51 protein-coding genes, 1 pseudogene and 1 riboswitch (2 of these 53 cut by a window edge) are annotated in these 57153 nt (G+C 68.6%); of the genes and pseudogenes, 26 read left to right on the plus strand and 26 right to left on the minus strand.

Annotated features, from left to right (window positions below):
* From yidC to K7G59_RS10720, 6 genes are all read left to right on the plus strand, one after another.
* Positions 1-835, plus strand: partial view of a membrane protein insertase YidC gene (yidC, locus tag K7G59_RS10695; protein ID WP_225832685.1) — the 3' portion only. 449 nt of this gene lie to the left of the window's left edge; the window shows 835 of its 1284 coding nt (coding positions 450-1284); its start codon lies off the left edge, out of view; the stop codon is at positions 833-835.
* Positions 836-850: 15 nt separating this feature from the next.
* Positions 851-1363, plus strand: coding sequence for a R3H domain-containing nucleic acid-binding protein (locus K7G59_RS10700; RefSeq protein WP_225832688.1), 513 nt, complete (start codon positions 851-853; stop codon positions 1361-1363).
* Positions 1364-1479: 116 nt separating this feature from the next.
* Positions 1480-2196, plus strand: a complete 717-nt coding sequence (gene rsmG, locus K7G59_RS10705; protein ID WP_225832690.1) for a 16S rRNA (guanine(527)-N(7))-methyltransferase RsmG — start codon at positions 1480-1482, stop codon at positions 2194-2196.
* A gap of 265 nt (positions 2197-2461) precedes the next feature.
* The gene (locus K7G59_RS10710; protein ID WP_308295018.1) at positions 2462-3550 is read left to right on the plus strand and encodes a ParA family protein; all 1089 of its coding nucleotides are present in this window, start codon (positions 2462-2464) and stop codon (positions 3548-3550) included.
* Positions 3547-4647, plus strand: coding sequence for a ParB/RepB/Spo0J family partition protein (locus K7G59_RS10715; protein ID WP_225832693.1), 1101 nt, complete (start codon positions 3547-3549; stop codon positions 4645-4647). The genes K7G59_RS10710 and K7G59_RS10715 overlap by 4 nt, the downstream gene beginning before the upstream one ends.
* 313 nt (positions 4648-4960) lie before the next feature.
* Complete coding sequence (locus K7G59_RS10720) at positions 4961-5578, plus strand: GNAT family N-acetyltransferase (protein WP_225832695.1); 618 nt, start codon at positions 4961-4963, stop codon at positions 5576-5578.
* A gap of 76 nt (positions 5579-5654) precedes the next feature.
* Here the strand turns inward: K7G59_RS10720 and trxA are convergent, their stop codons facing one another.
* The 7 genes from trxA to K7G59_RS10755 form a co-directional block, all read right to left on the minus strand.
* Positions 5655-5981 (minus strand): thioredoxin, encoded by a 327-nt coding sequence (gene trxA / locus K7G59_RS10725; RefSeq protein ID WP_308295012.1) that lies wholly within the window; start codon positions 5979-5981, stop codon positions 5655-5657.
* Positions 5982-6050: 69 nt separating this feature from the next.
* Complete coding sequence (trxB, locus tag K7G59_RS10730; RefSeq protein ID WP_225832698.1) at positions 6051-6998, minus strand: thioredoxin-disulfide reductase; 948 nt, start codon at positions 6996-6998, stop codon at positions 6051-6053.
* 156 nt (positions 6999-7154) lie between these two features.
* Positions 7155-7511, minus strand: coding sequence for a hypothetical protein (locus K7G59_RS34980; RefSeq protein ID WP_308295013.1), 357 nt, complete (start codon positions 7509-7511; stop codon positions 7155-7157).
* A gap of 575 nt (positions 7512-8086) precedes the next feature.
* On the minus strand, positions 8087-8809 hold the full coding sequence (sigM, locus tag K7G59_RS10740; protein WP_225832703.1) for an RNA polymerase sigma factor SigM: 723 nt from the start codon (positions 8807-8809) through the stop codon (positions 8087-8089).
* Positions 8810-8836: 27 nt separating this feature from the next.
* The gene (locus tag K7G59_RS10745; protein ID WP_225832706.1) at positions 8837-10558 is read right to left on the minus strand and encodes a protein kinase family protein; all 1722 of its coding nucleotides are present in this window, start codon (positions 10556-10558) and stop codon (positions 8837-8839) included.
* Positions 10559-10676: 118 nt separating this feature from the next.
* A complete protein-coding gene (gene murJ / locus K7G59_RS10750) occupies positions 10677-13028 on the minus strand; it encodes a murein biosynthesis integral membrane protein MurJ (protein ID WP_225832709.1) in 2352 nt (783 codons plus the stop codon).
* 45 nt (positions 13029-13073) lie between these two features.
* Positions 13074-15449, minus strand: coding sequence for a DUF6049 family protein (locus K7G59_RS10755; RefSeq protein ID WP_225832710.1), 2376 nt, complete (start codon positions 15447-15449; stop codon positions 13074-13076).
* A 274-nt stretch (positions 15450-15723) separates the two neighbouring features.
* On the opposite strand from K7G59_RS10755, the gene K7G59_RS10760 reads away from it, so the two are divergent.
* Positions 15724-17190 carry a CCA tRNA nucleotidyltransferase gene (locus tag K7G59_RS10760; protein ID WP_225832712.1) on the plus strand — a complete coding sequence of 489 codons (1467 nt, stop codon included), beginning with the start codon at positions 15724-15726 and terminating at the stop codon, positions 17188-17190.
* Between the two features lie 101 nt (positions 17191-17291).
* On the opposite strand, the gene K7G59_RS10765 is transcribed toward K7G59_RS10760, so the two are convergent.
* The 4 genes from K7G59_RS10765 to K7G59_RS10780 all read right to left on the minus strand — a co-directional run bounded on the left by K7G59_RS10765 (position 17292) and on the right by K7G59_RS10780 (position 21148).
* Positions 17292-17864: a hypothetical protein gene (locus K7G59_RS10765; protein WP_225832714.1), complete on the minus strand. Its 573-nt coding sequence runs from the start codon at positions 17862-17864 to the stop codon at positions 17292-17294.
* 101 nt (positions 17865-17965) lie between these two features.
* Positions 17966-19243, minus strand: coding sequence for an MFS transporter (locus tag K7G59_RS10770; RefSeq protein ID WP_225832717.1), 1278 nt, complete (start codon positions 19241-19243; stop codon positions 17966-17968).
* 94 nt (positions 19244-19337) lie between these two features.
* The gene (locus K7G59_RS10775) at positions 19338-20420 is read right to left on the minus strand and encodes an inositol-3-phosphate synthase (RefSeq protein WP_225832720.1); all 1083 of its coding nucleotides are present in this window, start codon (positions 20418-20420) and stop codon (positions 19338-19340) included.
* 44 nt (positions 20421-20464) lie between these two features.
* The gene (locus K7G59_RS10780; RefSeq protein ID WP_225832722.1) at positions 20465-21148 is read right to left on the minus strand and encodes a PadR family transcriptional regulator; all 684 of its coding nucleotides are present in this window, start codon (positions 21146-21148) and stop codon (positions 20465-20467) included.
* 396 nt (positions 21149-21544) lie between these two features.
* Here K7G59_RS10780 and K7G59_RS10785 point away from each other — a divergent pair, with 396 nt between their 5' ends.
* A complete protein-coding gene (locus K7G59_RS10785) occupies positions 21545-24199 on the plus strand; it encodes a transglycosylase domain-containing protein (RefSeq protein ID WP_225832724.1) in 2655 nt (884 codons plus the stop codon).
* Between the two features lie 189 nt (positions 24200-24388).
* Complete coding sequence (locus K7G59_RS10790) at positions 24389-25945, plus strand: glycosyltransferase family 87 protein (protein ID WP_225832726.1); 1557 nt, start codon at positions 24389-24391, stop codon at positions 25943-25945.
* A 75-nt stretch (positions 25946-26020) separates the two neighbouring features.
* Here K7G59_RS10790 and K7G59_RS10795 read toward each other — a convergent pair whose 3' ends face one another.
* The 3 genes from K7G59_RS10795 to K7G59_RS10805 form a co-directional block, all read right to left on the minus strand.
* On the minus strand, positions 26021-27052 hold the full coding sequence (locus tag K7G59_RS10795; RefSeq protein ID WP_225832729.1) for an alanine racemase: 1032 nt from the start codon (positions 27050-27052) through the stop codon (positions 26021-26023).
* A gap of 82 nt (positions 27053-27134) precedes the next feature.
* Positions 27135-28256: a peptidoglycan bridge formation glycyltransferase FemX gene (gene femX / locus K7G59_RS10800; RefSeq protein ID WP_225832732.1), complete on the minus strand. Its 1122-nt coding sequence runs from the start codon at positions 28254-28256 to the stop codon at positions 27135-27137.
* A 183-nt stretch (positions 28257-28439) separates the two neighbouring features.
* The gene (locus K7G59_RS10805; protein WP_225832734.1) at positions 28440-28760 is read right to left on the minus strand and encodes a hypothetical protein; all 321 of its coding nucleotides are present in this window, start codon (positions 28758-28760) and stop codon (positions 28440-28442) included.
* A 229-nt stretch (positions 28761-28989) separates the two neighbouring features.
* Between K7G59_RS10805 and rpsF the strand changes: the two genes are divergently transcribed.
* From rpsF to rplI, 4 genes are all read left to right on the plus strand, one after another.
* Entirely contained in the window at positions 28990-29280 is a 291-nt protein-coding gene (gene rpsF / locus K7G59_RS10810; RefSeq protein WP_003956532.1) for a 30S ribosomal protein S6, read from the plus strand.
* 75 nt (positions 29281-29355) lie between these two features.
* Positions 29356-29925 (plus strand): single-stranded DNA-binding protein, encoded by a 570-nt coding sequence (locus tag K7G59_RS10815; RefSeq protein WP_225832736.1) that lies wholly within the window; start codon positions 29356-29358, stop codon positions 29923-29925.
* 57 nt (positions 29926-29982) lie between these two features.
* The gene (gene rpsR / locus K7G59_RS10820) at positions 29983-30219 is read left to right on the plus strand and encodes a 30S ribosomal protein S18 (protein WP_003949403.1); all 237 of its coding nucleotides are present in this window, start codon (positions 29983-29985) and stop codon (positions 30217-30219) included.
* 18 nt (positions 30220-30237) lie between these two features.
* Positions 30238-30684 (plus strand): 50S ribosomal protein L9, encoded by a 447-nt coding sequence (gene rplI, locus K7G59_RS10825; RefSeq protein ID WP_225832739.1) that lies wholly within the window; start codon positions 30238-30240, stop codon positions 30682-30684.
* Between the two features lie 109 nt (positions 30685-30793).
* Here the strand turns inward: rplI and K7G59_RS10830 are convergent, their stop codons facing one another.
* On the minus strand, positions 30794-32131 hold the full coding sequence (locus tag K7G59_RS10830) for an MATE family efflux transporter (protein WP_225832741.1): 1338 nt from the start codon (positions 32129-32131) through the stop codon (positions 30794-30796).
* A 480-nt stretch (positions 32132-32611) separates the two neighbouring features.
* On the opposite strand from K7G59_RS10830, the gene dnaB reads away from it, so the two are divergent.
* Complete coding sequence (dnaB, locus tag K7G59_RS10835) at positions 32612-34090, plus strand: replicative DNA helicase (protein WP_225832743.1); 1479 nt, start codon at positions 32612-32614, stop codon at positions 34088-34090.
* Between the two features lie 58 nt (positions 34091-34148).
* Positions 34149-35537 carry a serine hydrolase gene (locus K7G59_RS10840; RefSeq protein ID WP_225832745.1) on the plus strand — a complete coding sequence of 463 codons (1389 nt, stop codon included), beginning with the start codon at positions 34149-34151 and terminating at the stop codon, positions 35535-35537.
* A 59-nt stretch (positions 35538-35596) separates the two neighbouring features.
* On the opposite strand, the gene K7G59_RS10845 is transcribed toward K7G59_RS10840, so the two are convergent.
* Both K7G59_RS10845 and K7G59_RS10850 read right to left on the minus strand, forming a co-directional pair.
* Positions 35597-36049, minus strand: a complete 453-nt coding sequence (locus tag K7G59_RS10845) for a GNAT family N-acetyltransferase (RefSeq protein ID WP_225832747.1) — start codon at positions 36047-36049, stop codon at positions 35597-35599.
* A 9-nt stretch (positions 36050-36058) separates the two neighbouring features.
* A complete protein-coding gene (locus K7G59_RS10850) occupies positions 36059-36526 on the minus strand; it encodes a MarR family winged helix-turn-helix transcriptional regulator (protein ID WP_225832750.1) in 468 nt (155 codons plus the stop codon).
* A 142-nt stretch (positions 36527-36668) separates the two neighbouring features.
* Between K7G59_RS10850 and K7G59_RS10855 the strand changes: the two genes are divergently transcribed.
* The gene (locus K7G59_RS10855) at positions 36669-37874 is read left to right on the plus strand and encodes an MFS transporter (RefSeq protein WP_225832752.1); all 1206 of its coding nucleotides are present in this window, start codon (positions 36669-36671) and stop codon (positions 37872-37874) included.
* A gap of 22 nt (positions 37875-37896) precedes the next feature.
* On the opposite strand, the gene K7G59_RS10860 is transcribed toward K7G59_RS10855, so the two are convergent.
* A complete protein-coding gene (locus K7G59_RS10860) occupies positions 37897-38763 on the minus strand; it encodes a GNAT family N-acetyltransferase (protein WP_225832755.1) in 867 nt (288 codons plus the stop codon).
* 149 nt (positions 38764-38912) lie between these two features.
* Here K7G59_RS10860 and K7G59_RS10865 point away from each other — a divergent pair, with 149 nt between their 5' ends.
* Positions 38913-39545 (plus strand): HAD family phosphatase, encoded by a 633-nt coding sequence (locus K7G59_RS10865; protein ID WP_225832758.1) that lies wholly within the window; start codon positions 38913-38915, stop codon positions 39543-39545.
* A gap of 708 nt (positions 39546-40253) precedes the next feature.
* On the opposite strand, the gene K7G59_RS10880 is transcribed toward K7G59_RS10865, so the two are convergent.
* The 4 genes from K7G59_RS10880 to K7G59_RS10895 all read right to left on the minus strand — a co-directional run bounded on the left by K7G59_RS10880 (position 40254) and on the right by K7G59_RS10895 (position 42928).
* Positions 40254-40736 (minus strand): NUDIX domain-containing protein, encoded by a 483-nt coding sequence (locus K7G59_RS10880; protein WP_225832760.1) that lies wholly within the window; start codon positions 40734-40736, stop codon positions 40254-40256.
* Between the two features lie 167 nt (positions 40737-40903).
* Complete coding sequence (locus K7G59_RS10885) at positions 40904-42052, minus strand: cystathionine gamma-lyase (RefSeq protein ID WP_225832763.1); 1149 nt, start codon at positions 42050-42052, stop codon at positions 40904-40906.
* Entirely contained in the window at positions 42049-42543 is a 495-nt protein-coding gene (locus K7G59_RS10890; RefSeq protein WP_225832765.1) for a low molecular weight protein-tyrosine-phosphatase, read from the minus strand. Before K7G59_RS10890 ends, K7G59_RS10885 begins: the two co-directional genes overlap by 4 nt.
* 7 nt (positions 42544-42550) lie before the next feature.
* Entirely contained in the window at positions 42551-42928 is a 378-nt protein-coding gene (locus K7G59_RS10895) for a phage holin family protein (RefSeq protein WP_225832767.1), read from the minus strand.
* Between the two features lie 58 nt (positions 42929-42986).
* Between K7G59_RS10895 and K7G59_RS10900 the strand changes: the two genes are divergently transcribed.
* The 5 genes from K7G59_RS10900 to thiC all read left to right on the plus strand — a co-directional run bounded on the left by K7G59_RS10900 (position 42987) and on the right by thiC (position 47423).
* Complete coding sequence (locus K7G59_RS10900) at positions 42987-43304, plus strand: cupin domain-containing protein (protein WP_225832770.1); 318 nt, start codon at positions 42987-42989, stop codon at positions 43302-43304.
* 141 nt (positions 43305-43445) lie between these two features.
* Positions 43446-43658, plus strand: coding sequence for a DUF5326 family protein (locus K7G59_RS10905; protein WP_225832772.1), 213 nt, complete (start codon positions 43446-43448; stop codon positions 43656-43658).
* Positions 43659-43855: 197 nt separating this feature from the next.
* Positions 43856-44737, plus strand: coding sequence for an IclR family transcriptional regulator (locus tag K7G59_RS10910; protein WP_263976127.1), 882 nt, complete (start codon positions 43856-43858; stop codon positions 44735-44737).
* 99 nt (positions 44738-44836) lie between these two features.
* Positions 44837-45274: an SsgA family sporulation/cell division regulator gene (locus tag K7G59_RS10915; protein WP_225832776.1), complete on the plus strand. Its 438-nt coding sequence runs from the start codon at positions 44837-44839 to the stop codon at positions 45272-45274.
* A gap of 180 nt (positions 45275-45454) precedes the next feature.
* Positions 45455-45634: riboswitch (TPP riboswitch) on the plus strand.
* Positions 45627-47423: a phosphomethylpyrimidine synthase ThiC gene (thiC, locus tag K7G59_RS10920; RefSeq protein ID WP_225832779.1), complete on the plus strand. Its 1797-nt coding sequence runs from the start codon at positions 45627-45629 to the stop codon at positions 47421-47423. (Overlaps the previous riboswitch by 8 nt.)
* A 146-nt stretch (positions 47424-47569) precedes the next feature.
* Here thiC and K7G59_RS10925 read toward each other — a convergent pair whose 3' ends face one another.
* The 3 genes from K7G59_RS10925 to K7G59_RS10935 all read right to left on the minus strand — a co-directional run bounded on the left by K7G59_RS10925 (position 47570) and on the right by K7G59_RS10935 (position 51119).
* A complete protein-coding gene (locus K7G59_RS10925) occupies positions 47570-48442 on the minus strand; it encodes a hypothetical protein (RefSeq protein WP_225832782.1) in 873 nt (290 codons plus the stop codon).
* 181 nt (positions 48443-48623) lie between these two features.
* Positions 48624-49706 (minus strand): metallophosphoesterase, encoded by a 1083-nt coding sequence (locus K7G59_RS10930; RefSeq protein ID WP_225832785.1) that lies wholly within the window; start codon positions 49704-49706, stop codon positions 48624-48626.
* A gap of 300 nt (positions 49707-50006) precedes the next feature.
* Positions 50007-51119, minus strand: coding sequence for a LacI family DNA-binding transcriptional regulator (locus K7G59_RS10935; RefSeq protein ID WP_225832787.1), 1113 nt, complete (start codon positions 51117-51119; stop codon positions 50007-50009).
* Between the two features lie 419 nt (positions 51120-51538).
* On the opposite strand from K7G59_RS10935, the gene hisC reads away from it, so the two are divergent.
* Positions 51539-52618, plus strand: a complete 1080-nt coding sequence (gene hisC / locus K7G59_RS10940; RefSeq protein WP_225832790.1) for a histidinol-phosphate transaminase — start codon at positions 51539-51541, stop codon at positions 52616-52618.
* Between the two features lie 48 nt (positions 52619-52666).
* Here hisC and K7G59_RS35290 read toward each other — a convergent pair.
* Positions 52667-53052 (minus strand): annotated as a pseudogene (locus K7G59_RS35290) (cyclophilin-like family protein).
* Positions 53053-53262: 210 nt separating this feature from the next.
* Here K7G59_RS35290 and K7G59_RS10950 point away from each other — a divergent pair.
* From K7G59_RS10950 to cydD, 3 genes are all read left to right on the plus strand, one after another.
* Entirely contained in the window at positions 53263-54771 is a 1509-nt protein-coding gene (locus tag K7G59_RS10950) for a cytochrome ubiquinol oxidase subunit I (protein WP_225832792.1), read from the plus strand.
* Between the two features lie 14 nt (positions 54772-54785).
* The gene (gene cydB, locus K7G59_RS10955; protein ID WP_225832795.1) at positions 54786-55799 is read left to right on the plus strand and encodes a cytochrome d ubiquinol oxidase subunit II; all 1014 of its coding nucleotides are present in this window, start codon (positions 54786-54788) and stop codon (positions 55797-55799) included.
* 79 nt (positions 55800-55878) lie between these two features.
* Positions 55879-57153, plus strand: the 5' end (the start) of a protein-coding gene (gene cydD / locus K7G59_RS10960) for a thiol reductant ABC exporter subunit CydD (protein ID WP_225832797.1). 2334 nt of this gene lie beyond the right edge of the window; 1275 of the gene's 3609 nt are visible here — the first part of the coding sequence; its start codon is at positions 55879-55881; its stop codon lies off the right edge, out of view.

Genomic DNA, 57153 nt, shown 5'->3' on the forward strand with positions numbered 1-57153 from the left:
CGGCGCCCCGCTGGCCGCGAAGTTCCTGGACAGCGCCGACACGGCCGCGCGGCTCGGCGCCTCGCTGACGGACATCCGCGTCGTCACCGCGGTCATGATCATCCTGATGTCGGCGTCGCAGTTCTACACGCAGCGCCAGCTGATGACGAAGAACGTCGACACCACGGTGAAGACGCCGTTCATGCAGCAGCAGAAGATGCTGATGTACGTCTTCCCCATCATGTTCGCCTTCTTCGGCATCCGGTTCCCCGTCGGTGTCCTCGTCTACTGGCTGACCACGAACGTGTGGACCATGGGCCAGCAGATGTACGTCATCCACAACAACCCGACCCCGGGTTCCAAGGCGCAGGCCGCCTACCTGGAGCGCCTGACCAAGCACGTCACGCACCACGGCAAGGTCCGCCGGCGCAGCGAGAAGGCCATCGTCAAGGCCATCGTCGCCAAGGGCCGCGACCGCAACGAGTTCGAGCGGAAGTTCATCAACGGCCTGAGCAAGGCCGGTTTTGCCGCCCAGGCCGACGGCACCGTGGTGAAGAGTGAGGGCCAGGCTGTGCTGCAGACCGAGGACGGCGGCACGACCACCACCACGGCCACCGCCACCGCGGTCCGGCGCCAGCAGCCCAAGCGTCAGACCAAGGCTCAGCGTCAGTCCGGCGGGTCCAAGCAGGCGGGCGACACCGAGTCCCCCTCGCTGGAGAAGTCCGACGAGCCGCAGGACGCCAAGCCCGCCGCTGTTCAGGAGTCGTCGAAGCCCGGCTCCGGCACCCGCAGCAGGGCCCAGTCCGGGCAGCGCAAGGGTGGCCCGCAGCGGCCCAAGTCCCCGTCCAAGAAGTAAGAAGGAGCCCATCCCGTGACGGAAGGCACCACCTCCGCCGCTGCCGAGGGTGAAGACACCCTCACCCGCCTGGAGCAGGAGGGCGAGATCGCGGCGGACTACCTGGAGGGTCTGCTGGACATCGCCGACCTCGACGGCGACATCGACATGGACGTCGAGGCCGACCGCGCCGCTGTGTCGATCATCAGCGACACCGGCAGCCGTGACCTGCAGAAGCTGGTCGGCCGTGACGGCGAGGTGCTGGAGGCGCTGCAGGAGCTGACGCGCCTGGCTGTGCACCGGGAGACCGGCGACCGCAGTCGGCTGATGCTGGACATCGCGGGCTACCGGGCCAAGAAGCGGGCCGAGCTGTCCGAGCTGGGTGCCAAGGCGGCGGCCGAGGCCAAGAGCACCGGCGAGTCCGTGAAGCTCAAGCCGATGACCCCGTTCGAGCGCAAGGTCGTGCACGACGCGGTCAAGGCCGCCGGACTGCGCAGCGAGTCCGAGGGCGAGGAGCCGCAGCGGTTCGTCGTCGTGCTGCCCGCCTGATCGGTCCCACGTTTCACCGGCCCCGTCTGTAGCGCAGACGGGGCCGAACTTTGTCAGCCTGGTAGTTCTGGTGGCCGACGCGCGGAGCGTCGGCGCTGTACGGAAGGACGGTCCCCGTGACGGAGGAAGCGGAGCTTCCCCCCGCGCCCGAGCAGGCGCGGGAAGTGTTTGGTGATCGCTTCGCCGATGCGGTCCGCTATGCGGAGCTGCTCGCCGAGGCGGGCGTGCAGCGGGGTCTGATCGGCCCGCGGGAGGTCCCCCGTCTGTGGGAGCGGCACCTGCTGAACTGCGCGGTGCTCTCGGAGGCCGTTCCGGAGGGGGTGACGGTGTGCGACGTCGGATCGGGCGCCGGGTTGCCGGGCATCCCGCTGGCCCTGGTCCGGGACGACCTGAACATCACCCTGCTGGAGCCCTTGCTGCGGCGCACCAACTTCCTCACCGAGGTCGTCGAGCTGCTCGGCCTGAAGCATGTCACCGTCGTGCGGGGGCGTGCCGAGGAGGTCATGGGCAAGCTGCCGCCGGTGCATGTGGTGACCGCCCGCGCTGTGGCTCCGCTGGACCGGCTGGCCACATGGGGCATCCCGCTGTTGCGCCCGTACGGCGAGATGCTCGCGCTCAAGGGCGACACCGCCGAGGAGGAGCTGAAGGCGGCGGCCACGGCTCTCAGCAAGCTCGGTGCGGTCTCCACGTCCATCCTGCATGTGGGTGAGGGAGTGGTGGACCCGCTGTCCACCGTCGTGCGGGTCGAGGTCGGGGAGTCTCCGGGCGGTGTGCGGTTCGCCGCGAAGCGGGCGAAGGCGGCTCGGGCCGGTCGCGTGCGCCGACGTCGCTGATCCGTCCTGACGACGGGCCGTACTCCACACAAGCTGCCAAACCTGCGCAAGCCGGAGTGTCGCGGAGGTCCGGTCGCCGGCGCTGTGCATCGTGTTTCACGTGAAACGTCGCTCACTGCTGCAGGGCATCATCAGTCGTGGCCGCGCCGCGGCCGAACCTCGCGACCGGAAACCTCTCCGTTCACTCAGAGGAGCAACGGAGTTGTCCACAGAGGTGGATTTCTCCACAGAACACCAGGCCTCACTGGTTCACGACCAGGAAGGCATGGGAGGCTCTGTTCATTGCGAGCCTGAAGTCGAGGAGAGTGAATCCTTGCGGTCCGACGCCAACATCGCGGGACCGATGACCGATCCGGTCCCCGGTCCCCGTACCGAGTCGATGGGGGTGGATGTTTCACGTGAAACACCGTCCCCGATGGACGACACTCCCATCGGTCGTGCTGCCCAACTGGCGGTAGAGGCGTTGGGGCGTGCCGGTGCAGGCCTGCCGCGACCTGAGCGGACCCGAGTCATCGTGGTCGCCAACCAGAAGGGCGGTGTGGGCAAGACGACGACGACCGTCAACCTTGCTGCTTCGCTGGCTCTGCACGGTGCCCGTGTCCTGGTGATCGACCTCGACCCACAGGGCAACGCGTCCACGGCTCTGGGAATCGACCATCACGCCGAAGTCCCTTCTGTCTACGACGTATTGGTGGAGAGCAGGCCTCTCGCCGAGGTCGTTCAGCCCGTGACGGACGTCGAGGGCCTCTTCTGTGCCCCCGCTACGATCGATCTCGCCGGTGCGGAGATCGAGTTGGTGTCGCTGGTGGCTCGCGAGAGCCGACTTCAGCGGGCGATCCAGGCGTACGAGCAGCCGCTGGACTACATCCTCATCGACTGCCCGCCGTCCCTCGGTCTGTTGACCGTCAACGCGATGGTCGCCGGCCAGGAGGTCCTCATCCCCATCCAGTGCGAGTACTACGCATTGGAGGGCCTGGGCCAACTGCTGCGTAACGTCGACCTGGTGCGGGGGCACCTCAACCCCACCCTGCATGTGTCGACCATCCTGCTCACCATGTACGACGGCCGGACGCGTCTCGCCTCCCAGGTCGCGGAAGAGGTGCGCACCCACTTCGGCGACGAGGTGCTGCGGACGAGCATTCCCCGCTCGGTCCGTATCTCCGAGGCGCCGAGCTACGGGCAGACGGTGCTGACCTACGATCCAGGATCGAGCGGCGCTCTCTCCTATCTTGAGGCAGCCCGAGAAATCGCGCTCAAGGGCATCGGCATCAGCTACGACGCGAGCCAGGCCCACATCGGTGCCCAGAACAACGGCGCCCAGAACAACCCGAACATGGTGGAGGGGATCCAGTGAGCGAGCGACGGAGGGGGCTGGGCCGTGGTCTCGGCGCACTGATCCCCGCTGCCCCGACGGAGAAGAACCCGGCCTCGACCGCGATGGGGAGTGGCGCGTCCATGTCTCCCGCCGCCGTCCCGGGGCTGACGGCCGACCGTGGGGTGGCCGCGGCGAAGGTGGCCACGCTGCCGTCGGTCTCACGTGAAGCCGAGGAGCACTCGGCGGCCCCTGCCACGGAGACGCCCGTGCCTCCGATGGGTGCCCACTTCGCCGAGATCCCTCTCGACGCGATCACCCCGAACCCGCGCCAGCCGCGTGAGGTCTTTGACGAGGACGCGCTCCAGGAGCTGGTCACCTCCATCAAGGAGGTCGGCCTGCTCCAGCCCGTCGTCGTCCGGCAGCTGGGTCCGGCCCGCTACGAGCTGATCATGGGCGAGCGGCGCTGGCGGGCCTGCCGTGAGGCCGGCCTGGAGGCGATTCCGGCGATCGTCCGGGCCACGGACGACGAGAAGCTCCTTCTGGACGCGCTGCTGGAGAACCTGCACCGTGCCCAACTGAACCCGCTGGAGGAGGCAGCCGCCTACGACCAGCTGCTGCGGGACTTCAACTGCACGCACGACCAGCTGGCCGACCGGATCGGTCGCTCCCGTCCGCAGGTCTCCAACACCCTGCGTCTGCTGAAGCTCTCGCCGGCGGTCCAGCGTCGGGTCGCCGCCGGGGTGCTCTCCGCCGGACACGCGCGGGCGCTGCTGTCCGTCGAGGACTCGGAGGAGCAGGACCGGCTGGCCCACCGCATCGTGGCGGAGGGGCTGTCCGTGCGGGCCGTCGAGGAGATCGTGACCTTGATGGGCTCGCGTCCCCAGACGACCCAGCGCTCCAAGGGCCCGCGCGCCGGTGCACGGGTCTCTCCGGCACTGAGCAGCCTGGCGACGCGTCTTTCCGACCGCTTCGAGACCCGGGTGAAGGTCGACCTGGGCCAGAAGAAGGGCAAGATCACGGTCGAGTTCGCCTCCATGGAGGACCTTGAGCGGATCCTCAGCACCCTTGCCCCCGGTGAGGGGCCGGTCCTGCAGAAGGGCCTTCAGGAGGTCGAGGCCGAGGACGACGACGTCTGACCCCCGGACGCCTCTGGCTGAGGAGGAGCGGGCCGTGTCCGGTGTGTGCCGGAACGCGGTCCGCTCTTTGCTTTGAGGCGGTATCGAGGCAATCGCATGGCGGATACGATGCGAACGAGGTATGGCGCATCGACCTGGCAGCATCTCCGAGCGGGGGAACAGGGGCCATGCGAACGATGAGTCACACCGGACTGGTGAGCGCGGTCCCGGGCCTCGGAGCGGTCGGTGGATTCGTCGGCAACCTGCTCAGGGATCGAAGTGCTCCGACAGCCGCTCGCGATGCCGCGGGCGAGGGAAGCGAGGAACAGCCTTCATGGGGCGCCGGCTCGTACCGCTCACGCTGGACAACCTTCAGGATCTTCCCCAGCGTTGCCGTTCGTGCGTCTTCTGGGAACTGGACCCTGTCAGCGCAGAGGCGGCGGTAAAAGGAGGCACGGCCGCGCCGGAGAAGGAGGCCTGGATCTCCGCGGTCCTGCTGGACTGGGGATCGTGCGGCCGGGTGGTCTACGTCGATGACGTCCCGGTGGGCTTCGTGCTCTATGCGCCCCCGGCCTATGTGCCGCGCTCCGCGGCGTTCCCCACGAGCCCGGTCTCACCGGATGCGGTTCAGCTCATCACGTCGTTCATCATGCCTGGATACCAGGGGCAGGGACTCGGCCGGGTGATGGTCCAGACGGTCGCCAAGGATCTGCTGCGGCGCGGCTTCAAGGCGATCGAGGCGTTCGGGGACGCTCGCTGGAAGGAGCCCGCGTGCCTGCTGCCCGCGGAGCATCTCCTGGCCGTGGGCTTCAAGACGGTCAGGCAGCATCCCACGCACCCTCGGCTGCGGCTGGAGCTGCGATCCACGCTTTCCTGGAAGCAGGACGTGGAGCTGGCACTCGACCGGCTCCTGGGAGCGGTACAGAAGGAGCCCGTGCTGAGGCCGCTGTAGGGGCGGGGTCAGTGCAGCGGCATAAGCGAATGGGCCATCCCCGTGGGGTTGGCCCATTCGTGTTTCACGTGAAACGTCACTCGGCGATGAACTCGTCGAGGTCACGCAGAAGCGCGGCCTTCGGCTTGGCGCCGACGATCGTCTTGGTGACCTCACCGCCCTGGTAGACGTTCAGGGTCGGGATGGACATCACGCCGTACTTGGCGGCCGTCGTCGGGTTCTCGTCGATGTTGAGCTTGACGATCTCGATCTTGTCGCCGTGCTCGGCGGCGATCGCCTCGAGGGACGGGGCGATCTGGCGGCACGGGCCGCACCACTCGGCCCAGAAGTCCACCAGGACGGGCTTGCCGCTCTTGAGGACGTCCTCTTCGAAGGTCGCGTCGGTCACTTGCTTCAGGGCCACGGCGGGCTCCTTACCTTGATGCGTTGGGGGTGGGGAGGGAAGGAAGAAGTCGGTCGGTGGTCTCTTCGCCTAGGCGTTGTCCCCGTCGGCGAGGGCCGCGAGGAAGCGCTCGGCGTCGAGGGCGGAGGAGCAGCCGGTGCCGGCCGCGGTGATCGCCTGGCGGTAGGTGTGGTCGACCACGTCGCCGGCGGCGAAGACACCGGTCAGGTTGGTCCGGGTGGAGGGCGAGGCGACCTTCAGGTAGCCCTCGTCGTCCAGGTCCAGCTGGCCCTTGAACAGCTCGGTGCGCGGGTCGTGGCCGATGGCGATGAACAGGCCCGTCACGGGCAGGTCGGACAGCTCGCCCGTCTTGACGTTGCGCAGCTTCAGGCCGGAGAGCTTCTGCTCGCCCTGGACCTCCGCGACCTCGCTGTCCCAGACGAACTTGATCTTCGGGTCGGCGAACGCTCGGTCCTGCATCGCCTTGGACGCGCGCAGGGTGTCACGGCGGTGGACGATCGTCACGGACTTGGCGAACCGGGAGAGGAAGGTGGCCTCCTCCATCGCGGTGTCACCACCACCGATGACGGCGATGTCCTGGTCCTTGAAGAAGAACCCGTCACAGGTGGCACACCAGGAGACGCCACGGCCGGAGAGCGCATCCTCGTTCGGCAGACCGAGCTTGCGGTGCTGGGAGCCGGTCGCGACGATGACGGCCTTCGCACGGTGGACGGTGCCCACGGTGTCGGTGACGGTCTTGATCTCACCGGTCAGGTCGACGGAGACGATGTCGTCCGGGATCAGCTCGGCGCCAAAGCGCTCGGCCTGCGTCCGCATGTTGTCCATCAGCTCGGGACCCATGATGCCGTCGCGGAAGCCCGGGAAGTTCTCCACCTCGGTGGTGTTCATCAGCGCGCCACCTGCGGTGACGGCGCCCTCGAACACCAGGGGCTTCAGCGACGCGCGCGCGGTGTAGAGCGCCGCCGTGTAGCCTGCGGGCCCGGAGCCGATGATGATCACGTTACGGACGTCGCTCACGGCTTGATTCCTCGTCTCTGGTCTGCATCTGTCGACCGGTGGGAGCACTGTTCAGAACTCTCACCCCACCCAACGGATCCTAAGGGGCTCGCATTCCCTCTGGCTCTGGGCACACGCAGACTCAGGGACGCGCGACCGAACGCTCCTGTCCCGGACTCAGGGATGAGCGAAGGACTGCTTCAGAAGCACCTTGCCCGGCGAGGCGGGATGCCGCAGTACGCAGGCCGCGTCGACGACATAGGCCGTGACCCGTGAGCTGTCATGGGTGTCGGGCAGAACGACGAGGTAGGTGCTTTTTCCGGCGTACCTGCCGGTCTTGGCGGCCAGCACGCTGTCGCTGCGATGGATCGCCTGCTGGACACACTCGGGGACCGCAACCTGGCTCTGGAGCAGGGTGTGTGCGCTCTCGCTCGTGCCGGGCGTGTTCTTCCCCGAGTCGACGCCGCGCGACCGCTCCGACCCCTGCTGCGCGCCCTGCTTGGCGGCGAGCAGCTCCTGCACCTGCTTCTGCACACTCTCCCCGGAGAAGGGGCCCGCGGACGAGCTGGACGTTGCGTGGGCAGTTGTATCGGAGGAGTGGCCGCCCTCTGACTGCAGGACATAGGTCCCGGCGCCGAGCACAGCTGCGGTGAGCGCGGCACCAAGGACGATGGCCCCGACGCGCCGCCGTCCGCGCCCTGAACCCCTCCGCCCCGGTCCGGTCGCTGCCTGCGGCCGCCCGGCGGGCCGGTCAGCCGGAGCCGATGTTTCACGTGAAACATGTCCGGCGCCGTTCCCGGCGGAGAAGCGGGCGGGACGGGAGATTGCGTCCGTCCCGTCGGTGTCTTCGGGTGCGGTGGCGTTCAACAAGGCTTCGGCGGCAAGGGCGGCGTCGATACGACCGGCGACGTCTGCCGGCATACGCGGCGGGCCCGGAAGCGTCCCCAACAGGCCCCGGATCTCCTCCAGGGAGGCATAGACGTCGGCGCACAGCTCGCAGCCGTCAAGATGGCGCCGTATGTCCGCGGTCCGTGAGGGTGGCAGCAGGCCTTCGGTGAGGTCGGAGATCTCTGTGACGTCCGGGTGCCCGGTCGTGTCCGTCGTGGAAGTCACGCTCGCCCACCTCCGCCCTTCACTACGGCTGAATCGCTCGGTCCCATGCCCGGGGGGCTTTCCTGCGGTCCCGCTGCGGGTGGGACGGATGTCCCGTGTACCCGGTTCCGTCCCGACCCGGGTTCTTCTCCGGCCTCTGCGCCGTCGGGGCGCAGATGGGTGAGCAGGGGCAGAAGTCTGGCTCTGCCCCGGGCGCACCGGCTCTTCACCGTCCCCGTCGGGACGTCGAGGATCCGGGCCGCCTCGGCCACGGGGTATCCCTGCATGTCCACGAGGACCAGGGCGGCACGCTGCTCGTAGGGAAGCGTGCCGAGGGCTTCGAGCAGCTGCCGGTGCACGTCGTTGCGCTCGGCCGGGGCAGAGGCCGCTTCATGCGGCTCGAGCAGCTGCTCCAGCCGCTCGGTGTCGTCCACCGGCGAGGTCTTGCGCGAGGAGGCCTTGCGGGCGCGGTCGAGGCAGGCGTTGACCGTGATCCGGTGCAGCCAGGTGGTGACGGCCGACTGTCCCCGGAAGGTGTGGGCCGCCCGGTAGGCCGACATGAGCGCGTCCTGCACCGCGTCGGCGGCCTCCTCGTGGTCCCTCAGCGTCCGCAGTGCCACGGCCCACAGCCGGTCCCGGTGCCGCCGCACGATCTCCCCGAAAGCCTGGGGGTCGCCCTCCACATGGCGGGCGAGCAGATCCCGGTCGCTCACTCCGTCGTATGCGGCGCCCTCTGCCATCTGTCCCCTCCGGTTCCGGGTGAGACGTCAGCCCGTGAACTTCACTTCGGTGATGGCCTGCTTGAAGCCGGCACCGGCGTAGGCGGCGGCGTCGTAACCCGAGTTCGGCACGGCCGTCAGCCACACCAGGACGTAACGCGTCTTCACGGCCTTGCCGGGCTTCACCGTGGCGGTGGTGCCGGTGGTCGTGGCTTTGCCGAGCCGGGTCATCGAGTTCAGCGGCCCCGGTGTCAGCGAATCGGCCGCGTACAGCTCGACCGTGGTGTGGTCTCCGGAGTAGCGCAGGTCGACCGTGGCGGTGTTCAGATGCTGGGCCGAGCCGAGGTCGTAGACGATGCCGACGCCGGGCTTGTACGGCGCCAGCTCGGGACCGGCGGTGAAGGTCCTTGTCCGCCAGTACGTCGACGTGCTGCCGTCGTACGTCTTGTCGACATCGGCGGGGTGCTGGGCACCGCCCTCGGCAATGTACTCCTGGCTGTCCTGGATCTTTATCGGCGTCAGCTTCGCCTTCGTGCCGTTCTTGTCGCCGTCGCCCGTCTGCTGGCTCTTGTTCGTGTCGTCGGACTTGTCCTTCTGCCCCATCAGGGCGTCCGCCAGTTGCCAGCTTCCCAGGCCGAGGGCCGCGATGAGGAGGGCGGAGACAGCCCACTTCAGGACCTTGCCGGTGCGGCTCTGCAGCGGAGGCGGCGGAGGCGCGATCGGCTGCGTGGCACCCGGGTGCGGTGCGGGGCGGCCGTACGTGCCCTGCTGGTAGGTCGTGCGCTGGTACTCCGGCGGTGCGGTGAACGCCGGCTCCGGCGGGCGGATGCGGGGCATCTCGCCGATCGTCTTCACGAGTTCCTCGGGCGTGGTGCACGGGGCCTCGTGCCGGGACGCGGTCGCCCCGTCGTTGGCGAGGGCGCGCATGGCCAGTTCGGACAGGCCGCGGTGGACGCCGGCCCGCACCTGGTCGGGCGCGATCAGGCCGACGTCCTTGGGCAGCCCGGACAGGCCGTAGGCGTCGTTCTCGTACGGCCAGCGCTGGGTCAGCGCCGCGTAGAGCAGAGCGCCGATCGCCTCCGTGTCGGTGCGCTGCGGGGTGTCGGAGCTGACGCCGCGGAGCGCGGCGTTCACCGCGAGGCCGCGGATGCGCCACTGGCCGGTGGACGTGCGCAGGACGGCGTTGGGGTTCAGTCGTAGATGGGCCAGGCCCTCGCGGTGCGCGGCGGCCATGGCGGAGGCGACCTGACTGACCATCTGGTAGGCGTCGTGCGGCTCCAGCGGTCCGGCCGCGAGCAGAGCGGTCAGTTCGACGGCGTCGGGCAGCCATTCGTGCACGACGTACACGAGGTCGTTCTCCTCGACGGCATCGAGGACCTGGACGAAGCGCGGGTCACCGAGCAGCGCGGAAGAACGGGCGGAGGCGAGGACGGAGCGGGCGCGCGCATGGTCCGCGGGCAGGACGTGGACGCCGACGGCACGACGGAGTTTCTCGTCGACCGCACGCCAGCTGCTGAATCCGTCCAGACGGGTGACGCACTCCTCGAGGCGGTAGCGTCTGGCGAGTTTGTGACCGCTGTGCAGTTCGGGGGGCGAGGACTTCTTCCCGGGACCCTCGGTCCCGCCGCTTCCCTGTGCTTCGTCGCTGTCCGTGTCCCGCTCCGGGTTCTTGGCCACCCCGTCGGCCGTGGACTGGTCCGCCTTGGCGGTCAGCGGCTGGTCACCGCTGTTGTCTGCCACGTCGACGGCAGCCGTGCTCCGTTCCGCCACCGTCGTCCCTGCCTCCCCATCCGTTGCGCGCTGTCCGACGCCGAAACCAATTGTGCCCACAGTCCGCTGCTATGCACGACACACAGCCGCGGGCGATGGTTGTGCGACTACCCCCGCCTCAGCGCCCCAGTCGTCCGCGGACCATTCCCACGAGCGAGTTGAGTTCCTCGATGCGCATGCGGCGGGCGGCGACGAAGAAGACGCCGAGCAGGACCGCACCGCCGACGAGGAGCGCGGCGAAGGAGCCGACGACCCCCTGGCCGAGGGTGCGCCCGATGCCGTAGCAGGCCACGCCGCTGAGCAGGGCCGCCGGCACCGAGGCGATGCCGAGCCGTGCGTACGTCCGCAGTACCCGTGCGCCGTCCAGGTCGCCGCCCAGCCGCTTGCGCAGCCGCCGCCAGGCGACGCCCACCCCGATGGCGTAGGCGAGGCCGTAGGCGCCGGCCATGCCGACCACCGCCCAGCGGGACGGCAGCAGGACGTAGCAGAGCACCGAGGCACCCGCGTTGACCGCCGCCACGATGACGGTGTTGTAGAAGGGCGTGCGGGTGTCCTCGTAGGCGTAGAAGGCGCGCAGGACGACGTACTGCACGGAGTACGGGATCAGGCCGAGGGCGAAGGCCATCAGCATGTAGCCCATGTTGGTGGCGTCGCCGGTGCCCGCGGAGCCGAAGATCAGCGTGCACATCGGGATGCCGAGCGCGAGGAAGCCGAAGGCGATGGGCACAATGGCGACCGCGGTGGTGCGCAGGCCCTGGGAGATGTCGTCGCGGACGGCGCCGCCGTCGCCCTCGGCGGCCGACCGTGAGATGCGAGGCAGCAGCGCAGCCATGAGGGACACCGTGATGATGGCCTGCGGCAGGCCCCAGATCAGCTGGGCATTGGCGTAGGCCGCGAAGCTGGTGCCGCCGACGCCGGAGTCCTTGCCCGCGGCGGTGGACAGCTGGGTCACGACCATGGCGCCCGCCTGGTTGGCGAGGACGAACAGGACCGTCCACTTCGCGAGCATCGCGGCCTTGCCCAGGCCGTGGCCTCTCCAGTCGAAGCGCAGGCGGATCCGGAAGCCGGTCTCGCGCAGGTACGGGATCATCGCCAGCGCCTGGACGACCAGGCCGAGCAGCACGCCGATGCCCAGCAGGCGCTGGCCCTCCGGCGGGATGTTCTTGACCGTCATGTGGGAGTTGGCGGCGGTGCCGTAGACCCAGATGAACATGCCGAGCGTCACGATGATGACGATGTTGTTCAGGACAGGGGTCCACATCATCGCGCCGAACTTTCCTCGGGCGTTGAGGATCTGGCCCATGACCACGTGGATGCCCATGAAGAAGATCGAGGGCAGGAAGTAGCGGGTGAAGGTGACGGCGACGTCGTTGGCCGCCGGGTTGCTGGCGACCGGGTTCGACAGCAGGCGCACCAGCAGTGGCGCCGCGAACATCGCGAGTCCGGTCAGCGCGGCCAGCGCCACCATCACGAGGGTCAGCAGCCGGTTGGCGAAGGCCTCGCCGCCGTCCTCGTCCTCCTTCATGGACCGCACCAGCTGCGGGACGAACACGGAGTTGAGTCCGCCGCCGACGGTGAGGATGTAGATCATGGTCGGCAGCTGGTAGGCCACCTGGAAGGAGTCGGCCAGAAAGCCGAGGCCCAGCGCCGCGGCGATCAGCGCCGAGCGGATGAAGCCGGTGAGGCGGGAGACCATCGTGCCCGCGGCCATGACCGCGCTGGACTTCAGCAGGCCGGACGCCTTCCCGCCCTTCTTCGCGGGACCTGACGGACCCGGTGCGGGGACCTCGGCCGGAGGCTGGTCCGGGGCCGGGGTCGGTACAGGTGGCTGCACCGGCTGCCCGAAGCCAGGAACGGCGGGAGTGGCGGCAGCGGTGGGAGCGGTCGGGTACGGGGTCTGGGCGTAGGGGGCGCCCGCGTAGGGGTTCGTCTGCTGGGGGCCCTGCCCGGCGCCCGGCGCCGCAGCCGGGCCGGGGACGGCCGGCGGTTGCACCTGCGGATATCCGCCGCCCTGATGCTGGTCCCGGAAGAGGTGCGCGAAGGCGTCCGGCTCGTGGTGCTCCTCGCCGGAGTGTGTGACCAGGTCGTCCACGCCCACGAACTGGGTGGTGCGCGGATCGTCGCCGTACGGCAGGTAGGGGGTGGCACCCTCTGGCTCCGGTGCAGGGGTCTGCGCCCACACCCGGGGATCGGGGGCGTACGGGGACTGGGCCGGCGGGGCGTACAGCGGCTGCTGCTGCTCGTACGTCCCCGGAGGCGGCGGCGGGTGCGCGGCACGGTCGTACAGCGCCTCGGCGACCGGGTCCTGGGCGGTCAGGTCCTGCGCCCGGTAGGGGTCCTGGTCGTAGGCGTCCTGGAGATACATGTCCGCCGCGTGCTGCGGCGGCACCTGGCCGGCCTCGGGCGGCGTCCCGGGGTAGCCCGAGCCGGCCGCGCCCTGGCCGCGTTCACCGTCGTACGGCGCGTTCATGCTTACCCCACCTCATCGTCCCGGGCCCAGCTGCCACGACATCGCTCAACGGTCCACTCTCTCACCCGTCCCGGACGGGTCGGTGTTTTCCGGTGCGGTGTCCGGCCCATGGTCACTCTGCTGCTCCGGGTCATCTGCCCCGGACGCGGGGTCGGACTCCTCGGGGAGACGGTTTCCGGACGTGTCCGGGTTCCCGGGCTCGTCGGTTTCCTTCTCCGCCGTGTCGGGGCCGTCGTCCTCGGCCTGGCGGGCGGCACCCCGCTTGCGCTGGGTGTACATGCGGAAGCCGGCGAGGACGAGAAGGAGCACACCGCCGCCGATGACCAGCATGACGGTGGGGGTGACCTCGGTGACCTTCACGTCGAAGCTGACGGCCTTCCCGTACTCCGTGCCGTCCTCGGTGTACAGCTGGGCGATCACGGTGACCCGGCCGTTGGCGTTGGCCGAGGTGGTGAACTTCACGGACTGGCTGTGTCCGCCGGAGACCTCGACGGGCTGCTCGTAGTAGGCCTTGCCGCCGATCTTCAGGCGGGTCGGCATGGTCGAGGTGAGCCGCAGGACCAGGTGGCCGACAGGCTGGACGAGGTTGTTCTGGACGGTCACCGGGATGGTGGCGCTGCGGCCGGAGAGCTTGGTCTCCGACTTGTCGATCAGCTTGACCTGGTCGGCGAGGTCGTCCAGCCAGGCCTCCACCCCGCCCCGGAAGACGCGGGCCGCCGTGCGACGGCCCCGCCACGACGTGGACATCTCGCGGTTTATGGCCCGCCCGAAGGGGGTGACGACCCGGGACTGGTCGGTGAGGACGACCTGGAAGTTGTCGAGCTTGTCCTGTGTGCGTGCGATCTGCGCGAAGGCCTTCCTCGGCAGTTCGTGCCGACGCAGCGAGGACGGGTACGCGGACGTCGACGGGATGCGCGTGGTGGCGCTCGGGTCGGGCTTGGCCTTCGCAGCCGCGGTCAGGCCCTGTGACTCGGTCCAGGTCCCGCCCTCGAGCGCCTCCACAGCCGCCGCCATGGCCTGCGCCTGACTCGTGGACGGCATCCGCTGCGGAGCGACGACGATGCTGCGTTCCTCGTTCGTCTGCGCGTTCAGAGCCAGGCTCTGGGCGAGGAACTGCTGCACGGCGAGTGTGGCCGAGCCCGCCTTCGTCAGGTCGCCCTCGAAGGCCTTGGACAGCCGGGCGTCGGCGACCACGGCCGTGGTGCCGCCGCCGATCGGGCGGGCCGCGGAGGGCGTGTAGGGCAGTCCGGCGGTCTCCTGGAGGCTGTCACTGCGGGCGATCACCCGGTCCGCTCCGGCGGAGGTGGCGACCTTGATGATCGACGGGTCGACGGCGCCTTCCACGGGCCAGGCGAAGTCGGTGCTGGGTGTGACGTGGAGCACCGTCTTGACGGTGGTGGTGGCGACGTCGGTGGCGTCCTTGAGGTGGCTGAGCGAGCCGGTGACGCTGGTGCCGTTGTGCGCGAGGGAGGCCAGGTCCGGGTCGGCGAAGGGCAGCGCGACGATCTCCTTGCCCGCCACGGCCTTCTGCAGCTTGGCGAGCCACTGCTTGGCGAGCGCCTGGGACTGCCGGGGGGCGGGCGTGGTGGTGTCGTCGCCGGCCGGGAGCCGGTAGTTGCCCGCCATGGCGTCCACGGACGCCAGCAGGTCGGGGTCGATCACCCAGGTGACGTCGAGAGCCTTGCCCAGATCCACCATCGTGGAGAGCCGGCCACCCGGTGCGATCTCCTTGGCGAGGGCGTCGTTGAGGAAGATCGGTGTCTGTAGTTCACCGGCGCCGGTTCTGGCCGTCATATGGACCGAAGAGAGCAGCGGCCACAGGAAGGTCGTCTTCGTCTTGGTGTCGGGTTCCGAGGGCTGCCACGGCAGGAACGTGCGCTGAATCCCGAGCACCCGGCCCCACGGCTGATCGGACGTCTGGCCGAAGAGGGCGACATCGAACTCGTAGACCCCGTCCTGGCCGAGGTCGAGCTTGTCCACGGGGACGGAGATGCTGAAGTGCTCGGCTACGCCCGGGGCCAGCTTGGCGAACTTCTCCTCGTACTTGCCGCCGACCTCTGAACCTGTGCCGAACTGCACGTCGTCGAAGTGCTGGGCGATGCTGTCGATCGACGAGCGGGTGTTCAGCGGCAGGCCCACGTGCAGACCCACGTGCGCGTCGGTGACGGTCTGCTTGCCGTTGTTCGTCACCGTGCCCGACACGGTGACCGTGTCGCCATCGGTGGGCACGCTGGGGCTGAGCGAGTCCAGGGCGACGGAGACCCTGTCCGAGGAAGAGGAGGATGCCTGCGCGGGGCCGGCGCCGGGCAGCTGGAGCAGTCCGGCCAGCAGGGGCGCTCCGGCGAGCAGGGCTCCGGTGCGCCGCAGCCAGCGGCGGGCAGGTGAGGCACTGGTCCCCTGGAAGTCTGCCGCCTCGGCCACGCGCTCGCCCGTCCCTCGTCGTCAGTGGTCGTCGGAATGTGCGTCCACGCATGGTAACGAGGCGCGCTGAGCGGAAGTGCCGCGGTCTCCGCCACAAGATCGGAGAGCATCGGTGAACCGCCCTCTATATCCAGTATCGAGTGGAGAGCGGCTGTACGCCGCAAGAGCATCGCTTGCGGCGGGTATGCAGGGGGCTGTCCGCCGCTTCCGCGCTGTCCGGGGTCCCTGTAAGGGAGGCGCTCGACGCCGTCGGAGCCACGTACCCTTTTCTGTTGTGCCGAACCCCAACGATGACACTTCCTCTGCCCTGAACCAGGCGCAGCGGCGCGCGGTGAGCGAGCTGCTGCGGGTGGCCCCCGTCGCCGACGACCTCGCCCGCCGATTCCAGGAGGCCGGGTTCTCTCTCGCCCTGGTCGGCGGCTCGGTACGCGACGCGCTGCTCGGTCGGCTCGGGAACGACCTGGACTTCACCACCGACGCCCGCCCCGAGGACGTACTGAAGATCGTGCGGCCCTGGGCGGATGCCGTCTGGGAGGTGGGGATCGCCTTCGGCACCGTCGGCGCGCAGAAGCGGGCCCGGGTCCAGGACACGGACTGGAACTTCCAGATCGAGATCACCACCTATCGGTCGGAGGCCTACGACCGCACCTCGCGCAAGCCCGAGGTGTCGTACGGCGACTCCATCGAGGAGGATCTTGTCCGCCGTGACTTCACGGTCAACGCGATGGCCGTCGCACTGCCGGAGAAGGAGTTCATCGACCCGTACGGCGGCCTGGAGGACCTGGCGGCCCGAGTGCTGCGCACGCCCGGCACGCCGGAGGAGTCGTTCTCGGACGACCCGCTGCGGATGATGCGTGCCGCCCGGTTCGCTGCCCAGCTCGACTTCGAGGTGGCTGCGGAGGTCGTCACCGCGATGAAGGACATGGCCGGGCGGATCGAGATCGTCTCGGCCGAGCGGGTCCGGGACGAGCTGAACAAGCTGATCCTCTCCACGCACCCCCGCAAGGGCCTGACCCTGCTGGTCGACACCGGGCTCGCCGACCACGTCCTGCCCGAGCTGCCGGCGCTGCGCCTGGAGAGCGACGAGCACCACCGGCACAAGGACGTCTACGAACACACGCTGATCGTGCTCGAGCAGGCGATGGCGCTGGAGCAGAGCGGCCCCGACCTCACGCTTCGGCTGGCCGCGCTGCTGCACGACATCGGCAAGCCGCGCACGCGCCGCTTCGAGAAGGACGGCCGGGTCTCGTTCCATCATCATGAGGTGGTCGGCGCGAAGATGACCAAGAAGCGTATGACCGCGTTGAAGTACTCCAACGAACTGGTGAAGGACGTCTCGCGGCTGGTCGAACTTCATCTGCGTTTCCACGGCTACGGCACCGGGGAGTGGACGGACTCGGCGGTGCGCCGCTACGTCCGTGACGCAGGCCCCCTGCTGGAGCGCCTGCACAGCCTGACCCGATCCGACTGCACCACCCGGAACAAGCGCAAGGCCACCGCGCTGTCCCGGGCCTACGACGGCCTGGAGGCGCGCATCGCCCAGCTCCAGGAACAGGAGGAGCTGGACGCGATCCGCCCGGACCTCGACGGTAACGAGATCATGGAGATCCTTGGCGTCGCCCCCGGCCCCGCCGTCGGCCAGGCGTACAAGCACATGCTGGAGCTGCGCCTGGAGAACGGTCCGATGGAGCGTGAGGCCGCGGTTGCGGCGCTCAAGGAGTGGTGGGCCGAACAGGGCTGAGGCCATGCGTCAGGGCTGTGTTTCACGTGAAACACACCCCCAGACGCAATCGAGGGGCGATGTTTCACGTGAAACATCGCCCCTTGCCGTCTCGGTGGCTGCTACTTCTTGTAGTCCTTCAGGCAGAGCAGGAAGTCGCTGCCGCGCTTCTGCTCGGTGTAGGCGTACTGGAAGTCCTTGGCCTTGGTCTGGCATGTGATCTGCGCCGAGGCTCTGGAGAAAGAGCCATCGACCTTGGCCAGCACCACATACTGGGCCTTCGACGAGCCGCAGTCGACGACCTCGAGGTCCGGGCTGGTGTCGCTGCTGCTGCCACGGTGCATGCAGTCGCCGACCTTTGCCGTGTCGGCATCGTTCCGGCTGGCCAGATAGCCGCCGACGGCCACGCTGAGGCCGATCACGACGATGGCGATGTTTTTGATCGTCTTGAAGCTGAGCTTGCGTCGGGGCTGCGGGGGCACCGGAGCATACGGAGCGCCGCCCTGCTGCGGGTAGCCGGGCTGCGGCGGGTACGGAGCCTGACCCTGCTGGGGATAGCCGGGCTGCGGCGGGTACGGAGCCTGGCCCTGCTGCGGGTAGGGGGCTTGACCCTGCTGCGGGTAGCCGCCCTGCTGCGGATGGCCTCCTTGCGGCGGGTACGGAGCCTGACCCTGGAGCGGCGGCGGAGTAGTCACTTTGGGGGTCCCCCTGGAACGTTGGTTCGCATAGCACTGGGTAAGACCCAAGTAAGTTAGCGGCTGACAATGACACCCCTGTAACTCAGGGGGACTCTGTGTCATTGATGTGACACTCTGCGCCGCTCAAAGCGGCCCATAAACACAGCAACCGTCCCGTAGACAACAGCGACCGCGACAACAAGAGGCGCAGAGCGGCCGTCCGGCGGGAGCATCAGGGCAGCCACTCCGGCGGCGCCGACGAAGGCGACGTTGAAGAGGACGTCGTAGACGGAGAAGATCCGGCCCCGGAAGCCATCGTCCACGGACGCCTGGACGATGGTGTCCGTGGAGATCTTGGCGCCCTGGGTGATCAGACCCAGCACGAAGGCCGCGACCAGCAGGGGGCCGGTGGCGAACGGCAGACCGAGCGCTGGTTCCAGGACCATGGCGGCGCCGGAGCAGACCGCGATCCAGCGGCCAGGGCCGAACCGCCCCGCCGCCCACGGTGTCACCACGGCAGCCGTGAAGAAACCCGCTGCGGACACCGCCAGTGCGAGGCCGAGCAGCCTGAGTCCCTCGTCGGGATTCGCGGCGAGGCTGTACCGGCAGAGCATGAGCAGCAGGACGAGCAGCGCGCCGTAGCAGAAGCGCATCAGCGTCATCGAGGCCAGCGCCCAGACGGCTTCCCGGCGCCGGGGACCGGCCAGATGCCTGACGGCCGCCAGCAGATCGCGCGCGGTGACGGCGAGCGCGGTCCGCAGGTGGGGCCGTGTCGACCCCCGGTCGGGGCCGAGCAGGTCCGGAGCCATGCTCAGTGCGGTCAACGCGGCGCACAGATAGAGGAAGGCACCCAGCAGCACCACCGTGGCATCGGAGCCCGAAGCGGCGAGCCGGACGGCGAAGGCGAGGCCGCCACCCGCGGTCGCGGCGAGCGTTCCGGCCGTCGGGGAGAGGGAGTTGGCGAGCACCAGGCGGTCGGCGTCGACCACGCGCGGCAGAGCCGCGGAAAGCCCGGCGAGGACGAAACGGTTGACGGCCGTGACGCACAGCGCGGAGGCGTAGAACAGCCAGTCCGGGACATGGCTGACCATCAGCCCGGCGGTCATCACGGCCAGGAGGGCCCGCAGCAGATTGCCGTGCACGAAGACCTGTCGGCGCCGCCACCGGTCCAGCAGAACGCCGGCGAACGGGCCGACCAGCGAGTACGGGAGCAGCAGGACCGCCATCGCCGAGGCGATCGCGGCGGGTGTGGCCTGCTTCTCCGGGGAGAAGACGACGTACGCCGCGAGCGCGACCTGGTAGACGCCGTCGGCGCCCTGGGAGAGCAGGCGCACCGACAGCAGGCGCCGGAAGTTCCGCAGACGGAGCAGGACGCGCAGGTCACGGACGACGGGCATGGGGCACAGCCTCACACATGCGGAGGGTCCCCGGGTCGTGGAACCCGGGGACCCTCACAGCCCTGGCAGGAGCGTTGTCGGCGAGCAGCGGTGCTTAGCGCTCGACCTCGCCGCGGATGAACTTCTCGACGTTCTCGCGGGCCTCGTCGTCGAAGTACTGGACCGGCGGGGACTTCATGAAGTACGAGGACGCGGAGAGGATCGGGCCGCCGATGCCGCGGTCCTTGGCGATCTTCGCGGCGCGCAGGGCGTCGATGATGACACCCGCGGAGTTCGGGGAGTCCCAGACCTCGAGCTTGTACTCCAGGTTCAGCGGGACGTCACCGAAGGCGCGGCCCTCGAGGCGGACGTAGGCCCACTTGCGGTCGTCGAGCCAGGCCACGTAGTCGGAGGGGCCGATGTGGACGTTCTTCTCGCCGAGGTCCCGGTCGGGGATCTGGGAGGTGACGGCCTGCGTCTTGGAGATCTTCTTGGACTCCAGGCGCTCACGCTCGAGCATGTTCTTGAAGTCCATGTTGCCGCCGACGTTCAGCTGCATCGTCCGGTCGAGGATGACACCGCGGTCCTCGAACAGCTTCGCCATGACGCGGTGCGTGATGGTGGCGCCGACCTGGGACTTGATGTCGTCACCGACGATCGGCACACCGGCCTCGGTGAACTTGTCGGCCCACTCCTTGGTGCCGGCGATGAAGACCGGAAGGGCGTTGACGAAGGCGACCTTGGCGTCGATGGCGCACTGCGCGTAGAACTTCGCCGCGTCCTCGGAACCGACGGGCAGGTAGCAGACCAGGACGTCGACCTGCTTGTCCTTCAGGATCTGGACGACGTCGACCGGCTCGGCGTCGGATTCCTCGATGGTGGCGCGGTAGTACTTGCCGAGGCCGTCGAGGGTGTGGCCGCGCTGGACGGTGACACCGGTGGTGGGCACGTCGCAGATCTTGATGGTGTTGTTCTCGGAGGCGCCGATGGCGTCGGCGAGGTCCAGGCCGACCTTCTTGGCGTCGACGTCGAACGCGGCGACGAACTCGACGTCGCGCACGTGGTAGTCACCGAACTGCACGTGCATCAGGCCGGGGACCTTGGACGCGGGGTCGGCGTCCTTGTAGTACTCGACTCCCTGAACCAGCGACGCGGCGCAGTTGCCCACGCCGACGATGGCTACGCGAACCGATGCCATTCCGGTTGCTCCCTGTGTGTACGAGTGAGGCCCTGGCTGGGCCGTCACGTGGCGGTGTCGCCGGGCGTATCCGTCCGGGGGGTTTCCCCGGGACGGGGCAGGCCGCCCGTCGATCCAGTTGTGGTGTCCTGCTGAGCGGACCCCCCGGACACGGAACCTCTCAGGTCCCGCCCGGCCCGCTCGCTCTCGATGAGCTCGTTCAGCCAGCGCACTTCGCGCTCCACGGACTCCATCCCGTGGCGCTGGAGCTCGAGGGTGTAGTCGTCGAGGCGCTCCCGCGTGCGGGCCAGGGAGGCGCGCATCTTCTCCAGGCGCTCCTCCAGGCGGCTGCGACGGCCCTCCAGTACGCGCATGCGCACATCACGCGAGGTCTGCCCGAAGAAGGCGAACCGTGCGGCGAAGTGCTCGTCCTCGTACGCGTCGGGACCGGTCTGCGAGAGCAGCTCCTCGAAATGCTCCTTACCTTCGGCCGTCAACCGGTAGACGATCTTGGCGCGGCGCCCGGCGAGGGGAGCGGTGAGGGCGTCCTCATGGGTGCTTCCGGGTTCCTCGGTCAACCAGCCGTTGGTGACCAGCGTCTTGAGGCAGGGATACAGGGTCCCGTAGCTGAAGGCACGGAACACACCCAGTGACGTATTGAGTCGCTTACGCAGCTCGTAGCCGTGCATGGGGGACTCGCGCAGCAGGCCGAGCACGGCGAACTCGAGGATGCCGGAACGTCGGCTCATCGTCGCCTCCTCTCGGTCCGCAGTGCCCGCGCACCGCACTCACCACGTCTTCTCAGCGTCTTTATCTCACACTGATGTATCGACTCGATACATCATGACGATAGAACGGCCTTCCGGGTGCGACAAGAGGGAGGGTGGTGAACGGGATCACATCCATGATTCCCGTGAGGTAAGTTGCCTTCTTTGGGGTGAACTTCCGTATTAGATGCGTTTTGGCGGTGCGTAGTGTGTGCGGCATGCACACCGCCGGGAACCAAGCGACGTCTGGGGAGCGTCGTCGTCCCCGGTGCAGTACGGGTGAATGCGCAACCGACCACATCCGTACTCCGGGGGGACCGGAAAACAGCCGCCGTTCCAGGCGCGCAGGGGTGCGCCTGCCCGAGGAGTAGTCGTTCGATGAGCGAGCACCGTCGCAAACCGCCGCAGCCGCAGGGAGGCGGACGTGCCGCGGCCCGACGCGGCCAGTCCGATGCGTCCTCCGGCCGCCGTGCGGCACCGCGAGGCGCCACCGGGTCTCCTGCCGACTCCTATGGGTCCAGTTCCTATGGGGCGGACTCACGCGACTCGGGGGGTGAGGAGCGCCCTTACGGCGGCCGTGCCGAGGCCCGCCGGGCGGCGCAGCGAGGCGGTCGGCGCAGAGCCGCCGACAACGCGGCGCCGGGCCGCCGCGGTGGTCCGGGAGGAACCGGTCCCGGGCGCGGCAGGGGACGGGCGGCGGCAGCGCCGGGCAAGAAGCGGTTCATCGACTACCCGCGCGCGGGCAAGTTCGGCTGGCGCCGCTGGGTGCCCTCCTGGAAGCTCGTCTCGGGGATGTTCCTCGGCTTCGTCGGCAGCCTGGTCGTGATGGTCGGCGTCGGCTACGCGATGGTGTCCATTCCCAACGAGAACGACGCGGCCAAGTCCCAGAACAACGTCTACTACTGGGCCGACGGCACCCAGATGGTGGCCACGGGCACCGGTGTGAACCGGCAGAACGTCAGCATCGACAAGATTCCCAAGGCGATGCAGTTCGCGGTGATCTCGGCCGAGAACAAGTCCTTCTACCAGGACTCGGGCGTCGACCCCATGGGTATCCTGCGCGCCCTGGCCAACATGGCGCGCGGCGGCCAGACGCAGGGTGGTTCGACGATCACCCAGCAGTACGTCAAGAACACGTACCTCAGCCAGGAACAGACGGTCACCCGCAAGTTCAAGGAGATGTTCATCTCCATAAAGGTGGGCACGAAGCTCTCCAAGGACGACATCATGCGGGGGTACCTGAACACGTCGTACTTCGGCCGCGGCGCCTACGGCATCCAGGCCGCCGCGCAGACGTACTACGGCAAGGACGCGGTCCAGCTCACGCGGAGCCAGTGCGCTTTCCTCGCCGCGCTGCTCAAGGGCCCGACGTACTACGACCCGGCCGGCAACGCCGACCTCGACAAGGCGGCGACCGCCGCGGCCAACACGGAGCGCTCCAAGGCGCGCTGGGCCTGGATCCTCGGTGAGATGCACAAGGACAAGCACCTCACCGACGCCCAGTACCAGGAGGCCATCAAGAAGTACCCCAGTCCTCAGGGCCGCAAGGCGACCAAGGGCATGACCGGCCAGATCAGCTATCTTGCCGACACGGCCAAGAAGTACGTGCTGAGCCACTCCGACATCACGGAGGCACAGTTCGACAAGGGCGGGTACCAGATCTACACGACCTTCCAGAAGGACAAGGTCAACGCCCTGAGCGCCGCCGTGAAGAAGATCCAGCAGCAGCGTCTGCACCCCAAGACGGAGCCCAGGGACAAGTACGTCCAGTTCGGCGCGGCGTCCGTGAATCCGAGCGACGGGGCGATCGTCGCCCTCTACGGCGGTGACGGCTACGAGAAGGGCCACTTCACCAACAACGCGGACACCTCGGGTGTCCCCGTCGGCTCGACGTGGAAGCCGTTCGTGCTCGCCGCGGCGATGGAGTACGGCACCTACAAGTCCGACGGTCTGGGTATCTCCCCGCTCAGCAAGTACAACGGCGACGACCACCTCAAGGTCAGGCGACCGGACGGGACGTACTACCTCAACAAGGACAACTCGACCTTCTATCAGAACAACGAGAGTCCTCACCCCTGGGGCTACATCACCCTGCGCAAGGCCATGGAGCAGTCCATCAACACGCCGTTCGTGCAGCTCGCCGTGGACGTGGGACTGCAGAAGGTCCGGGACGTCGCCCAGGCGTCCGGCGTGCTGGACGAGAGCATGTCCAGCCTCAACCCGTCGTTCGCCATCGGTACGTCCACCCCGAGTGCGATCCGCATGGCCGACGCCTACGCCACGTTCGCGGCGTCCGGCATGCACAGGGACCCGTACTCGGTGACCAAGGTCAAGTACAACGGCGAGGACAAGCCGGGCTTCACCAAGCCGAAGTCCAGCCAGGCGATGCCCGCCAACGTGGCGAACAACGTCACGGACGTCCTGCAGAACGTGATCCAGAACGGTACGGGTCAGAACGCCAAGGCCCTGGGCCGTACCGCGGCCGGCAAGACCGGTACGACCGACAAGAACAAGTCCGCCTGGTTCGTCGGCTACACCCAGCAGCTGTCGACCTCGGTGGCCATGTTCCGTGAGAACCCCAAGGACCACAAACTGCTCTCCATGAACGGCACCGCCGGCGTGGACTCCATCCACGGTGGTGACATCCCGACCTCGGTGTGGACCGAGTACATGAAGCTCGCACTGCAGGGCCAGAACGACCCCGGCTTCCCGGACGCCACCAAGATCGGCAGCGTCCAGGACGAGGTCGGCGCGCCCTCGCCGACCCCGACGGTCGCGGCCACGCCGAGCGCCACGCCGAGTGCCAAGCCGAGCCCGTCGCCCAGCGAGAGCACGACCGGGCCGTCGCCGTCGGCGAGCCAGACCTGCAACGGCTGGAGCTGGAAGTGCAACAGCACCACCGGAGGAACGACGACCGGCGGCACAGGCACCAGTCCGAGCCCCAGCCCCTCAGCCAGTGACACGACCGGGACCACGACCGGCAGTACCAAAGGCAACGGCAACGGCGGACTCTTCGGCGGCACCCAGGGCTGACCGATGACCCGAAGGCCGGTGCGCGGCGCTTCCTCGCGGGGCGCCGTGCACCGGCCTCTTGGTTGACCGGGCGTCGGCGTTGAGACGGGCCGCGGTGCGGAGGCCGGCCGAACGGGGCCCTGACGGGCCCAGCCGAGCCGCCTGGGCGGACCCGCGCCGTTCTCAGGCCCGTAGGGCAGGATGTGCCCCATGCCCAGTGCAGAGATGACGCCCTCGAGCGTGCACCGGCCCGAGCCCCCGCGGCCCGCCGGGGCGGAACCGGTGCGGCCGACCCGCGAGGACGAGGTCGCGGCGGCCGGCAGTGAGCTGATCGGCGGCCCCATCGGGCGGCGAGCCCTGACCGGGACCTCCTGGCTGACTCCCGTCCGGGTGGTCGTCCTCGTGGCGATCGGCATGTTCGCCCTGGGCCTGGTCCAGAAGGCGCCCTGCTACCACAGCGGCTGGTTCTTCGGCGCCAGCTCCCAGTACACCCACGCCTGCTACTCGGACATCCCGCACCTCTACCAGGGGCGCGGCTTCGCCGACGGGCTCGTGCCGTACTTCGACCGCATCCCGGACGACGTCTCCGGCGGTATGGGCTACCTCGAATACCCGGTGCTCACCGGCCTGTTCATGGAGGTGGCGTCCTGGCTGACCCCGCACAGCGGCAGCATCCAGCACCAGGAGAAGTGGTACTGGTTCGTCAACGCCGGAATGCTGATGGCCTGCGCGGCCGTCATCGTCGTCTGCGTGTCGCGTACCCACCGCCGGCGCCCCTGGGACGGCCTGCTGGTCGCCCTGGCCCCCGCCTTCACACTGACCGCGACCATCAACTGGGACCTCTTCGCGGTCGCCCTGACCGCCGCCGCGATGCTGATGTGGGCACGGGGCCGCGCCGCCGCCTTCGGCGTTCTGCTGGGCCTTGCGACGGCCGCCAAGCTCTATCCCGTCCTGCTGCTCGGCCCGCTGCTCGTGCTGTGCTGGCGGGCGGGCCGATGGCGGGAGTTCTTCCAGGCCGTGGGCGCAGCGGCGGGTGCCTGGCTCGTGGTGAACCTTCCGGTGATGATCACGCACGACGCGACGGGCTTCCACATCCGCGAGGGCTGGGCGAAGTTCTACAGCTTCAGCCACGACCGGGGCGTCGACTTCGGCTCCTTCTGGCTGATCTGGGCGCAGAACTCCAGCCATCCGCCCAGCACCGACTTCGTGAACACCGCGGCCAGCGCCCTGGTGGTGTTCTCCTTCCTCGGCATCGCCGCGCTCACGTTCACCGCCCCGCGCCGGCCGCGCTTCGCGCAGCTGGCCTTCCTGATGATCGCGGCCTTCATCCTCACCAACAAGGTCTACTCACCGCAGTACGTCCTGTGGCTGGTGCCGCTGGCGGCCCTCGCCCGCCCCAAGTGGCGCGACTTCCTGATCTGGCAGGCGTGCGAGCTGGCGTACTTCCTGGGCATCTGGATGTACCTCGCGTACACGACCAGCGGCGACGCCCACAAGGGCCTGCCGACGCACGGCTACCACTGGGCGATCGTGCTGCACCTGCTGGGCACGCTGTACCTGTGCGCCGTCGTCGTACGGGACATCCTCATGCCGGAGCGGGACGTGGTGCGCCGCTCCGGCGACGACGACCCCTCGGGCGGGGTGCTCGACGGCGCGCAGGACGTCTTCGTGCTCGGCGCGGCGGCCCGTCCGCCGCGGCACGCCGCCCACTTCGACGTGCCTCATGTGGACTGGGGAAGCCGGTCCTCCGAGGACCGTTCGCTCTGAGCGAACGACCGAGAATGAAGGAAAGGCCGTACACGGAGTTCCCCGTGTACGGCCTTTTCGTCGTTCCAAGGGCCGTCAGCGGTCCACGAGCCGGTCGAACTGCGTGGTGGTGTGCCGCAGATGGGCGACCAGCTCGTCGCCGACCGTCGGCTCGGGGGCGTCGGCCGGGACGAACAGGATCGACACCTGCATGTGTGGCGGCTCCGCGAACCAGCGCTGCTTGCCGCCCCAGACGAACGGAGAGAGATTCCGGTTCACCGTGGCCAGGCCGGCCCGTGCGACGCCCTTGGCGCGCGGCATGACGCCGTGCATGGCCTTCGGGGCCTCCAGGCCCACCCCGTGTGACGTACCGCCCGCCACGACCACCAGGAAGCCGTCGGAGGCCGCCTTCTGCTGCCGGTAGCCGAACCGGTCACCCTTGGCCACGCGCGTGACGTCCAGGACGGCGCCGCGGTACTCCGTGGCCTCGTGGTCCCCCAGCCACAGCCGGGTGCCGATCCGGGCGCGGAACCGGGTCTGCGGGAACTGCTGCTGGAGCCGGGCCAGTTCATCGGCCTTGAGGTGGCTGACGAACATGGTGTGCAGCGGCAGCCGGGCCGCGCGCAGCCGGTCCATCCAGCCGATGACCTCCTCGACGGCGTCCGAGCCGTCGGTGCGGTCCAGCGGCAGGTGGATGGCGAAGCCCTCCAGCCGGACGTTCTCAATGGCCTGGTGCAGCTGCGGCAGGTCCTGCTCGCTGATGCCGTGCCGCTTCATCGAGGACATCACCTCGATGACCACCCGGGCGCCGACGAGGCCGTACACGCCGTCGACCGACGACACCGAGCGGATGACGCGGTCGGGCAGCGGCACCGGCTCCTCGCCGCGCCGGTACGGAGTGAGCACCAGCAGGTCGCCGCCGAAGAAGTCCTTGATGCTCGCGGCCTCGTACGTCGTGCCGACGGCGAGCAGGTCCGAACCGAGCCGCGTGGCCTCCTCCGCCAGCCGGTCGTGTCCGAAGCCGTAGCCGTTGCCCTTGCAGACCGGGACGAGCCCCGGGAACTGCTCCTGCACGTGCTTGTGGTGCGCCCGCCAGCGCGCGGTGTCGACGTAGAGCGTGAGCGCCATGGCCGGACCCGGAACCTTTCTCGTGGCTGGGTGGATCAGAGATGGATGAGCCGTGAAGGCTATGGAATCAAACGTCCGTGGCTCAACGGCGCGACATGTAGATGTCGAGCGCCTTGTGGAGCAGCTTGTTCAGCGGGAAGTCCCACTCGCCGAGGTACTCGGCGGCCTGCCCGCCCGTGCCGACCTTGAACTGGATGAGGCCGAACAGATGGTCGCTCTCGTCCAGCGAGTCGGAGATGCCGCGCAGGTCGTAGACGGTCGCGCCGAGCGCGTAGGCGTCGCGCAGCATCCGCCACTGCATCGCGTTCGAGGGCCGCACCTCACGGCCGATGTTGTCGGAGGCGCCGTAGGAGTACCAGACGTGGCCGCCGACGATCAGCATGGTCGCCGCCGACAGGTTCACGCCGTTGTGGCGGGCGAAGTACAGCCGCATGCGGTTGGGGTCCTCGGTGTTGAGGGCCGCCCACATGCGCTGGAAGTACGACAGCGGACGGGGCCGGAAGTGGTCGCGCACGGCCGTGATCTCGTACAGCCGCTGCCACTCGGCGAGGTCCTGGTAGCCGCCCTGGACGACCTCGACGCCGGCCTTCTCGGCCTTCTTGATGTTGCGGCGCCACAGCTGGTTGAAGTTCTTGTGGACCTCTTCCAGGGAACGGTTCGCCAGCGGCACCTGGTAGACGTAGCGGGGCTGCACGTCGCCGAAGCCGGCGCCGCCGTCCTCGCCCTGCTGCCAGCCCATGCGGCGCAGCTTGTCGGCGACCTCGAAGGCGCGCGGCTCGATGAAGTCGGCCTCCAGGTCGCGCAGCCGCTTCACGTCCGGGCTCTGGATGCCCTTCTTGATCGTCTCCGCGTTCCAGCGGCGGATGATCACCGGCGGGCCCATCTTCACGGAGAACGCGCCCTTCTGCTTCAGGTGCGCCAGCATCGGCTGGATCCAGTCGTCCAGGTTCGGCGCGAACCAGTTGATGACCGGGCCCTCGGGCAGATAGGCCAGATAGCGCTTGATCTTGGGCAGCTGGCGGTACAGGACCAGGCCCACGCCGACCAGTTCGCCGGTGCGCTCGTCGAACCAGCCGAGGTTCTCGGAGCGCCACTCCGCCTTCACGTCGGCCCAGGCCGGGACCTGCATGTGGCTCGCCGCCGGCAGGCTCTGGATGTAGGCCAGATGTTGCTCGCGGCTGATGGTCCTCAGGGTCAGGCTCATGTCGGGGCGCTCCTCGGGCTGGTGTGTCCCCATGGGGTCAGGGGCTCCGGCTCTCGCGCCGAAGCCTACTGCGCCGTCCGGGCGCCCCGACTGGGCATATGGCACCTTCACCCCGGCCCGTGGGCCACCGGGGCCTTCCGTGGCACCGCGTGAGGGTGCCGCCGGGGGTGGCGGCGGGCGGACTCAGCCGCCGACGAGGCCGCCGAACAGTCCGCCGTGTGCCATGCCGATCAGGAAGCCGATCCCCGAGGCACCGAGACCCAGGATCAGAACGGTCCGCTCGCGCGTGGTCACCGAGATCCACTGCCCGTACGCGCCGGTGAAGATCCCCACCAGGCCGGTCCAGGACGTGAGCAGATGCAGGCCGTGGAAGAAGGACGTGATGAACGACAGCAAGCCCAGGACCAGTGTCACCACCATCAGGGTGTCCTGGACGGGATGGGCCTTGCCGTCGGAGGCGAACAGGGATCCGGCGGTGTTGGGTCGCAATGCCTGCTGTGCCATGAGGCACCTCCTGCGGATCGCGGCGCACAGTAGCGCCTTACACACCCGATGTGTACAGATTGACGGTCTACGCGGCCGGATTTCAACCGGAAGCCGGTGTGCAGGTAGTCTGTACCGTCTGCACCGGTGTCTGTTCAGGCATGCCCAGACGGGTACCGATGCGCACGCATCACAACCCTCCTGCCACGGAACGACCGTGGCCGCTGAGTCCAAAGGAGGTGGGTTCCACATGCGTCACTACGAGGTGATGGTCATCCTCGACCCCGATCTGGAGGAGCGCGCTGTCGCCCCCCTGATCGAGAACTTCCTCTCCGTCGTCCGTGAGGGCAACGGCAAGGTCGAGAAGGTCGACACCTGGGGCCGTCGTCGTCTCGCGTACGAGATCAAGAAGAAGCCCGAGGGCATCTACTCGGTCATCGACCTGCAGGCCGAGCCTGCGGTCGTCAAGGAGCTCGACCGCCAGATGAACCTGAACGAGTCGGTCCTCCGGACCAAGGTCCTCCGCCCCGAGACCCACTGAGCTCTTCCGCTCAGCTGATCTCGGGATTCGAGTAGCAGCAAGCAGCCAGCAGCAAACCCGCCGAGAGGTTCCCCCATGGCAGGCGAGACCGTCATCACGGTCGTCGGCAATCTTGTCGATGACCCCGAGCTGCGCTTCACCCCGTCCGGTGCGGCGGTCGCGAAGTTCCGTGTCGCGTCCACTCCCCGCACCTTCGACCGCCAGACGAACGAGTGGAAGGACGGCGAAAGCCTGTTCCTGACCTGCTCGGTCTGGCGCCAGGCGGCGGAGAACGTCGCCGAGTCGCTCCAGCGAGGCATGCGCGTCATCGTGCAGGGCCGGCTGAAGCAGCGGTCCTACGAGGACCGTGAGGGCGTCAAGCGCACGGTCTACGAACTGGACGTCGAGGAAGTCGGCGCCAGCCTGCGCAACGCCACGGCCAAGGTCACCAAGACCGCCGGTGGCGCTCGCGGCGGCCAGGGCGGTTACGGCGGCGGCCAGGGTGGCGGCGGCTGGGGCGGTGGCCCCGGCGGCGGTCAGCAGGGCGGTGCTCCGGCAGACGACCCGTGGGCGACCGGTGCTCCCGCCGGTGGCAACCAGGGCGGTGGCTGGGGCGGAGGCTCCGGCGGCGGTGGCGGCGGCTACTCGGACGAGCCCCCCTTCTAGGTCCTCGGACCGGGGGCGGGTCGTACCCAAACTTCTTGATCACACAGGAGAAACACCATGGCGAAGCCGCCTGTGCGCAAGCCGAAGAAGAAGGTCTGCGCGTTCTGCAAGGACAAGGTCACGTACGTGGACTACAAGGACACGAACATGCTGCGGAAGTTCATTTCCGACCGCGGCAAGATCCGTGCCCGCCGCGTGACCGGCAACTGCACCCAGCACCAGCGTGACGTCGCCACGGCTGTGAAGAACAGCCGTGAGATGGCGCTGCTGCCCTACACCTCCACCGCGCGCTAAGGGAAGGGTGACCGACTCATGAAGATCATCCTCACCCACGAGGTTTCCGGCCTCGGTGCCGCGGGCGACGTCGTCGACGTCAAGGACGGTTACGCTCGCAACTACCTGATCCCGCGGAAGTTCGCTATCCGCTGGACCAAGGGTGGCGAGAAGGACGTCGAGCAGATCCGCCGCGCCCGCAAGATCCACGAGATCCAGACCATCGAGCAGGCCAACGCTGTGAAGGCCCAGCTCGAGGGTGTCAAGGTCCGCCTGGCCGTTCGCTCCGGCGACGCCGGTCGTCTCTTCGGTTCCGTCACCCCGGCCGACATCGCCTCCGCGATCAAGGCTTCCGGTGGCCCCGAGGTCGACAAGCGCCGCATCGAGCTGGCCGCCCCGATCAAGACCCTGGGCGCCCACGACACCTCCGTGCGTCTGCACCCCGAGGTTGCCGCCAAGGTCAGCATCGAGGTCGTCGCGGCCTGACGCTGCGCTCGGCTTGAGCAGTCCTGAAAGGGGCCGCACCCTCACCGGTGTGGCCCCTTTCGCATGGCTCGTGTTTCACGTGAAACGCTGACTGTTTCACGTGAAACGGTCAGCGCGTCGCACCCGTCACGATCCAGCGGCCCGAGCGGCTCCGCAGCCACAGGGTCAGCATGCGAACGGTCATCATCAGTGTCATCGCCACCCAGAGCGCGGTGAGTCCCCCGCCCAGGGCGGGCACGAGCAGGGCCAGCGGTGCGAAGACGGCCAGCGTGACGACCATGGCCCCGGCCAGGTACGGCCCGTCGCCCGCCCCCATCAGGACGCCGTCCAGGACGAAGACGATTCCGCAGACCGGCTGGGAGAGCGCAACCATGAGCAGTGCAGGCAGCGCCGCGTCCTCGACTCCGGAGTCGTTGGTGAACAGCGGAAGGAAGAGTGGCCGTGCCGCTATGACGAGCAGGCCGAGTGCTGCACCGGTGGCGATGCCCCACTGGACCATGCGACGGCATGCCTCGCGAGCACCTTGGGCATCGCCCGCACCGAGGTAGCGGCCGATGATCGCCTGCCCTGCGATCGCGATGGCGTCGAGGACGAACGCCAGCAGGCTCCACAGGGACAGAATGATCTGGTGGGCGGCGATGTCGGCATCCCCGAGGCGTGCAGCGACGGCCGTGGCGATCAGCAGAATCGCCCGCAGTGAGAGGGTCCGGACGAGCAGCGGAACGCCGGCCTGTGCGGAGGCGCGGATACCGGCGGCGTCCGGGCGCAGGGAAGCCCCGTGCCGACGAGCCCCGCGGACGACCACGTTCAGGTAGACGGCCGCCATGCCGCACTGCGCTATGACGGTGCCCCAGGCCGAGCCCGCGATGCCGAGTCCGGCGCCGTAGACGAGCCCCGCGTTGAGAGCAGCGTTGGCGAGGAAGCCGGTGATGGCGACGTAGAGCGGGGTTCTGGTGTCCTGCAGACCGCGGAGTACACCGGTGGCGGCGAGGACGATGAGCATGGCCGGGATCCCCAGCGCGGAGATCCGCAGGTACGTCGTGGCGTAGGGGGCCGCGGTCGCGGAAGAGCCGAAGAGGTCCACGATGCCAGGGGCCAGGGGGAGTGCGACGGCGATGACGGCGGCGCCAAGGAGTAGGGCCAGCCAGATGCCGTCCATGCCCTGGCGGATGGCCGAAGGGAGATCACCGGCGCCGACACGCCGGGCCACGGCAGCCGTGGTCGCGTAGGCGAGAAAAACGAAGACGCTCACGGCGGTGCTGAGGAGGGCCGACGCCACACCGAGACCGGCGAGCTGGGCGGTCCCCAGATGGCCGACGATCGCACTGTCCGCCATGACGAAGAGGGGCTCGGCGACGAGTGCGCCGAAGGCCGGGACGGCCAGCGCGACGATCTCTCGGTCGTGCCGGCGCCGGGTGGCCTTGGGTATCGCGGGAGCCTGTGTCATGAGCACCAATCTAATCGTCCACAGGTAAGAGACGCAATCCAGTATTGACCCTTACTCTCTGTCTGTGTGCGGATGCTTTCGCGTGGCGTTCGAAGCGATCTTGGCCCGACTGGGGAAGTTTTTCTTCTGCACAGCCGGTGGACGTTGAACTTGCAGGTCAGAGCGTTTCGATGGCCGGGATCGAGGTCTTGTTCACAGGGCTGTCCACTGGGTCGTGCACAGGTTTCGGGGGGTTCTCCACAGCATCCGGGCCGTCGTCCACATGCCCTGTGGATAACCAGATTGGCTGACGGTGCGGAGGGGCCTACCGTTGTCCGGCGCCCGCTCCTTCCCCGGGCCCGGGAGACGTCTGTTCCAGGGCTTGGGAAACGTCATAAATCCGACGCCGGAACCGGAGTTGGGCCTCTCGATTTGTCAGTGCCGTGCCGTACAAAAGAGGGCACGGCGAGGTCCGCCGTGCGGACGGGAGGAGGTGGCTCGGTGAGCATTTCCGAGCCCTTGGACGATCCGTGGGCCGACAGCGGACCCAGTGATCGTCTGCCCGCCTCCCGCCGGCGTGGCGACGTGGGCCGGGTTCGTGACGAGCAGCACGACCGGGGCCGGGAGAACGGCGCCTGGGACGGCGGGGGTTCCGCCTTCGAGCGGGTGCCGCCGCAGGATCTCGACGCCGAGCAGTCCGTGCTGGGCGGCATGCTGCTCTCCAAGGACGCCATCGCCGACGTCGTGGAGATCCTCAAAGGCCACGACTTCTATAAGCCCGCCCACGAGACGATCTATCAGGCGATCCTCGACGTCTACGCGAAGGGTGAGCCGGCCGATCCGATCACCATCGCCGCCGAACTGACCAAGCGCGGCGAGATCAACAAAGTCGGTGGCGCGGCGTATCTGCACAGCCTCGTCCAGACCGTGCCGACGGCGGCCAACGCCGAGTACTACGCGGAGATCGTCCGCGAGCGCGCCGTCCTGCGGCGCCTGGTCGAGGCCGGCACACGTATCACGCAGATGGGATACGCAGCCGACGGCGACGTCGACGAGATCGTCAACAGCGCCCAGGCCGAGATCTACGCCGTCACCGAGCAGCGCACCAGCGAGGACTACCTTCCGCTCGGCGACATCATGGAAGGTGCGCTGGACGAGATCGAGGCGATCGGCTCGCGCAGCGGCGAGATGACGGGTGTGCCCACCGGGTTCACGGACTTCGACTCCTTGACCAATGGCCTGCACCCGGGCCAGATGATCGTCATCGCGGCCCGTCCCGCCATGGGTAAGTCCACCCTCGCACTGGACTTCGCCCGCGCCGCCTCGATCAAGCACAACCTCCCCAGTGTGATCTTCTCCCTCGAAATGGGGCGCAACGAGATCGCGATGCGTCTGCTGTCCGCCGAGGCACGGGTGGCCCTGCATCACATGCGGTCCGGCACGATGACCGACGAGGACTGGACGCGACTGGCCCGCCGGATGCCGGACGTCTCGGCGGCTCCGCTCTACATCGACGACTCTCCGAACCTGTCGATGATGGAGATCCGCGCCAAGTGCCGGCGTCTGAAGCAGCGCAACGACCTGAAGCTGGTCGTCATCGACTACCTCCAGCTGATGCAGTCCGGCGGCTCCAGGCGAGCCGAGAGCCGTCAGCAGGAGGTCTCGGACATGTCCCGTAACCTCAAGCTGCTCGCCAAGGAGCTGGAGATCCCGGTCATCGCGCTTTCCCAGCTCAACCGTGGTCCCGAGCAGCGCACCGACAAGAAGCCGATGGTCTCCGACCTGCGTGAGTCCGGCTCCATCGAGCAGGACGCCGACATGGTCATCCTGTTGCACCGCGAGGACGCCTACGAGAAGGAGTCCCCGCGCGCGGGCGAGGCCGACCTGATCGTGGCCAAGCACCGAAACGGTCCGACGGCGACGATCACGGTCGCCTTCCAGGGCCACTACTCCCGCTTCGTGGACATGGCACAGACCTGATCCGGCCGTGCCGGGTGAAGGATTCGACGTGGCGCGTTCCACCGACTGGACTGTGCCCATGACGACATTTCAGGAAGAGTTGCTTCCGGCGACCCGGCGGGCGTTGCTGCACCGGATCGCCGTGGCACAGGCCGAAGGACGGGCGCCTTCGGTGGTCGCCGCGGTCGTGCGGGGCGGGCGTGCCGTGTGGCACGGAGCGCGGACCTCGGTGGACGGGCACGGACCGGACGAGAACGTGCAGTACCGGATCGGGTCGATCACCAAGACCTTCACGGCCGTACTGGTCCTGCGGCTGCGCGACGAGGGTCTGCTCGAGCTCGGCGATCAGCTGGAGAAGCATCTGCCGGGTACCGGGGCGGGCGAGGCGACGATCGCCGAACTGCTTGCGCACACCGGGGGGTTGGCGGCCGAATCGCCCGGCCCCTGGTGGGAGCGGACCCCGGGCTCGCTGCGGCCCGAGCTGAGTGATGTCCTCGGTAAGAAGCCCCTCCTGCATCCCGTCGGCCGTCGGCACCACTACTCCAACCCCGGTTACACGCTGCTGGGCGCGCTGGTCGAAGAACTGCGCGGGGCGCCCTGGGAGGACGTGCTGCACAGGGAGGTGCTCGAACCGCTCGGCCTGCACCGGACCAGCGCCCAGCCGCAGGCGCCGCACGCGGGTGGCTGGGCGGTGCATCCCTGGGCCGACGTGCTGCTGCCCGAACCGCTGGAGGATCTCGGCCGGATGGCCCCCGCCGGCCAGCTGTGGTCGACCACCGGGGACCTTGCGCGGTTCGCCGCGTTCCTGGCCGCAGGGGACGACCGGGTGCTGAGCGTGGAGTCGGTGCGGCAGATGCGGACACCCGCGGCGCCTGCCGAGGCGGCGGACGTGGTGGACGGCATCACCTACGGCCTCGGCATGCAGGTGCAGCATCGTGACGGAAGGCTCCTCTTCGGGCACTCCGGCTCGCTACCGGGCTTCCTCGCGAACCTCACCGTCAGTGTGGAGGACGACGTGGCGGCGGTGGTGCTGGCCAACTGCACCAGTGGTCCGCTGCTGGGATCGGTGGGTGCCGACCTGGTCCGTATCGTCGCCGAGGCGGAACCGCGTATCCCCGAGCCGTGGCGGCCACTGCGGGAGGCTGACCCGATGGTCCTGGAGTTGGCGGGGCAGTGGTACTGGGGCACCCACGCCTTCGGCCTGCGGGTGACGGCCGACGGCCTGATCTCCCTGGGGCCGCTGACCGGTGGTGGCCGCCGGTCACGCTTCCGCTCGAACGGCGACGGCACTTGGACGGGCCTGGAGGGCTACTACGCGGGAGAGCTGTTGCGGCCTGTACGAGGCCAGGACGGGTCCGTGCGCCACCTCGACCTCGGTTCCTTCGTGTTCACCCGGCAGCCGTACGAGGAGGGAGCCGGCGTGCCTGGTGGAGTGGACCCGAAGGGATGGCGAGGGATCGCGGACTAGCCGGTCCCTGACGGCGCCGGGGTGGGTGTTTCACGTGAAACACCCACCCCGGGTACCTTTCAGAGCTGGAGCTTGAAGCCCACGTGCGAGGCGGTGAAGCCGAACCGCTCGTAGAAACGGTGGGCGTCCGTGCGGCTGCTGTCGGAGGTCAGCTGGACCAACTGACACTTCTGCCGCCGGGATTCCTCGATCGCCCACTCGATGAACTGTGTGCCCAGGCCATTGCCACGTTCGTCGGCGTGTACGCGTACGCCTTCGATGATCGAGCGGGTCGCTCCCTTGCGTGAGAGCCCGGGGATGATCGTGAGCTGGAGCGTTCCGACCACGCGGTCCCCACGGACGGCGACCACGAGACGCTGGTTCGGGTCCGCGCTCAACCGCTGCAGCGCTGCCCGATACGGCGCCATGTCATCAGGGGACTCACGCTGGGAGCCCAGCGGGTCGTCGGCGAGCAGAGCGACGATCGCCGGGAGGTCGTCGGCGGTTGCGCTCCGTATTTCAAGATCTCCCATGGCCGCACCTTATGCGGTCACGTTCAGGGACTCCACGACCCGGACCAGCGGGGCCAGTTCAGGGTTTCTGGCCGCCTCGTCCAGGGCCTCGCGCAGGGCGGTGTCGTTGGTGGGCCGCGCCTCCTGCAGCAGGTGGAGGCCTGCCTCTGTGACGTTCGTGTAGATGCCGCGACGGTCCGTGGGGCACAGATAGCGCTCCAGCAGGCCGCGGTCCTCCAGCCGGGTCACCAGCCGGGTGGTGGCGCTCTGGCTGAGGACGACCGCGTCGGCGACCTGCTTCATCTGCAGATGCCCGCCGTCGCCGTCGTGCTGCCGGCTGAGCACGTCGAGGAGGGAGTACTCGCGCACGCTCAGATCGTGCTTCGCCTGCAGGGCGCGCTCGATGTGCGCCTCGATCCTTCCGTGCAGCAGAGAGAGGGCGCACCAGCCCTGGGCGAGGGCGGTGAGTGCGGGGTCCGTGGGGTCCGTCGCTGTCATTGGCGTTCTTCCTCCGTCCCGGAGCGGCTGGATCCAGGGTAGGCCACGGCCGCACTAGTCAGCTGTTGCGTATAGCCCGCGTATGCAATTAATGTAGAGGAGCGAAACGAGCTTATGCAATCATCTGGGAAGGTGTACCCCCATGCCTCTCGCGCTTCTGGCCCTCGCGATCGGGGCCTTCGGCATCGGCACGACCGAGTTCGTGATCATGGGCTTGCTGCCCGAGGTCGCGGGTGACTTCGGCGTGTCCATCCCCACCGCAGGTCTCCTCGTGACCGGCTATGCCCTGGGCGTGGTGATCGGCGCCCCGCTGATGACCGTGCTAGGCACCAAGGTCCCGCGCAAGCGGATGCTGATGCTGCTGATGGGCCTGTTCATCGCGGGAAACCTGCTCTCCGCCGTGGCCCCCACCTTTGCGACCATGCTGATCGGACGGGTGGTCGCCTCCCTCGCCCACGGCGCCTTCTTCGGCATCGGCTCGGTCGTCGCGGCCGAGTTGGTGGCCCCGGACAAGAAGGCCGGAGCCATCGCGACGATGTTCACGGGACTGACCGTCGCCAACGTCGTCGGCGTCCCGCTGGGCACGCTCATCGGGCAGACCGTCGGCTGGCGCGTCACCTTCGGCATCGTCGCAGCCCTCGGCGTCGCCGGCCTTGCCGGCATCGCCAGACTGGTGCCGGAGGTGCCCCGGCCGCAGGGCGTGCACCTGCGCCATGAACTGGCCGCCTTCAAGAACACCCAGGTCCTGCTTGCCATGGCGATGACCGTCCTCGGCTTCGGCGGCGTCTTCGCGGCCATCACCTACGTAGCGCCGATGATGACGCACGTCGCCGGCTTCGCCGATGGCTCGGTCACCTGGCTGCTGGTCCTGTTCGGTCTCGGCATGGTCGGCGGCAACCTCGTCGGCGGCAAGTTCGCTGACCGGGCCCTGATGCCGATGCTGTACGTGTCCTTGGGCGCTCTGGCCGTCGTCCTCGCGCTTTTCACACTCACCGCGCACAACAAGATCGCGGCGGCCGTCACCATCGCGTTGATCGGTGCCCTCGGCTTCGCGACCGTCCCCCCGCTGCAGAAGCGCGTCCTCGACCAGGCGCACGGTGCCCCGACACTCGCCTCGGCCGTGAACATCGGCGCCTTCAACCTGGGCAACGCCCTCTCCGCCTGGCTCGGCGGCATCGTCATCGCGGCCGGTTTCGGCTACACCGCCCCGAACTGGGTCGGTGCCGCCCTGGCCGCCACCGCTCTGCTCCTCGCCGTCCTCTCGGCCGCTCTGGAGCGCCGGGAGGGCACGCCCAGCACCGTGGTGGCCTCCGGCGGCACCGGTCAGCGGACGCCCGTCCACCACTGAGCCCTCTCGAGGGCACGGCTGCTCAGCCCGCCGCAACCGTCAGTGGCGCGAACCGCCGCGTCCAGTCGCCCGGCAGGTCGGTGATGCCATAGGTCATGACCGAGTTGAAGGCCACGGATGCCAGGCCCCGCTCCTTGACCCAGGTCAGCAGTTCCTCGTGGCGTACGTCGATGTCGGTGCGCAGCGGGCGGTCCGTATGTGCGGCGAGCGAGGTGATGAGGGCCTTGGCGGTCTCCGTGTCACGGGCGATCAGCGGACCGACGACGTGGGTGTCCATGTTGGGCCACGCGGCGGCGTACCCGACGAGCCGGCCGCCGTCCTCGGCCACGTGCAGCCGGTCGGCGAATGCGGGCAGCCGGGCGATGAGGGGTGTCCGGTCGGCGCCGAACACCTCCTCGTCGAGGCGGAGGATCGAGGAGAGATCCTCCGCGGTGGCGGCGCGTGTCGCGACCCCGGACTGCGGGCCCGCAGTAGTGAAGTGCCCGATCAGCATCTCCGCCCGGCCGGTGACCTTGAAGCCCAGCTCTTCGTAGAGCGGTCGCCCGTTGGGCGTGGCATGCAGGGTGAGCGGAGTGGTTCCCATGGCCGCCACGACGTGCCGCATCAAGCGTCGTCCGACGCCCTGGCGGGCGTGTCGTTCGGCCACCAGGACCATGCCGATCGCGCCGAGTTCCGGCCGTCCCCAGGTGCCGTACTCCGTGACCACGCATGCGGCGACAAGGCCGCCGTCGGGATCGTCGATGCCGTAACCCTTGCCGGCGCTGAGGAGGAAGCCCCACTTGTGCTCCTCGCGCGGCCACCTCCGGTCCTCGGACAAGTCGGCGCAGGCGGTGAGATCGCGGAGCGTCAGGCGGCGAATGGGCAGGTGAGCGAGGGAAGGAGTCGGCACGCAGGCCAGGCTGTCCGAACGGCACCCCCGGCGTCCACCTGTTTCGCCACAGACGCAGGTGCTTTTGGTCATGTCGTGGCCGTTCTCACAGGTCATGGGCAACTGCGAGCGTTTCACGTGAAACACGGCTGCGCCCTAGCCTCGGGCCCATGACGAGACTTCATCTCTTCGACCTCGACGGCACGTTGCTGCACGGCACGACCGCTCCGGTGGAGATTTCCCGCCAGTTGGGCAGGGAGGCGGAGACGGTGGCACTGGACCGGGCGATAGCGGCGGGGAAGATAGGGCCCCCGGAGTACGCGACGCTGGTGTATGACCTGTGGGCGGACCTGACCGAGGAGCATGTGAGCGCCGCGTTCGAGGCGGCTCCCTGGCTGGCTCGGATCCGCGAAGTATGGGCGGAGATAAGACGGTCGGGCGAGTATTGCGCGGTGGTGTCCCTGTCGCCCTCGTTCTTCGTGGAACGACTTCTCGACTGGGGCGCACATGCAGCCTTCGGGTCGCGTTTCCCCGCCGTTCCGTTCACCGAACCCGTGGACCCCGCCGGAGTGCTCAGCGCCGCGGCCAAGGTGACCATCGCGGACCGGCTGTGCGAAGAGTTCGGTGTGACGCGCGCCGACTGTGTCGCGTATGGCGACTCCATGTCGGACAAGGACCTGTTCGCTGTCGTACCGGTTTCCGTGGCGGTCAATGCGGACGGGCATCTGGCCGGACTCGCGACGCATGCCTATACGGGACGTGATCTCTGGGATGCCTATGAACTCGCCTCAGAAAAACCTTAGTTGAGGGAACTCGCGGTTCGTCCCTTCGCTTTCTCTGCAACGGGGCAAGAGGGGACCTCGTGTCTGGGGGGGGGAGCAGGGCACGCAGCCTGAGTGTGGGGCGGGGGCGGCTGGTGCACGCCGCGCAAGGTGACATCGGCCCTGCCGCCGCGCTCCGGCGGCCCGACGGGGGCCGCTCCCGCACCTGAGCCCGTGCGGGTTTCAGCGCCGCACTGTGTCCTCGCCCAGCGGGTCGCGCCGCTGGGCGAGGAGGCCTCTCCCGACGCGATGCTCATTCGCCGGGCCATGGCCGAGACCGCCCCCGCCGCTGACAAGGTCACCTCGTGTGTTTCTACGCACTCCTCATGGTCCGCCGGCCCGGCCTGCGGTCCCTGTTCCCGGCGGCGATGGACACCCGGCGCGACCGGCCGGCCGCTGAAGGCGCTGCTCACCGCCACCGGGCAGATCGGCAACCCCCGTGTTCGTCGACACTTGCAAGAACCTGGGCCGCGGACGTGGCGCTCTATGGCCAGCGATGAGACCACGCTGGACGAGAATCAAGATTCACCGGAACAGCAGATCTATGGCTTCCTCCTGGTGCACCACGCCGTCCGGCAGCTGATGCACCAGAGCGCCCTGTGCGAGGGCCTGGACCCTGACCGCCTGTCCTTCACCCGGTCCCTGCGGATCGTGCGCCGCCAGGTCCCGGACCAGGCGGAGTCTCTGGTCCTAGCCGAGGTCGGGAGCGTGCATGGCGCGTACGCCCTCGATGTTGCCGTCCAGGTAGTGACGCAGCGACAGGGGGACGAGGTGGACGGAGGCGATGCCGACGCGGGTGAACGGAATGCGGACGATCTCGTACTCACCGGTCGGCTCGTCCACTTCGGGGCCGTGGCGCAGCGACGGGTCCATGGACTCCAGCCGGCAGACGAAGAAGTGCTGCACCTTCACGCCGGTCGCGCCGCCGTCTTCGCCGATGTGTTCCACCGTGTCCACGAAGCACGGCACCACATCGGTGATCTTGGCGCCGAGTTCCTCGTACACCTCACGGTGCAGGGCGTGCACGACGGTCGGGTCCTCGGGTTCGACTCCGCCACCGGGAGTGACCCAGTAGGGATCGACGCCGGGCTTGGTCCGCTTGATCAGAATCAGGTCGTCGCCGTCCAGGAGAACGGCACGGGCGGTGCGCTTGACCACGGGTCGGACGGTCATGGGAGAAATGTGGCCCCGCTGGTTCCACGTGAAACATGGCAAAACCGCAGTCGCACCAGCACGTGGGGTGAATGGCCGGGGAAGAAGCAGCGACTCGTGGACCTCGCCGACGCCCGGGTTCTCCAAGGTCCGCCGGGCGTCGGCGCGGGCGCGGGTGCGCCGTCTCGTCACTCGGCGGACTCGTCCAGGGCGCGCAGTACGTCGGCCACCAGGTCCTCCGGGTCCTCCGCACCGACGGACATGCGGATGAAGCCCTCCGGGACCGCGTCCCCGCCCCAGCGACGGCGCCGTTCGGCCGTGGAGCGCACCCCGCCGAAGCTTGTCGCGTCCTCCACCAGGCGCAGTGCCTGCAGGAAACGCTCGGCACGTGCGCGCGTGGGCAGTGTGAAGGAGACGACGCACCCATAGCGGCGCATCTGCCGCGAGGCGATCGCGTGCGAAGGGTCGTCAGACAGGCCCGGATAGCGCAGGCCGGACACCTCGGGACGTTCCCGCAGGGCCTCGGCGAGAACGCGGGCGGTGGCGTTCTGCCGGTCCACGCGCAGCTGGAGCGTGGCGATCGAGCGGTGCGCCAGCCAGGCCTCCATGGGCCCGGAGATCGCCCCCACGATCTTGCGCCAGCGGCGTACGGCCGTCATCGCTTCACCCGCGCGGCCGGCGACGTAGCCCAGCAGGACGTCCCCGTGACCCGTGAGCTGCTTGGTGCCGCTGGCCACGGAGAAGTCGGCGCCCAGCTCCAGCGGGCGCTGCCCGAGTGGTGTGGCGAGCGTGTTGTCGACAGCCACCAGGGCGCCACGTGCGTGTGCCGCCTCTACCAGGCGCCGGATGTCGCACACGTCCAGCCCCGGGTTCGACGGGGACTCGATCCACAGCAGCCGTGCCCCCTCGAGGACCTCCAGCTGGGCGTCCTGGCCGGTGGGCGCGGTGCGCACCTCGATGCCGTACGCCTGCAGCTGGGCGCCGACCAGCGGCAGCACCTGATAGCCGTCGGAGGGCAGGACGACCGCGTCTCCGGCGCGCAGCTGTGAGAACAGCACAGAGGAGATCGCCGCCATGCCGGAGGCGAACACCAGCGTCTCGACATCGTCCTGCCCGGGCGCCTCCAGCTCGCCGATGGCGTTCTCCAGCAACGTCCAGGTCGGGTTGTCGTCACGGCCGTAGGAGTACGGCCCCGTCACCTCGCCGGGCAGGTGGAAGTGGGCGGCGAAGACCGGTCCGGGCAGCGTCGGCTCGTGCTTGACCGGCTCGGGCAGTCCCGCCCGTACGGCGCGCGTGCCGTCGCCGACGCGGCCCGCGTTCTCCTTGGCGTCGCTCATGCGGCCCGTCCTTCCACCTGTTCCCGTACCGCGGCGAGCAGACCGGTGCTCGCCGCCTCCACCATCTCAAGGCACTCCTCGAAGCCGTCACGGCCCCCGTAGTACGGGTCCGGCACGTCGAGCCCGTCGTCGCCTGCCGAGGGGTCGTAGGAGCGCAGCAGACGGACCTTGCGCGCGTCCTCATCGGTGGGCGCGAGGCGGCGCAGGGCCTTGAGGTGCCCGGCGTCGAGCGCTAGCACCAGGTCGAGGCGGGCGAACCAGGCCGGCTGGAACTGGCGGGCGATGTGCGCGGTGGCGTAGCCGTGCTCGTCGAGGACCGAGACGGTGCGCGGATCGGCGGCCTCGCCTTCGTGCCAGCCGCCGGTGCCGGCGCTGTCGACCTCGACCAGATCCTCCAGTCCGGCCTCCGCAACGCGCGAGCGGAAGACGGACTCGGCCATCGGGGAGCGGCAGATGTTGCCGGTGCACACGAAACAGACGCGGTAGCTCATCGTGTGCTCAGTCCTCGTCGGGCAGGAGGACGTGCAGCGCCCACGACACCACCGAGATGATCAGTCCGCCGAGGACGGCGGTCCAGAAGCCCTCCACGTGGAAGCCCAGGTGGAGCTTGCCGCACACCCAGGACGTCAGCAGCAGCATCAGTGCGTTGACGACCAGGGTGATCAGCCCCAGGGTCAGGATGAACAGCGGGAAGGTGAGCACCTTCACGATCGGCTTGACCACGGCGTTCACGACGCCGAAGACCAGTGCCACCAGTATCAGTGTGACGGCCTTCTTGCCTGTGTTGTCACCGGTAAGGGTGATCTTGTCGAGCAGCCATACGGCGACCGCCAGGGCGCCCGCGTTGGCAATCGTCTTGACTGCGAAATTCTTCATGTGTCTGATCGTGGCAGACCGGTGAGAAGCGAGCACTGAGACGAGGTCGGCAACGGTGATGAAGGCATTCCGGCTGGATGAACTGGAGGCGGAGCGCGCCGCGAACGAGGGCGCCTACCTGCAGTTTCTGCGGGAGCGGAACATGTCGGTCGGCCTGTACGCGCTGAACGCGGGCGAGCACGACCCGCAGAAGCCGCACAACCAGGACGAGGTGTACGTCGTCGTCAGCGGCCGGGCGTCGCTCACGGTCGGTCTGGAGACCACCCAGGTGGCCCGGGGCAGCGTGGTCTATGTGCCGGCCGGGGTGGCCCACAAGTTCCACCACATCAGTGAGGATCTGAGGGTTCTGGTCGTCTTCTCTCCGCCTGAGGCCTGAGCCCGGTCCTCGGGGTTCCCTAGGGGAAGGGTCAGGGGAGGACAAGGGACGCGAGAGCCCCGCAGGGCCCCCTTGCAGCCCTAGCATCGAGTGCAGACAGTGCGGAACACCTACGACGCACACGACGCAAAGGACGAGGCAATGCGAGAGATCTTCGCGGGACTTCCGTGGTGGGTGAAGTGGGTTGCGGTGCCGGTCATCGCCTTGGTCGTGTTCGGCAGCCTGATAGCGACCGTGGTCGGCTTCGTGATCGGCCTGCTCTTCAAGGCACTGATCTTCGTCGCCCTGGTCGGCGGACTGATCTACATCGTGCGCAAGTTCCTGTCGAACTCCTCGTCGCGCAGCGACTGGTGAGCAAACGCTGCGGAGCCGGTGCCCGTAACGGGTAGCCCCCGTTCCCTCGGGCGAGGGAAGTTTCCCCCGAGGCCGTCTGCACGCGGTGGTGGACGGTTAGAGTCCGGAACCTCCCCACGGGGTTCGGCCTCGTGGGCGGCGCCACCCCACCGTGCTCTTACTCGCACGGGCTGACCCTCCGCTTCGGGAGTGACCCCTTGGCCACGGTTGACACCGCACCCGCAGGACCCCACGCACCCCCGCCGCGTTCCTGCCCACCCCCCGTCCGCCGACCGCCAAGCCCGGCCGTCCCCGGACAACCGCGCTCCTCGGGCCTCCCGGAACCGCCCCCGGGCGCGACCCTCATCGGTTCCGTCCAGCGCGCGATGCGCCTGATGGAGACCGTGGCCCGGCACGAGTACGGCGCCCCCGCCAAGCAACTGGCCCGCGAGACCGGCCTCGCCCTGCCCACGGCCTACCACCTGCTGCGCACCCTCGTGCACGAGGGCTATCTGCGCCGTGAGAAGGGGTTGTTCTTCCTCGGTGACGCGGCAGAACGGCTGAGCAGCAGCAGTGCCCAGCAGAAACGTCGCAGCACGGTGGCCGACATGCTTGCGCACTGGCGCGATCGCATCGGTGCCCCGATGTACTACGCCCTGTACCGCGACGGTGAGATCGAGGTCATGTGCGTCTCCGACTCACGGCAGACCCCGGCCGTCGAGGAGTGGGCCGACTTCCGTGAGACGGGTCATGCGCATGCCGTCGGGCAGTGCCTGCTCTCCCAGCTGGACGAGGAGGCGCGCCGAGATCACCTCGCCCGTCACCCCGTGCAGGCCGTCACGCCGTACACCGTGCATGACAACCACACCCTGCTGCGGCGGCTGGCCCGTGTGCCGCGCATGGGGCCGGTGGTGGAGCGGCAGGAGTACGCGCTCGGGACGGTCTGTGCGGCGGTGCCGATCACGGTCGGGACGACGGCGGCGACCATGGCCATCTCGCTGCCGGTGCACGAGGCCGACCGGCTGTTGCCCGCGGCACAGCGGCTGCAGACCGAGATCGGGCGACATCTGGGAACACTCGCCCTCTCTATCAGTATGTGAAAACTCACTCCTTGTGATCTCCTGTGTGCATTCAGCAAGATTTGGGGATGGCCAAAGGGATCAATCCCGGCCAGTTGATGTCATATGACGGGATAGGCGATGCGCGAGTCCGTACAGGCAGAGGTCATGATGAGCTTTCTCGTGTCCGAGGAGCTCTCATTCCGGATTCCGGTGGAGTTGCACTACGAGGCCAGTGATCCCTATGCCGTGCGGCTCACCTTCCACCTGCCCGGCGATGCTCCGGTGACCTGGGCCTTCGGCCGTGAACTGCTGATCGACGGCGTCGGCCGGCCGTGCGGTGAGGGAGACGTGCATATCGCCCCAGCCGATACGGAGGCTCTGGGCGAGGTGCTGATCAGGCTTCAGGTCGGTGCCGACCACGCGCTGTTCCGCTCCTCGACGCCTCCGCTCGTGGCCTTCCTCGACCGTACGGACAAGCTCGTGCCGCTCGGTCAGGAGGGTGCGCTCGCCGATTTCGACGCCCACCTGGACGAGGCCCTGGACCGCATCCTGGCGGAGGAACAGAGCGCCGGCTGAAGCGTCATGGCACAGGGCGCCAGCGCTCCGCCGTGCAGCACGGAATGATGCAGGAACGGTTCTGCAGGGCGATTCGCCGTTCCCGCCGGGTGCCGCCGCGACATGCGCCCGCCCGATCTTCGCGGGAACACCGGGCCCCCTCTGTTCACCGCTCCCGGATTGCCGCTAGCGTGGAGGCACCTTTGCACACGCGGGAGCTCGGAGCACCGGGCTGAGAGGGCGCTGACCTCCGTATTCGCGATGTTTCACGTGGAACCTACCGAGGCTTCACGGGGAACCAGCGACTGACGGAAACCGCTGCGTCGACCGCCGAACCTGTTACCGGGTAATGCCGGCGTAGGGAGTAGGTCTCATGACCAACAAGGACGCACGCACGCCTGCCTCCACGCAGAACGCGACGAACGGGTCGTCGAACGGGGAGGCCGGGAAGTCCATCGGCTGGCACAAGGCGTACATCGAGGGCTCCCGCCCTGATCTGCGCGTGCCGGTTCGTCAGGTGCACCTCACCAACGGGCAGTCGGTCACGCTGTACGACACATCAGGCCCGTACACCGATCCACTCACCGACACCGACGTTCGTAGGGGACTTCCGCCGCTGCGGGAGAACTGGATCATCGCCCGCGGCGACACCGAGGAGTACGCGGGCCGGCCCGTCCGTCCGGAGGACGACGGGATCAAGCACACCGCGCCGCGCGGAGGGCTGCGCAACCTCGACGCCGTCTTCCCCGGACGCCCGCGCCAGCCGCGGCGCGGCCGTCCCGGCGAGGCGGTCACGCAGCTCGCATATGCGCGACGGGGCGAGATCACGCCTGAGATGGAGTTCGTGGCCGTCCGGGAGAACGTCTCGCCCGAGGTGGTCCGGGAGGAGATCGCGGCAGGCCGCGCGGTGCTGCCGGCCAATGTCAACCATCCGGAGATCGAGCCGATGATCATCGGCAAGCGGTTCCTGGTGAAGGTCAACGCCAACATCGGCAACTCCGCGGTGACTTCCTCCATCGAGGAGGAGGTCGAGAAGATGACCTGGGCGACCCGCTGGGGCGCCGACACGGTCATGGACCTCTCCACCGGCCGCAACATCCACACCACCCGCGAGTGGGTGCTGCGCAACTCGCCCGTACCCATCGGCACGGTGCCGCTCTACCAGGCCCTGGAAAAGGTCGACGGCAAGGCCGAGGAGCTGACCTGGGAGATCTACAAGGACACCGTGATCGAGCAGGCCGAGCAGGGCGTGGACTACATGACGGTCCACGCGGGCGTCCGGCTGCCGTACGTGCCGCTCACCGCCAACCGTAAGACCGGCATCGTCTCGCGCGGCGGCTCGATCATGGCTGCCTGGTGTCTGGCGCACCACAAGGAATCGTTCCTGTACGAGAACTTCGAGGAACTGTGCGAGATCCTCGCCGCCTACGACGTCACGTACTCGCTCGGTGACGGCCTCCGGCCGGGCTCGATCGCGGACGCCAACGACGCGGCGCAGTTCGCGGAGCTGCGCACCCTCGGGGAACTCAACCGGATCGCGAGGCGTTTCCATGTGCAGACGATGATCGAGGGCCCCGGTCACGTCCCGATGCACAAGATCAAGGAGAACATCGACCTTCAGCAGGAGATCTGTGATGAAGCTCCGTTCTATACGCTCGGCCCGCTGACCACGGACATCGCGCCGGCGTACGACCACATCACCTCCGGCATCGGTGCCGCGATGATCGCTTGGTGGGGTACGGCGATGCTCTGCTACGTCACGCCCAAGGAGCACTTGGGCCTGCCCAACCGTGACGACGTCAAGACCGGCGTCATCACCTACAAGATCGCCGCCCACGCGGCCGATCTCGCCAAGGGGCACCCGGATGCGCAGGCGTGGGACGACGCACTGTCCGACGCCCGCTTCGAGTTCCGGTGGGAGGACCAGTTCAACCTCGCACTGGACCCGGACACGGCACGGGAGTTCCACGACGAGACCCTGCCGGCCGAGCCCGCCAAGACGGCCCACTTCTGCTCGATGTGCGGGCCGAAGTTCTGCTCGATGAAGATCTCGCAGGACATTCGCCGCGAACACGGCGGCAGCCAGGCCGAGATCGAGGCGGGCATGGCTCAGAAGTCCCAGGAGTTCGCCGCGTCGGGCAACCGGGTCTATCTGCCCCTGGCCGACTGACGGCTGATCGACGGCCGACTGGCGGTCGGCTGACGGCCGGCTGACGCGGGCGTCGAAGGGTGGCTGTGCCCGGGTGACGGCGTCGGCCGGACACAGCTGGGCCGGCGACTGATGCGTCGGTCGGCCGACAGGCCGTGGCGAGCCGGCTATTCCGGCTGGTGCTCCGGGCCACCGAAGTCCGGGCTGGTGTAGTCGGGGCTGGTGAAGCTCGGCCGGCCGGACCCGGCGCCGTCGTCCGGGCTGCTGAAACCGGGGCGGTCGTAGCCCAGGCGCGGTATCCGGCCGGGCGGGGCGGGGCGGGCCGTGTGGTGCAGGGCCGCCGCGCCGGGCTGGGCGAGCGCGTCCCTCAGGAACGGCATGATGCCGCGCTCCAGCAGGGCGTCCCGCCACGCCTCTCTGGCCCTGGCTATCTTCTCGGCCGCCGCGTCGTGGCTCTCGCTGTCCGCCGAGGCGTTGTTGCGCAGTGCGGTGAGCAGCAGTCCGACGGCTGCGAGGAGGACCGAGGCCGCGGTCATGGCACCGAACACCCAGCCGGCGGTGAGCATGGTCCGGGCGAAGGTCTGCCGAGGGGCGAGCATCTTCAGGATGTACCCGACGAGCAGGAAGATCGTCGCAGCGGTTCCGGCGAGGACGGGGGCCAGCACGGCAATCACCGCGACGGCGCCCGCGCCGGTGCTCTCGGCGCCCTCGGCGGTTTCTGCGAGGGTGTCGGCGAGGTCCGTCCCGTCCGAAGCCGGTTCTGCGGCGCCGGAGGCGTCGGTGACCCGGGAGACGGACGGTGCCGGGTGGCGCAGTTCCTCGCGGACCTTCACGTAGTGGTGGTACTCGGTCGCCGCGGCGGCCGTGATGAGCGCGGTGGCGCTGAGCGCCATGGTGCGCAGTTGTTCGGCGTTGAGCCGCTGTCCGACAGCGGCCAGTTCCGGACGGTGTGGTGCGGAGCGCAGCGCCTCATCGAGGATCCGCTCGAATTCCTGGCGGTCCTCGCTCAGCAGGTGCTGCGGAACGCTGTTCATGTGCATCCCCCGATGCTCCGTAGGGCTTGGGGCTCGCACGCCGGCGAGCCGTCGGGCAGAAACGGAGGGGAGCCTGCTACGGATAAGCCGATGGTAGAGCCGTGACGGCGCGCGGTGACAGGGGATTGCCGGAAATTGAGTCACAGGCCTGTGCGCAGTTGCCGCTGAACACCCGCCCGCTGAACGGTCAGGTGTCCTGCGGAAGTTGCTCGACCAGCAGTTTTCCGGCCATGGTCACTCCGCCGTCCATGGCGATGGCGAGCCCGTCGGCGTAGACGTGCGGTCCCTCGACGACGGGGCCGGTGCCCTCCTCGCCGTCCTCGGAGCCGACTTCGCCGAGCAGGTAGGGAATGGGGCTGTGGCCGTGAACGACGCGGGTGCCGCCGTACGTATCGAGGAGGGAGCGTACGGCGTCGGCGCCGCCCTCGTCCCGGAAGGAGAAGCGCTTGGTGAACTTGCGGAACAGGTCCCAGCACTCGTCCGCGTCGTTGCGCGTGAGCGTCTCTCGGACGGTGTCGTTGACCGCCTCGATCGAGTCGCCGTAGTCGAGGTAGGCGGTGGTGTCGGAGTGCAGCAGCAGATAGCCGTCGACCTCCTCGACGGCGTCCAGGCGCGCCATCCACTGCAGGTGGTGGTCCTGGAGGCGGTCCATGTCCGTCTTCTGGCCGCCGTTGAGCAACCAGGCCGCCTGGAAGGTGGCGGTGCCCGCACCGGAGTTGACGGGCGTGTCGCCGAACCGCTTGGCGCCGAGCAGCAGCAGCTCGTGGTTGCCCATGAGGGCCTTGCAGTAGCCGCCGGCCGCGGCTGCCTCGGCGGACAGGCGCATCACCAGGTCGATGACGCCGATGCCGTCTGGGCCGCGGTCGGTGAAGTCGCCGAGGAACCACAGCCGGGTGGTGCCCGCGCACCACTGGCCCGAGGCGTCGATCAGCCCTTTGTCCTGCAGGGCCGCCACCAGTTCGTTGAGGTAGCCGTGGACGTCCCCGACGACGTACAGGGGGCCCTGGCCGGTCGCCGGCTGCGGCGCAGGGGCGGCGGTGGGGGCCGGGTCGACGGAGACCTGGAGTGTGTCACCGCGGTTGATGACGGGCAGGTCGCGCTGGGTGGGCGTGTAGCCGTCGGGGTACGCCTCCTCGGTGGGCGCGTCGGTGTTCCCAGGGTGGACGGCGTCCACGTACGGACCGGTCTCGTGGACGTAAGCGGGCACCCGGAAGTCGCGCAACGTCGCTGTCCGCTCCGCCTCCGGACCCTGACCGGCCCCCTGAGTCATTCGACCCCTCCACCATCGCGCCGCATCTGCACCGCTTCGGACTGTCTGGTCGAACGGCCCGCGGTGTCGTGGGCCCATCATAGGAATGCGCGTCGCGCCGTGTGATGACCCCGGGGCGGTGAATCGGAACAAGACTCCGGTGCACCGCGGCTTTCGCCCCGTTTGGGCAGGGCTTCGGCCAGGAACCGTCCGGCTGCGGGCCCCGTCGGCCGCCCGGCAGGGCGTCCGACGGCAGGGCGTGTCGAGCCGTGCGCGCCGCGTGTCTCGGCCGCGCGCCGCCTGTGCTGCGGTGCTCCGCCGCTACCCCTCGTCCGGGGTACGCGGCGGGCTGACCGTGGTGCGTTGTGGGCGCCGCTGGGAGGAGGTCCGCACGATCAGCTCGGTCGGTATCACCTGCTCGACCGGCTGGTCCGACTCCACGCCCTCGATGGCGTCGATGAGGAGCTGGACCACCGCGGTGCCGATACGGCGGGGCTTCAGGGAGAGCGTGGTGATCGGCGGCTCGGTGTTGGCGTACACGGTGGACTCGCTGCAGCAGACCAGCAGCAGGTCGTCGGGGACGCGCAGGCCGTAGCGGCGGGCTGCGGCGAGCAGGTCGGTGCCGTTGGGATCGAACAGGCCGTAGACGGCGTCGGGCCGGTCGGGGCGGGCGAGCAGCCGGTCGGCGGCGACGGCACCCGCGCACGGGTCGTGCGCCGGATAGGCCTCGTAGACCGGGTCCTGGCCGACCCGCTCGCACCAGCGCAGGTAGGCGGTGGTGGACAGATGGGTGTAGGTGTCCGTCGTCGTGCCCGTGAGCAGGCCGATCCGACGGGCGCCCGCGGCGGCGAGGTGGTCGAGGATGCCGAGCACGGCTGCCTCGTGGTCGTTGTCGACCCAGGCGGTGACCGGGAGCGAGCCGGCCGGGCGGCCGTCGGAGACGACCGGCAGGCCCTGCTGGACGAGTTCGCTCACCATGGGGTCCTGGTCCGAGGGGTCGACGACGACTGTGCCGTCGAGGGCGACGTTCGACCACACGTCGTGCCGGGACGTCGCGGGCAGGATGACCAGGGCGTAGCCCCGGGCGAGTGCCGCCGAGGTGGCCGCTCGTGCCATCTCGGCGAAGTACGCGAACTCCGTGAAGGTGAAAGGTTCATCCCCGTACGTCGTCACGGTCAGGCCGATCAGCCCCGACCTGCCGGTCCGGAGCGTGCGTGCGGCGGCCGACGGGCGGTATCCCAGCCGGTCGGCGACCTCGCGGACATGGCGCCGGGTGGCATCCGGGAGCCGCCCCTTGCCGTTGAGGGCGTCGGAGACGGTCGTGATGGAGACTCCGGCGGCGGCGGCCACATCTCTGATGCCCGCCCGGCCCGGCCGACTGCCTCGACGTGAGGTTTCCGCGCGGCTCACCTGGTGCTTCCCTACTGCTGTCATGGCGAGCCGATAGTAGGGCTCATGTGGCGGGGTAGTGCGGACGCATATGCACGCGTAGACAGGCACGTTTCTGCATGATCATATAGCGGCAACTCAATTGAAAGTTAAGGTAGTTGGGTGATTTCCTGGTAGGACGTGGCGTGTCGGACCGCATAGGCCTGCCAAGGGTCCGATGTTTCGAAGAGGTCTCAACTCACCTTCACGGGTGACGCGCGCCAGGGCGCAAGCCACCGGCGCATAGATATATGCGGGGCGCGCCCCCCGATACGTACGCCTTCGTCTGACGATGCCCCTGATGCCGATGTGGATCACGGGCTTTGCCTCGCACCTGTACGCAGCCGCGCCGAATCCTCATATGGTGATGAGTAATGGAAGCCGGCGGCGTCGACGGTCCGCCGGCAGTTGCGAGGAGGACTGCGGTGAGTGAGACGAGCCCCAAGCTGCGTGCAGAGCTGGAGGGTATCCCCACCTACAAGCCCGGGAAGCCTGCTGCCACGGGCGGTCCGGTGGCCTACAAGCTGTCCTCCAACGAGAACCCGTATCCCCCGCTGCCGGGTGTGCTGGAGCGGGTGGCCGCGGCTTCTGCCACCTTCAACCGCTACCCGGACATGGCGTGCACCGAGCTGATGAACGAGCTCGCGGAGCGCTTCGGTGTCCCCGTCTCGCACCTGGCCACCGGTACCGGCTCGGTGGGGGTCGCCCAGCAACTGCTGCAGGCCACCAGTGGCCCCGGTGACGAGGTGATCTACGCCTGGCGGTCCTTCGAGGCGTACCCGATCATCACGCAGATCAGTGGCGCCCGGTCGGTGCGTGTGCCGCTCACGCCCGGCGATGTGCACGACCTGGACGCGATGGCGGACGCGATCACCGACCGGACGCGTCTGATCTTCGTGTGCAACCCGAACAACCCGACCGGCACGGTGGTGCGGCGGGCCGAGCTGGAACGGTTCCTCGACCGGGTGCCCAGCGATGTGCTGGTGGTGCTGGACGAGGCCTATCGCGAGTTCATCCGTGACACCGAGGTGCCCGACGGCGTCGAGCTGTACCGGGAGCGGCCGAACGTCTGCGTGCTGCGAACCTTCTCCAAGGCCTACGGCCTCGCCGGGCTGCGCGTCGGTTTCGCGATCGCTCATGAGCCGGTGGCAGCGGCGCTGCGCAAGACGGCGGTGCCGTTCGGGGTGAGCCAGTTCGCGCAGGACGCGGCCGTGGCCTCGCTGCGTGCCGAGGACGAGCTGCTGGGCCGGGTGGGGTCGCTGGTGTGCGAGCGTACCCGCGTGGTCGATGCGCTGCGCGCCCAGGGGTGGACCGTGCCGGAGACCCAGGCGAACTTCGTGTGGCTGCGGCTGGGGGAGCAGACGGTCGCTTTCGCCCAGGCCTGTGAGCAGCACGGCGTGGTGGTCCGGCCGTTCCCGGGCGAGGGCGTGCGGGTGACGGTCGGGGAGACCGAGGCGAACGACATCTTCCTGAAGGTGGCGGAGGCGTTCCACAAGGAGCTGTAGTCCCAGTTCCGGTCGGTCGTGCCCGTTACGTCAGGTCTGGTCGTCCCGTCAGCCGCGGTCGCCCACCGGTTCCACGCGTACGGGGTCACCGTCTCGCACGGTCGCCAGGATGCGGGCGTCCGTGTCGAGGCGCCCAGGATGTTGCACCACCGGGCTCGCGAGGTGGCATTCGTCGCCTCGTGAGACGGGTGTAGGGCCGTACGGGAGGGCGAGTGCGTCGCCGATCCGTCCGGAACGCCACGGTGCCAGGTTCGACGGCCTGGCGTGCGTCCGTTTCACGTGAAACAGCCACAGCGGTGTCGAAATAGATCTTCCCGCCCCATGGATGCGCGGTGGAGGTCAGGGGCAGTGCCCCGGTGAGGGCCTGCGGCCAGTGCCTGCTCGTCGAGGGTCGCGGTGATGTTGCCCGCGGACCAGGAGACCCGTTTCTGCATGGCGCGCAATTCAACGATGTGTTGAGGTCTCCGCCAAGGGCTTGACGTGGCGGCCAAGGTGGGACCCCCCTTTGAGTGTCGAAAATCAGTGCGTCATAATGGCTTGTGAATGTGAACGCGTTCACAAGCAAGTCTCATTGCTCCCGTGATGTCTATGACAAACGGAGCAAACTGCCGTTGCTGTTTGCGGCGGAGTAAGGAGCTGACGACGTGGATTTGGCTTTGGCGCCGGAGACACTGGCGCGCTGGCAGTTCGGCATCACCACCGTCTACCACTTCCTGTTCGTCCCTCTAACGATCTCGCTGGCCGCCCTCACGGCCGGGCTGCAGACGGCCTGGGTTCGCACGGAGAAGGAGAAGTACCTCAGAGCGACCAAGTTCTGGGGCAAGCTCTTCCTGATCAACATCGCGATGGGGGTGGTCACCGGCATCGTGCAGGAGTTCCAGTTCGGAATGAACTGGTCGGACTACTCGCGGTTCGTCGGTGACGTCTTCGGAGCCCCCCTCGCCTTCGAGGCGCTGATCGCCTTCTTCTTCGAGTCCACGTTCATCGGTCTGTGGATCTTCGGCTGGGACAAGCTGCCCAAGAAGATCCACCTGGCCTGCATATGGATGGTTTCGATCGGCACGATCCTGTCGGCGTATTTCATCCTCGCGGCCAACTCGTGGATGCAGCACCCCGTCGGCTACAGGATCGACAAGGCGAAGGGCCGCGCCGAACTGACCGACTTCTGGCAGGTTCTGACCCAGAACACCGCACTCAGTCAGGCTTTCCACACCCTGTCGGCAGCGTTCCTGACCGGCGGTGCCTTCATGGTCGGCATCGCCGCGTACCACCTGTCCCGCAAGAAGCACGTGCGCGAGATGAAGACCTCGCTGCGCCTCGGTCTGGTCACCGTGGTCATCGCCGGTCTGCTCACCGCGGTCAGTGGTGACACGCTCGGCAAGGTCATGTTCAAGCAGCAGCCGATGAAGATGGCAGCCGCCGAGGCGCTCTGGGACGGCCAGAAGCCGGCGCCCTTCTCGATCTTCGCCTACGGAGACGTGCAGAAGGGCCACAACAGCGTCGCCATAGAGATCCCCGGCCTGCTGTCCTTCCTGGCCAACGACGACTTCAGCTCGTACGTCCCCGGCATCAACGACGTCAACAGGGCCGAGCAGCAGAAGTTCGGGCCCGGCGACTACCGGCCCAACATCCCCGTCACCTTCTGGGGCTTCCGCTGGATGATCGGCTTCGGCATGACCTCCTTCGCCCTCGGCCTGGCAGGGCTGTGGCTGACCCGCAAGAAGTTCATGCTGCCGGAGCATCTGCGTGTCGGCGAGGACGAGGTGCCGCATCTGGTCCTCTTCGGGAACAAGACACTCAGCCCCAAGCTGACGACCTGGTTCTGGCGGATCTCCGTCTGGACCCTGGCCTTCCCGCTGATCGCCAACTCCTGGGGCTGGATCTTCACCGAGATGGGCCGCCAGCCGTGGGCAGTCTTCGGTGTCCTGCAGACCCGGCAAGCGGTCTCCCCCGGCGTCTCCCAGGGCGAGATCCTCACCTCGATGAGCGTCTTCACCGCGCTGTACGCCATCCTCGCCGTCGTTGAGGTCAAGCTCCTCCTCAAGTACGTCAAGGTCGGCCCGCCCGTGCTGACCGACGCCGACCTCAATCCACCCACGAAGATCGGTGGCGACATGCGTGACGCCGACAAGCCGATGGCCTTCTCGTACTAGGCCGGGGAACAGTCATGGAACTTCACGACGTCTGGTTCGTCCTGATCGCCGTCCTGTGGACCGGCTACTTCTTCCTGGAAGGCTTCGACTTCGGGATCGGCATCCTCACCAAGCTGCTGGCCCGCGACCGGCCCGAACGGCGGGTGCTGATCAACACCATCGGGCCCGTCTGGGACGGCAACGAGGTGTGGCTGCTGTCGGCGGGCGGTGCGACCTTCGCCGCCTTCCCGGAGTGGTACGCCACGCTCTTCTCCGGCTTCTACCTGCCTCTGCTGGCCATCCTGGTGTGCTTGATCGTCCGGGGTGTCGCCTTCGAGTACCGGGCGAAGCGGCCCGAGGAGGACTGGCAGCGCAACTGGGAGACCGCGATCTTCTGGACCTCGCTGATACCGGCGTTCCTGTGGGGCGTGGCCTTCGGGAACATCGTGCACGGCGTCAAGATCGACCGGAACTTCGAGTACGTCGGCAACGTCGGGGACCTGCTCAACCCCTACGCCCTGCTCGGCGGTCTGGTGACGCTCACGCTCTTCACCTTCCACGGCGCGGTGTTCACCGCGCTCAAGACGGTCGGGGACATACGGGCGCGGGCACGGAAGCTGGCCCTGCGGGTCGGCCTCGTCGCGGCGGCCCTGGCGCTCGCCTTCCTGCTGTGGACGCAGGCCGACAGCGGCGACGGCAAGAGCCTGGTCGCCCTGATCGTGGCGGTCGTCGCCCTGGTGGCCGCGCTGGTGGCCAATCAGGCGGGACGGGAGGGATGGTCGTTCGCCCTGTCCGGCCTCACCATCGTCGCGGCGGTGGCGATGCTGTTCCTGTCGCTCTTCCCGAACGTCATGCCGTCCACCCTCAACGGCGACTGGAGCCTCACGGTCACCAACGCGTCGTCGAGCCCGTACACCATGAAGATCATGACCTGGTGCGCAGGGATCGCCACGCCGATCGTCCTGCTCTACCAAGGCTGGACGTACTGGGTGTTCCGCAAGCGGATCGGTACGCAGCACATCGCTCCGGATGCCGCCGCAGCGCACTGACTTGCCGGGGAGGGTGTTTCACGATGGTGCGTGATGTTTCACGTGAAACACCCTCTCCATGCCGAAGGGCGTGTTTCACGTGAAACCAATCGATCCGCGTCTTGTCCGCTATGCCGGGTCCACCCGTCTCTTTCTGGGCGCGGTCGTCGCCCTGGGGGCGGTCGGGGCCGGGCTGCTCGTCGCGCAGGCGATGCTCGTCGCCGAGGTGGTGGTCGGAGCCTTCCAGCACGGCCGATCGGCGGGTGAACTCCGCACTCCCCTGCTGCTGTTGGCGGCGGTCGCGGCCGGCCGGGCGCTGGTCTCCTGGCTCACCGAACTCGCCGCGCACCGGGCGAGCGCGGCGGTGAAGTCCGAACTGCGCGGCCGGCTTCTCGACCGGGCGGCGGCACTCGGCCCGGGGTGGCTGAGCGGACAGCGAACGGGCTCGCTGGTCACCCTGGCCACGCGCGGGGTCGACGCCCTCGACGACTACTTCTCGCGCTATCTCCCGCAGCTGGGGCTCGCGGTGGTCGTTCCGGTCGCGGTGCTGGCCCGGATCGTCACCGAGGACTGGGTGTCGGCGGTGATCATCGTTGCCACACTGCCGCTGATCCCCCTGTTCATGATGCTGATCGGCTGGGCCACCCAGTCCCGGACGGACCGGCAGTGGCGGCTGCTGTCCCGGCTGTCCGGACACTTCCTGGACGTGGTCGCGGGGCTGCCCACGCTGAAGGTCTTCGGCCGCGCCAAGGCGCAGGCGGAGTCCATCCGCCGGATCACCGGCGAGTACCGGCGGGCCACCATGCGGACCCTGCGGATCGCCTTCCTCTCCTCCTTCGCCCTGGAGTTGCTCGCCACCCTCTCGGTAGCGCTGGTGGCCGTGACGATCGGCATGCGGCTCGTACACGGCGACATGGACCTGTACGTCGGCCTGGTCATCCTCGTGCTGGCACCCGAGGCCTATCTGCCGCTGCGGCAGGTGGGCGCACAGTTCCACGCGGCGGCCGAGGGGCTCGCCGCCGCCGAGGAGATCTTCAGCGTTCTGGAGACTCCGGTGCCGGAGTCCGGGACGGGAGCGGTGCCCTCGGGCGGGGTGGCCTTCGACGAGGTCACCGTTCGCTACCCAGGGCGCTCGGAGGACGCGGTGACCGGGGTGTCCTTCACCGTGGAGCCCGGCGAGACCGTCGCGCTGGTCGGGCCGAGCGGGGCGGGCAAGTCGACGCTGTTGCACGCGCTTCTGGGGTTCGTGCGGCCCACTGACGGCCGGATCCGTGTCGGGGGAGCCGATCTCACCGGTCTCGACCTTGATCAGTGGCGGTCGCGGATCGCCTGGGTGCCGCAGCGTCCGCACCTGTACGCCGGCACCATCGCGGAA

The sequence above is a fragment of the Streptomyces sp. NK08204 genome (genome assembly GCF_020400585.1).
GTDB lineage: Bacteria > Actinomycetota > Actinomycetes > Streptomycetales > Streptomycetaceae > Streptomyces.

What these genes read in the sequence shown, in the direction of transcription:
- K7G59_RS10930 (WP_225832785.1), bottom strand. Translation starts at nt 49,706, where the DNA reads ATGACTCAGGGGGCCGGTCAGGGTCCGGAGGCGGAGCGGACAGCGACG.
- K7G59_RS10780 (WP_225832722.1), bottom strand. Translation starts at nt 21,148, where the DNA reads ATGAGCCGACGTTCCGGCATCCTCGAGTTCGCCGTGCTCGGCCTGCTG.
- K7G59_RS10830 (WP_225832741.1), bottom strand. Translation starts at nt 32,131, where the DNA reads ATGACACAGGCTCCCGCGATACCCAAGGCCACCCGGCGCCGGCACGAC.
- K7G59_RS10815 (WP_225832736.1), top strand. Translation starts at nt 29,356, where the DNA reads ATGGCAGGCGAGACCGTCATCACGGTCGTCGGCAATCTTGTCGATGAC.
- K7G59_RS10770 (WP_225832717.1), bottom strand. Translation starts at nt 19,243, where the DNA reads ATGCCCGTCGTCCGTGACCTGCGCGTCCTGCTCCGTCTGCGGAACTTC.
- K7G59_RS10845 (WP_225832747.1), bottom strand. Translation starts at nt 36,049, where the DNA reads ATGGGAGATCTTGAAATACGGAGCGCAACCGCCGACGACCTCCCGGCG.
- cydB (WP_225832795.1), top strand. Translation starts at nt 54,786, where the DNA reads ATGGAACTTCACGACGTCTGGTTCGTCCTGATCGCCGTCCTGTGGACC.
- K7G59_RS10895 (WP_225832767.1), bottom strand. Translation starts at nt 42,928, where the DNA reads ATGAAGAATTTCGCAGTCAAGACGATTGCCAACGCGGGCGCCCTGGCG.
- sigM (WP_225832703.1), bottom strand. Translation starts at nt 8,809, where the DNA reads ATGGCAGAGGGCGCCGCATACGACGGAGTGAGCGACCGGGATCTGCTC.
- K7G59_RS10850 (WP_225832750.1), bottom strand. Translation starts at nt 36,526, where the DNA reads ATGACAGCGACGGACCCCACGGACCCCGCACTCACCGCCCTCGCCCAG.
- K7G59_RS10775 (WP_225832720.1), bottom strand. Translation starts at nt 20,420, where the DNA reads ATGGCATCGGTTCGCGTAGCCATCGTCGGCGTGGGCAACTGCGCCGCG.
- femX (WP_225832732.1), bottom strand. Translation starts at nt 28,256, where the DNA reads ATGAGCCTGACCCTGAGGACCATCAGCCGCGAGCAACATCTGGCCTAC.
- K7G59_RS10710 (WP_308295018.1), top strand. Translation starts at nt 2,462, where the DNA reads ATGGGAGGCTCTGTTCATTGCGAGCCTGAAGTCGAGGAGAGTGAATCC.
- K7G59_RS10720 (WP_225832695.1), top strand. Translation starts at nt 4,961, where the DNA reads ATGGGGCGCCGGCTCGTACCGCTCACGCTGGACAACCTTCAGGATCTT.
- K7G59_RS10915 (WP_225832776.1), top strand. Translation starts at nt 44,837, where the DNA reads ATGCGCGAGTCCGTACAGGCAGAGGTCATGATGAGCTTTCTCGTGTCC.
- K7G59_RS10795 (WP_225832729.1), bottom strand. Translation starts at nt 27,052, where the DNA reads ATGGCGCTCACGCTCTACGTCGACACCGCGCGCTGGCGGGCGCACCAC.
- rpsR (WP_003949403.1), top strand. Translation starts at nt 29,983, where the DNA reads ATGGCGAAGCCGCCTGTGCGCAAGCCGAAGAAGAAGGTCTGCGCGTTC.
- K7G59_RS10790 (WP_225832726.1), top strand. Translation starts at nt 24,389, where the DNA reads ATGCCCAGTGCAGAGATGACGCCCTCGAGCGTGCACCGGCCCGAGCCC.
- K7G59_RS10925 (WP_225832782.1), bottom strand. Translation starts at nt 48,442, where the DNA reads ATGCACATGAACAGCGTTCCGCAGCACCTGCTGAGCGAGGACCGCCAG.
- rplI (WP_225832739.1), top strand. Translation starts at nt 30,238, where the DNA reads ATGAAGATCATCCTCACCCACGAGGTTTCCGGCCTCGGTGCCGCGGGC.
- K7G59_RS10885 (WP_225832763.1), bottom strand. Translation starts at nt 42,052, where the DNA reads ATGAGCGACGCCAAGGAGAACGCGGGCCGCGTCGGCGACGGCACGCGC.
- K7G59_RS10855 (WP_225832752.1), top strand. Translation starts at nt 36,669, where the DNA reads ATGCCTCTCGCGCTTCTGGCCCTCGCGATCGGGGCCTTCGGCATCGGC.
- K7G59_RS10905 (WP_225832772.1), top strand. Translation starts at nt 43,446, where the DNA reads ATGCGAGAGATCTTCGCGGGACTTCCGTGGTGGGTGAAGTGGGTTGCG.
- K7G59_RS10805 (WP_225832734.1), bottom strand. Translation starts at nt 28,760, where the DNA reads ATGGCACAGCAGGCATTGCGACCCAACACCGCCGGATCCCTGTTCGCC.
- K7G59_RS10890 (WP_225832765.1), bottom strand. Translation starts at nt 42,543, where the DNA reads ATGAGCTACCGCGTCTGTTTCGTGTGCACCGGCAACATCTGCCGCTCC.
- rpsF (WP_003956532.1), top strand. Translation starts at nt 28,990, where the DNA reads ATGCGTCACTACGAGGTGATGGTCATCCTCGACCCCGATCTGGAGGAG.
- thiC (WP_225832779.1), top strand. Translation starts at nt 45,627, where the DNA reads ATGACCAACAAGGACGCACGCACGCCTGCCTCCACGCAGAACGCGACG.
- K7G59_RS10880 (WP_225832760.1), bottom strand. Translation starts at nt 40,736, where the DNA reads ATGACCGTCCGACCCGTGGTCAAGCGCACCGCCCGTGCCGTTCTCCTG.
- K7G59_RS10840 (WP_225832745.1), top strand. Translation starts at nt 34,149, where the DNA reads ATGACGACATTTCAGGAAGAGTTGCTTCCGGCGACCCGGCGGGCGTTG.
- K7G59_RS10865 (WP_225832758.1), top strand. Translation starts at nt 38,913, where the DNA reads ATGACGAGACTTCATCTCTTCGACCTCGACGGCACGTTGCTGCACGGC.
- K7G59_RS10900 (WP_225832770.1), top strand. Translation starts at nt 42,987, where the DNA reads ATGAAGGCATTCCGGCTGGATGAACTGGAGGCGGAGCGCGCCGCGAAC.
- K7G59_RS10935 (WP_225832787.1), bottom strand. Translation starts at nt 51,119, where the DNA reads ATGACAGCAGTAGGGAAGCACCAGGTGAGCCGCGCGGAAACCTCACGT.
- murJ (WP_225832709.1), bottom strand. Translation starts at nt 13,028, where the DNA reads ATGAACGCGCCGTACGACGGTGAACGCGGCCAGGGCGCGGCCGGCTCG.
- K7G59_RS10785 (WP_225832724.1), top strand. Translation starts at nt 21,545, where the DNA reads ATGAGCGAGCACCGTCGCAAACCGCCGCAGCCGCAGGGAGGCGGACGT.